The sequence below is a fragment of the Eggerthella sp. 1_3_56FAA genome (assembly GCF_000185625.1).
Lineage (GTDB): Bacteria > Actinomycetota > Coriobacteriia > Coriobacteriales > Eggerthellaceae > Eggerthella > Eggerthella lenta.
Window position 1 is genome coordinate 1,166,137 of the sequence record NZ_GL622579.1, and the last position, 48,999, is coordinate 1,215,135.

Here is a 48,999-nt window from a genome sequence, read left to right on the forward strand (position 1 = left end):
ATGGTCATGCCGGACGGTTCATCTCCTTGTCGATGCGGGGATGGTCGATCTCCGCCTTCGACATATCGGATCGCTCCTTTGCCGGATAGATGACGGCTCGAATCGCCGCATCGTTCATCTCCTCCGGCAAGGGCCACTCGAGGCCGTGCGCCTTCGCGCGGGTGGTCACCGCCCTTACCGTTGCGGTGGAGCACCTGCACGAGAACGCTGTGTTCCTGACACTCACCCCCATCGCCCTTTGCCGAAGTATTTCTCTGTACTTGACCATTTTTTCTTCCTTTCTCGCAATGGTCCGATGGGCACTTTTGTGCCCATCGGAATTGTGGCGGAAAAGGAAGCGCCCCTTTCGGGGCGCGTGGCAATTTAGATTGTTAGGGTGTGGCAGTCTGCCATGGAGCGCTGTAGCAGTGGAGCGTGGAACGGTGTAGCAAAAGCGCTGCAATAGTCAATTGAAATACAAAATGAGGGTTTTATTGATATCTAATATGTGGCCGTCACTTAAACACCCCCATTACGGGGTGTTTGTCGAAAATACGTATCGCGAATTGTTGAGAGACGGTTTGGATGTCTCAAAAATCGCAATTTGCAAGCATGACACCCTATTTGGAAAGCTCAAGGAATACGCTTTCTTCTTCATTAAGGTCGTACTGGGCATTGCTTCGAGAAGATATGAAGTAGTGTATGCGCACTATGCTTCCCATACTGCCTGCCCAATACTGATCGGTCGCGTTTTAAATCCCAGGATACGAGTAGTAGTAAACGTCCACGGGAACGACATAGTTCCTGAAACGGGTAAGGATGCTTTCTTCGTTCGGCACAGCAAGAAGCTAATAGCAATAGCGAAATTCGTCATTAGCCCATCAGAGTATTTCGCGCGAATTCTTGAGGCGGATTTTTTCGTTCCTCGCGAAAAAATAGTGGTCTACCCCTCTGGCGGAGTAGACACGCGGTTATTTGCGCCAAGGGATAGGAAGCTTTCTCGAGAAAAATTTTCGTTTGAAAAGTCGAATTACGTCATCGGCCTTTTCGGAAGAATCGAAAAGGACAAAGGTTGGGATGTGTTTCTTCAGGCAGCTGCTCAATTGATTGAAAGAGAGGATAAAGATTATAAGCTTTTCGTGATTGGCGAAGGCTCTTGCGAGAAAGAGTTTTGGGATTTGGCATCACGTTTGAACTTGCGACCATACATAGAAAAGCGAGATATGGTAAGTCAGCATGTCTTGGCGGACGCATATAGCGCAGTTGATGTATTCGTGTTTCCAACAAGACGTGCGAGCGACAGCCTTGGATTGGTCGGTCTTGAGGCCATGTCCTGTCAGGCTCTGCTTGTTGTTGGCGACAAATATGGACCATCAAGCTATGCTGTTGACGGCTGGAATTGCGTATGTTTCGATCCATTCAGGTGGGAATCCCTTTACGAAGCGCTAAGCTTTGTCACCTCTATCGGAGATGAGCGAATAGTAGATGCGATCAAGGGTCGAGCTCGCGAAACGGCGCTGGAGTATGATTCTGCAAAGAGCTCGGGCAAACTGACTAGAGTATTTGAAGATATAGCCGGTGAGCGATGATGGCGGAGAACGGTATTATTTACGTTGCTTTCTATGCGGAACTTTACATTTTGATAAGCATCGTTTTGCTCCTCAAAACAAAAGTAGATCTATGCAATCCGGCTTTTATTTTTTGGTCGGCATACACGGTTTTGCTTGGGTTAGGTCCAGTCGTCTATGGCTTTTATAGAAGCAACTTCGTATTCGTTTATAACTACTATTTAGTAATTCTTGCCCCGTTAGCAGCATTTGTCCTGGGGAATTATGTACTGAGCTGTTCGAAAAAACCGAAAGGCAGAGATCGGCATATCCGCACATATCCATTTGACAGAAATATCGTACTTCTCGTCGCTTATGTAGTTGGCGTAGGGGCGGGCGCGTTGTTCCTGCTTCGAAGCGGGCTGTCGTTTACGACTTCGGACTTTGAATCCTCAAGAATAACAGCGCAATCCGGAATGGGTCCCTACCTATATCTCAACGGTATGCTTGTTCTTGTTGTGCCTCTTCTATTTGATCAGGTTCTGAAAGCAAGGTTTCCGAAGAAAACCTTCATGCTTCTTACCGCCATGGCGATAACTATTTTTCTTTGCAGAGGATCAAGAACGCTTGCGATCCTTCCTTTCGCCATTATGGCGCTTCAGTATTTGACTTATAAAAAAATGAAGCTTGGGGTTCATTTTAGCCTACTTGTTTTTGGAGTCATCGTCCTTGTGACTGCATCGGTCTTGCGTGGCACCTTGAACAGCGAAGCCAGCTTAGGGGACTACTTCGTAAATTTTTTCGGCGTGCTAACATATAATTTAAATACTCAATTCAAGTTCTTTCCAGATCGAATAGATTACATGCTTGGTTCGACCTTCTTCATGAGCTTCAACCTGCTTCTTCCTGGCGCTGGACAAGATTTTACAATGTGGCTGAAAGAGGCTATGGGCCAAACCTTTGCCGGTGGTGGGGTGACCCCTTCGATCGTCGGAGAGTTTTACATTAACTTCGGCATGGTGGGTGTTTTCTGTGGCATGTTCATTATGGGCGGAGTGGCTAACTTCTTGGAAGAAATTGCCCAGAAGTCTTTTCGACACAGGGTCTTCGTATACTATCTAATTGTCCTGCTTGCTTTGGTGGTTTATGGGGGCTTTTCGACATACCTGCTCTCTCTTTCGCTTAACACCATAGCCTATTTCGCTATCTCGCTGCTATCTTCTGGCGATGATCTCCCGGAGAGCTACAGGGTCGAGCCGAAAGGTCTTCCTTACGCCGCTCGCGCTGCTGACGCCTCGGGACGACTCCGTTGAGCGGATTCAGACAAAATATTTTTCACCAGTATGGACTTCAGGTGGCGAAGTATATTTTTCCATATCTGACCTTGCCATATCTTACGCGCGTTTTAGAACCCGATGCTTACGCTGTTCGCGCTTACATCTTAGCAGCTATGACGTTTATGCAGGTATTCCTGGACTACGGCTTCAATTCTTATGGCACGAAAGTTGTTGCAGAAAGCATAAACGACGAAGGTTTGATTCATCGCGTTACATCATCGATAGCGCTGCTTCGTATCATGCTCGCCGTAGTTGGTGCCATCGCGCTCCTGCCTGTCACTTCATCAATTCCCATTATGGGGGCTAATCCATGCTATGTCGCCATAGCATACTTAGGCGTGTGTTTCAAAGCAATGCTTCCTGATTTTATCTTTCAAGGCAAAGAAGACATGGGCATTATTACTAAACGCTTCGTTGTGTCTCAAGCTGTTGCAACGTTTCTGATATTCGCCACGGTTCGTGCCCCATCAGATCTGCTTTGGGTGCCTGTTATCGAGGCGCTTGCATCGTTCATCGCCCTTGCCTGGTCTTGGGCGAATGCTTTAACGGTTCAAGGGATTCGACTTGTTCGGCCGGTAACTAAGGAGCTGGCATATTTGTTTCGCCAGGCATCGATCTTCTTCTTGTCTGGCGCATCCACAACGGTCTTCACCGCTTTGACTACTTTAATGATAGGCGTTTTTATTGTTGATCAAGTTGAAATAGCCTACTGGTCCGTGGCGATGACGGCGGTCAATGCCATCCAGTCGCTTTACACACCAATTACGAACAGCCTCTATCCCCATATGGTTAAATGCAAGGATTTTGCGTTAGTAAAGAAATTGCTGATAGTTGGTATGCCCGTCGTGTTCGTCGGGTCGGTCTTGTTCGCCCTCTTATCCAACGAAGTGATGTGGGTACTTGGGGGAGAGCAGTATTTAGCCGGATCGTATGTGATATCTCTCGTATCGCCTGTTCTGCTCTTTTCTTTTCCCGCCATGCTCTTGGGCTTTCCGGTGCTCGCGGCAATTGGCCACGTGCGCGAACTGACGACGTCATCCGCCATTTCGGCTTTCTTTCATATTGCAGGATTGTTCGTCTTGGTTTTCACGGGGCAGTTTTCGATAGCCGGTGTAGCCGTGCTGCGTGTATGCACAGAAATGCTCCTATTGATTATTCGTGGCGGATTCGCAATTAGATGTCGATATTTGCTTAGAAGGCGGGTTCGGAACGAATGCGGCAACATGCCATATTGCGATCAAAACGAAAAATGATGAACAGCAGGAGAATTGGAGGCGTTGGCATTGCGCTTGACCGAAGATGAGCTTAAGCAGGGATTGCTCGAGATACTTTGCGAATTCGACTCAGTTTGTCGAAAACTTGGGCTTAGGTACTCTCTTTATGCAGGAACCTTGTTGGGAGCGGTTCGGCACCAAGGATTTATACCCTGGGACGATGATATTGACGTGATGATGCCACGTCCTGATTATGAGAGGCTTTTAACTTCCGAAGAAGCTTTTTCGTCACCTTTCGAACTGGCTTTTAGCGGAAAGGGTGGTTACATGTACCCTTTCGCTAAATTGTTTGACTTGAGAATACGAGCTCAGGAGCAATCTCTTGAAGGCATTTACAGTGAAAACCTCTGGATAGATATATTTCCCGTAGACGGATTGGCTTCGAAAGAGTCGGAGCGCCTGTCGGATTGGAAGCTTTCGTGGTCTGTGTGTAGAAGAGCCAACATTTTGTATCATAATCCACATTGTCTAGTAGGTGCGAAAGGCGCTGTGAAGAGGCTGTATCGTGCAGTAAAGCTGCCTTTTGCGACTCCAGGAGAACTGTATTCTCGCATAGATCAAATCGCCAGGAAGCATACGTTTGAAGACTCGGAATATGCCGGACAGCTTGTTTGGATGCCGGTATTCAGTACGGGGTGGACGAGGGCATCGGATTTCGATCATTTAATAGAAATATCTTTTGAAGGGAAAAGTTTCCTTGCAATACCGCATTGGCATGAATTCCTATCGAACGCCTTCGGTGATTATGCGAGCCTTCCCCCTGTGGAGGAGCGCAAAACTCATGGGATTACTGCATGGCGTTTGTAGACGGCCTCTACTGCATGGAAACAAAGAAGAAGATGGAGTTGAATATGAAAGCGGTAATACTCGCTGCGGGACGAGGGTCTCGACTGGGAAAATACACGGACGACAAGCCGAAATGTCTTATCGAAATAGGGGGAGAAACTCTCCTTGATCGCGAATTGAGATTGCTTTCCGAATTGGGGATCAAAGCTCAGGACGTTTTCGTTGTAGCAGGCTATCTGCATGGCCAACTCGAAAACAAACCCTGCAATATCCTTATCAACAAAGAATGGAGCGTTAAAGAAAACTCTTACAGTGTCCTTGTTGCTTTGGAGGCTTTGGACTTCGGCGACGATGTCGTCGTTCTAGATGCAGATCTTTGCTTCGAACGAGCTCTTTTGGAGGATCTCATATACGATCCCAGGGATAACGTACTTTTAGGTAAGGAGATTCCCGACACCAACGAAAGCACTGGCATTGTCGTTGACGAGCGCATGCGCGCTTTGGCTATCGGAAAGCAATATGGAAATACAGGATTGGTGTACGCGAGCATGTACAAATTCTCTAAAGATACCGCTGTCGCCTATGGTCGAGAATTGCGAAAAAAGAAGAATCAATCTACTTGGTATACCGCAGCTTTGACGGACGTTCTTCGTGAAAGCCCCTTCTACGTTAAGATTGCAGAAGGAAGGTGGTGCGAGGTCGATGACGAAGAAGATCTTTTGCAGGCCAGAAAGATGTTCGGAGGTCAGAAATGAGCGAGAAACCACGTGCGGTAATACTGGCGGCTGGATGCGGCAGAAGAATGGAGAGCGAGCTCGGAGGTGATCCGAAATGCATGCTTTCATTTGGCGAGGAGACCTTACTGGAGAGACAGTTTCGCATTCTCGAAGAGTGCGGAATCGAAAGATGCAACATACTTGTGGTTGCTGGGTATTCGAGAGACAGGCTCTGCATCCCCTCGGACGCGTCCATCATTGTCAACGAAAGGTTCGAGACGACCGACAACGCTTATAGCTTGGAACTCGCTCTCGATTCTATTCGAGACGTGCGCGGCGAAGTGCTCGTCTTGGACTCCGACTTGGCCTACGATGCCGAGAGCGTTGAGGCCTTGCTTGCGGCAAAAGGCGGATCTTTTCTTGTCTCGTCCGAGAGCACTGATCCATCAGGGACAGGCGTCTTGGTCAATGGTCAAGGCGAGGTTGTGGCGGTTGGAAAGCATCTTGTGCATACGGGACTCCGTTACGCTTGCGCCATGAAGCTAACAGAGAAAAATCGGGTTGATTTGCTTGATATTCTGAAAAAGGGAGACTTCGAAAAGGATTGGTACACTGTTCCGGTAAACAAAATGCTGCAACGATCTTGTTTTGGAGTTGCCGAAGCTCAAGGGCGTATTGTCAAGGTGGGTACTGCGTCTGACTACATTCATGCAAAGAGGGTTTTTGGCATTGAAAAGCTATCGGTTCTCTTGATTGGCGCATCAGGTTTTCTTGGAACAAAGATGAAGCAGATACTTAGTCGGTCGTTTGAGGTCGCGGGCACGTGTCGTAAAGGTTCCCCTGACTTGTACGCTCTCGATCCTATTCGCAAGAACCAGGTTATATCGCTTTTCGATGTCGTCAAGCCAGACATCGTTGTCAATCTCGTTGGCATGTCGGATCCTTCCGCATGCCTTTCAAATCAAGAACTCGCTTACGACCTTAACGTTCGCGTCGTAGAAAACATTTGCGAGGCATGCGATGCATTCGATTCGAAGCTTATCCACATTTCAACCGATTATGTGTTCGATGGTGAGAAGATCGGAATGTACGAGACCGATGACAGCAGGTTGCCAAAAAACTATTATGGGCATACGAAGCTTATGGCGGAAGATATTGTATCGGCACTTCCAAGACACTTAATAGTGCGTGTTCCCATACTCTACGGCTACAATAGCGAGAGCGATAAACCGACTTTTTTCTCGAAGGTGATCGACGACCTCGGGGCGGGTCGATCTGTTTTATGCGATGACGAGCAGATTCGTTACCCCGCGCTCATAGATGAAGTTTGCTTTGCGGTGAGGGATCGTGTGTTCGATTGCGGCGTTGTCCATTTAAGCTCCGAAGAGCCGGTCACTAAGTACAGATGGGCGCGCATAATTGCCGATGAATTTAATCTTGATGAGTCTTTACTTGTTCCCGAAAGGGACGGTTTAGCTAAAGATCGACCTCGACACGTACGGCTATCGACCGAATCGGGCGGAACAGTTTTGGGAGATGCTCGTGAGGGTGCGCGCGTGGTGAAGCATCAGCGCAATTGCTCTTTCGAGTTGATATACAGGCGAAAACCTCTCGATACGTTTAAAGGAAAAAGGATCGCTGATTACAGAATCGAATTAGGCAGAAAACTTGCTTTGGACAATCGCGAAAGCATTCCAACCGACATAGATTGCGCCGTTCCAATTCCTTCGTCTGGACTGTATTACGCAATGGGATTCGCATGCGAATCCGGCATCCCTTACGTCCAAGCTCTTGTCAAGGAGGACACGAAAGAACGCAGCTTTCAATTGTCCACCAGAGATCGCATCGGAAGCCTGAAATCCAATGTAATACCCATGTCCGAGATTGTTGCCGGCAAAAGAGTTGCTCTTATCGATGAAGCGATATTTACTGGCGTAACCGTACGGACGGTTTGCGACGCATTGAAAGCTTGTGGCGTCAAAAGCATCGATGTCTTTATACCTACACCACCTTGTATGAAAAGGTGCCCATATTACATGCAACCCGATAGGGGTATTCTAACCGAGGAGATAACCTCTGCGTCTATGGCGAACTATTTTCGTGTCAGAAGCGTTAGCTTCGGTGCGAGGGACACCTTCGAACAATCCCTCAATGCAATTGCACCCGACATTTGTGCCGAGTGCTTTCTCGGTTATACAATAGCTTGATTGAATTTGCAAGTTGAATACCTATCCAGTTTGATCTTGCAATTGGACGGAATGCAAGCCCTTACTCCATGCGAAGGCCTTCTGACCTGAACATGGGGCTCATTTCTTTCTTGGTTCGCTCTTCTACCATTTTAGATCCCTTTTTCTGGCTTCAGGAAGGAGGACGCCATGCCGGAAAAGAAGGGGGCACGCCTCGACTTCGACGAGAGGTGGGAGATAGAAGACATGCTCAAAGAGAGCTCGCCCTTTCGGGAGATCGCCCGAAAGCTCGGGGTGTCGCCCACGACGGTGTCGAGCGAGGTGAAGCTCAACAGGGCGTTCTTCAAGCCCAAGGCGATGCAGAGTCGAACTCTTCGCAGGCGTCCCAACAGCGCTTCATGCCGCAGCGCTTGCAGGTGCAGGCTGCGGCATGGGAGGAGCATGCGGGACAAAGCGCAACCTTGTCGCAGTCCCGGTACTTCGAGCAGCGCGACTGCGCCTTCGCCTGCGCCTAAAGGCGGCGCGAGTGCGCGCCGTTCGTCTGCGCGAAGTGCAGAAAGCGCGACGTACTGCACCTTCGAGAAGGTGCAGTACGTCGCCTCTCGCGCCCAGGCGGCTCACGACGCGCGCTTGCGCGGCCTATGCCGGCATCGCCTGCGAACCGAGCTGAAGGACATGGTGGGCAAGGTGAAGGGGCTCCTTGCGCAAGGACAGAGCATCTAGGCCATCTGGCTGACCCTTGGATCCGAGTTCCCGGTCTGCGAACGAACCTTCTACAACTATATGGACAAGGGCGCGATGGGACTCGCCAACATCGAGCTTCCCAAGAAGGTCAAGTACGCTCCGCACAAGAAGAAGGCGGACGGCGGGTCCAAGATGGACCTTGCCGGCCGAACCTATGCCGACCGGCTCGCCCTGCCGGGCGACCTCAAGCTGCTCACCGTCCAGATAGATTGCGTGGAAGGCCTTCGCCGCAACTCGAAGTGCATCCTCGCGCTTCATTTCGCCCGGCTGTTCTTCCAGCTCTACATCCTGCTCGAGAAGAAGGACCAGGCCTATGTGAAGGCCGCCCTCGACGCGGTGGAGGCCTATTGCGAGGGATCCTTCTCGGACGCCCTTCCCGTGATGCTGGGCGATCGCAGCTCGGAGTTACTGGACTTCGCGAAGATCGAGACCGGCTTCGATGGCCGCGTCGCACCCGGATGCTCTACAGCGACTCGGTCAAGCCCGGCCAGAAGGGGGGCTGCGAGAAGAACCACGTGGAGCTGAGGAAGATACCGCCGAAAGGAACCGACTTCGATGCCTTCGCATTCGACGACGTGGCCAAGGTCTGCTCACACTTGAACTCGTATCCGAGGCCGAACCAGGGGGCGGCGCCCATTAGGCTCGCCTCCCTGGTCTTGCCTGTCACTTGCTCGAGAGCTTGGGCGTGCGCGCCGTTTCGCCCGACGACGCGATCATGACACCGAAGCTGCTCGGGCTCTAGCGGCTCTATCCTAATCGATTGTCGGGGACAGGGTGGGGATCTGCAGGGCTGTTTGCGCAAGGCGTCCGGATTGCTTTTGCAAAACCTATCCGGAGGCCTACGTCAGCATGCCCTTTTCCGGACGTCCGTCCAGTTTGCTCGCCCAAAGCGCCCATGATGCCACCCTTCAATCGCAAGATTGAAAGCAATCTGGACCGCTTGGAGTCCGCATTCGCTCGAAGAAGCGCTCCGCAATCCCGAATGTCCAGGGTGCTGTTGCGGTGTCCAGGTTGCGAATGCAATCAACCCTCTTGTTTTCCTGGGGAATATTAGTATGGAATTCTTTTTAATCCACTGGCTTGTGATTAGATACTTAGCGAGTATGCTTAATTCCAATTCAACACCAATGGCGACCATGCTTCTTTTATTCATTATCTCGTTCGCATGCGCATGGGGTCTGAGCGTTTTAAATAGAAAATTGGATTTTGGTTTGTTCCGAAAAAGAGCGTAGGCACTTCGCCATCAATCGCATCGGAATCGGATGGGTATCCGCGACTTATGCGCTCACGTCATCAAACCGATTGCTTCAGTCGAAAGGTTTTTCGAAAAAGACGCGTCCGAATCCGATTCCCCAACTAATTATTACACCAGTTTTGTAGGGCGTTCCGCACATCGCCGCTGCAGTGTTCTACGGTAGTCCAATACGTGGCAATGCGTCAACCGTCGAACTAGCGAGGAGCGCGCGAACGCCCCTCTGAACACGATCGCCAGCAGGGAGCCGATGCGCTTGTGCACAGACAACTCACCCTCGATCTGGATTATATCGAACCGGTAATCGATGCAGACGATAACCGCATTGCCAAATTGCCCTTTTTCTAGCTTAGCATGCTATACCGCCGGCGAAAGCTGCGAACGGATCGGCAGGGAAACCGTGAGCAGTCGACCCTCGGCTATCTCGAAAAGCTCGTGAGCACCTTTCTCTGCAGACCTTCTCCAAGGATCAATCGCCTGATATCAACAGGTCGCGCTCGAGATGGCGTTTATGCATCTTAAGTCACTTCTTGTCCTCATCTGTCGCAAGTTCGTCAATCAGCCGCAAGCCGGCTATAGCGAAGACATCGGATTTCTTAGGCTAAGCAACTGAGGATAGGCTCTTTCCGCTAGCCCTCCTAAAGCTACGCCTGGCGCGAGAGGACGTCCGCGATACGTTCGCTCGCATGGCCATCACCGTAAGGGTTCGACGCCATCGACATGGCGCCGTACATCCCTTCGTCCTCCAGGAGCTCGGTGAACGAGGCATAGATGGACTCCTCATCGGTGCCGACGAGCCTGAGCGTGCCCGCCGCCAGGCCTTCGGGACGTTCGGTGGTGTCGCGCATCACAAGCACGGGCTTGCCGAGAGAGGGCGCTTCCTCCTGAATGCCCCCTGAATCGGTAAGGATTAGATAGCTCGCATCCATGAAGTTGTGAAAGTCGAGCACCTCAAGCGGCTCGACGATGCGCAGACGGTCGAACCCGTCGAGCTCGGCATGCGCGGCTCGCCTCACCTCAGGGTTCATATGGATGGGGTAGATCGCCTTGGTGTCTGGATGCTCCTCCATCACGCGGCGGATGGCGCGGAACATACGATGCATGGGCGCTCCAAGGTTCTCGCGGCGGTGCGCTGTGATCAAGATCAACCGCGAACCCGTCGCCCAGGTCAGATCGGCATGTGCGTAATCGTCTCTCACCGTGGTTCGCAGGGCATCGATTCCGGTATTGCCCGTCACGTAGATCTTGGAGCCTGGCTTTCCCTCGTTCAGCAGGTTCTGCTGAGACTGTTTGGTGGGCGCGAAATAATACTCCGATACAATGTCGACTGCCTGGCGGTTGAACTCCTCGGGCCAGGGAGAGTAGACGTCGTGCGTGCGCAGCCCCGCCTCAACATGACCAACCGGAATGCGCAAGTAAAAACATGCGAGTGCGGTGGCGAAGGAGGTTGTCGTGTCCCCGTGGACAAGCACAACGTCCGGCGCAGTTTCTTCGAGAACCGCTTTCATGCCCGAAAGGACGTCGCAGGTCACATCGAAGAGCGTCTGGCCGGGCTTCATGATGGATAAATCGTAGTCGGGCTCCACATGGAACACGCTCAGCACCTGATCGAGCATCTCACGGTGTTCCGGTGACCGCTACAATTGTTTCGAACTCAGCAGGGCGTAGCTTCAGCTCGCTTACAAGCGGACACATCTTGATGGCCTCGAGATGGGTGCCGAACACCAGGAGAACTCTTTTCATGCCACAATCTTTCGCACGCTACGCGCCATGCGTTTTAAAATCCTTCAACGTCCACGAGGTTTTACTCTTAGTCCGGGAGCGGAGCTGCCACGTTTTGCAAAAGCACGGAAGATAAGCCGGCTTCTTTTTTTATCAATAATGCTATTGACGCGCCCTTCTTCGAAAGCCGTTTCAGAAGGTGCGACCGCTTGACCCGAATAACCCTGAGATCCTCGGCTCGCCAACTGCTATCGAATCGCCGGACTTTAGACCTTATCGACAACATCCTATCTTCGTCCGTTCAGGATCTTTCTCATGGCGCCATGCATATGCGAACCCCCCTACCCACGTTAGCTTCGGACTCAACCTCTTCAGTGAGAAGCTGGTTTGAACCGGCCTAGGATATTGCTTCCATCATCGCTAATGTCCTCATAGGTCTATAGCGATCCCGTCAATCGATAACGGCATCTCAGCTCTCTCCTAATCGCGCAAACAGTGGCACGCGGTTCCTCAACGCGGCTACCTTTCGTTTCTTGTCGATAAAGCCTTCGATGTTGGGCAGCGCATATCACGTACTGCCGACTTCGCCTCGAGCTCTCGCTTGCCGATCCAGACGGGCTTCTTTCAGAACTTGCATTCGTCGAAAACCAGAGCTCTCGGTTGGCGTTCGTTTGTTATGCCGATATGAACGCGCCGAGAATGCACCCCCGAAACGATCATCTAGCTTCGATCACAGGATGACACATCTTCGGAAGCCGCGACGTTAAAGTCCTGGCATCGGTTTCGCCTGGAAAATGGAGAAGGCTCACGCCGATGGAGTCCGATGTACTCTTCAGCGGATCGACTTGCGATCCGATTTCTTTATAGAGATGCGTTTCAATGAGCGCGCAATCGTATTCAGGCGTTGTCGAAAAGCCTCGAAAAACGCCTTCCTCGTGCGAATAATGCATAAACTGCACCCATAAGCCGTCGTTAGATCGCTCAAACATTTGCAAATCGGAAGGCTCGCCTACAGCTATGCGCAGCGTAGCTGCGGTAATGTCATCTCCGGATATATGGGAGAAAAAACTCGGAAGGAAGTTTCCGCCGTTGCGTGGGCCAACGTCAATGATGTACATATTTCCCGAGGCATCAAAAATGAGCTCGACATTCATAGGGCCTTGCACAATGCCCGCACGCTCAACAAGTCGTGAAAGGACTTGTCGCGCTTGATCCTCAACCGTCTCTGCTATGTCCGCAGGGTGAACGCAACATGAGGGAACCACACCGTTGAGAGAGAGATCGCGATAAGCGCTCATAAGTCCCCAGGAGACGATTCTCCCATGTTCCACGAATATTTCCGCTTCGATGACCCGACCAGGTGTAACTGTTTCGACGTACTGTTCGACAACCACTTCCCGCTTACGCGAGTGAGCGAGCGCATGAGAAAACGCCTCCGGAGCGTTCGCGGGGTCGCGCACAACGGTAACACCCCGACTGCCAGCCGAATCAACCGGCTTCATTACGAGAGGGAAATCGACCTCTCGCACCGCCATCTCCAAAGAGTCGGAATCTCCGGCCCCTACAATGGCGCATCGAGGAACGGAGAAGCCGTTCTTGCAAAGAAAGGCGCGAAAAAGCCCTTTGTCGCAGAGCATGGCAACAGACTCATAGGGGTTGGTTGGCAGCCTCAAACGCTCCGACACCCAGGCGGCTATGGGAGCGGGTGCATCCGAGGCGTAGGACACCACGCCGTCCACATGCTCTTCACGAGCTACTGCGAGCACGGCTTCGGCATCCAACGTGCTCACCTCATAAAAGGAGTCGGCGAGTTCGCGCCCCGGGCAATTGGGGTCATAGTCGCAAAGCACCGTGCGATATCCTAGACGCTTTGCAGCGGCGAAGGAATCGAGCTGCTGCGCCGAACCGCCTAGAAGGAGAACGGTCTTATTCATCGCATAGCCTCCAATCGTGATATCTCGTCACAGATCCTTTCGCATCCTAAACCGTCAATAAGCTCATGGAAAGACTTGGATAGCGCTTCCCGTCGGACTGCATCATGCACTAAGCTTTCCACCTTGTTGCGAACGGCCGCCGCACACGTAGCGATCCCGTCATATGCGCGAGCGGCATACTCGATGACTCCGAGCTCCTTCAACTTATCGGTTTCCCCGTTTGCATCCTGCTCCGGAACCATGGAGAACCCCACCGTTGGAACGCCGCAAGCGGCAAGCTCGTACAGTGTCGTTCCGCAGGCCGACACAGCAATATCGCATTCTCGCATGAGTACCGCCATGTTGGTCACATTCTCAAGAAGCTCAACCTGTTCGCAGTTTGAATACCTTTTGTGCAATTGTCTCTTTGAGGCGTTCAAAGGTCCAATCACAACTCGAAGCCGTATGCGCTCTTGGAGCAAGGTCGGAAGCAGGCTGTCGATAATTACCCCTGTGACCCCTTCGGCATCTGCATTCCCTGTGGTGAGCAGTATGCTGCGAACGTGCCGGCGGACTCCCCTCGGGACGCGAAAGAAGCCCTGTCGAAGCGGAGCGTACGCGGGACCAAGTAACAGCCTGCACTTCTTGCCATATGATCGACAATAAAAATCATCATCTATGTTGAGACTGTAATTGGCGAGCAGACGCAATTCGGGCGATACCAAGCGTTTTGTTCCGAGATATCCGACGCTTGCCATGTTTGCAAGCTCTCTAACGTACCTCGATGTAATTTGGTAGGAGTCAACGAGGAATACGGAGCCAGAATAGGGGCGCAAAAGTCGGCGGACTGCAGGAAGCTCCGATTCGAGATCCGTCCAGTCGCTCTCTAGCACTTCAAGAGGAAAACCTTCCGACTCGATGAAAGGCGATGCTCCATCGTCGGCAGACACGAAGAAACATTCTCCCCCTTTTGAGCGCCATGTGTTCGCAATAGCAAGACAGCGTCTCACATGGCCTGCGGAGATGGAATCATTGGCGTCTACGCGGAAGACGAGCATTTCTTTCCATGCTTCAACGCGAAATCGAGGTCGTACCTTACACTTTGAACGTTCTTGAGTTTTCCAAACTTGCCCGATCCTAGGACGAAGTCGTTTTTTTCTAAAGCGCGGCGACAGGCTATGTTCGTTTCCAGAACATAAGCGTGCATGCTGGACAAGCCAAGTTCGAGCTCAGCATAGTTTACAAGTTGGGCGATAAGGGCAGATCCGATGCCTCTTCCTCTCATGGATTCGTCTCCGATATACCACCAACCCTCACCGTGTCCGTTCTCGATGTATTTGACCCCTGCGCATCCAATGTGCACACCGTCGTATTCCACTGCAAGATAGCAGGCTCCCGACTTGAATACATTATCAAAATATGCCCGATGGGTTTCCGGCGTCGGAATAGCATTTCCAGCAAATTCATTTACGTACCAAGGCTTGATAACCCAACCGTAAATCCTGTCAACGTCGGAGGGGGTTACCTCGCGCAACTCCACGCCCTTTACGTTACCCATTCAAGTCCCCAATCGTTATTGGCTCGCCGTAAGCTATATTGCGCGACGCCGTCTTACCGAGAAGCAGGGGGAGATGCTTCGGCGGCAACCCGGAACCCGGGCGAATGCTGCGAACGTTCTGCTTTGTAAAAGGCTCACCAGCGCGAATGTCTGCCACCGCGTAAAGCGATCGGCGTCCGAGAAGCCCCTGCTCTTCACGCGGCGTACGCTCATAAGCGATGCGCCCGATAGCGGCGCTGGCATTTCTCACGGCCTCGATCATGTCCGCGAACTCTTGCTTGTCCATGGAAAAAGCCGAATCGACGGTTTCCTCATCGCGCGTAATGCAAAAGTGTTTTTCAATTACGCTTGCACCCAAAGTGGCGGCTGCAACGTCCACCGCATAGCCCATCGAATGATCCGAAAGGCCTACTGGAAAACCAAAGCGTTCTCGCATGTCAGCCATTGTAGCAATGTTCATGTCTTCATAGACGGCCGGATATTCGCTTGTGCACTTAAGCAAAACAATTTGCTCGTTTCCTTCTCGGCGACATGCGTCGACGGCATCTTGAATTTCTTCCATGGAGCCCATTCCGCAACTGATTATCATGGGCTTGCCCTTAGAGGCGGTGTATTCGATTAGCGGCACATCCACCAACTCGGGCGAAGCGATTTTGTATGCGCCACATTCGATTGACTCCAAAAAGTCCACTGACGTGGGATCGAATACACTGGAGAGAAAATCCATTCCCAGCTTCTCGCACTCTGCCTTGATGTCGGTCTGCCACTCCCAAGGGGTATGCGCCTCTTCATAGAGGTCATAAAGGGTTCGACCCTCCCAAAGCCCCTTGAGCGTCATAAAATCAGACCCATCGTGGTCAATAGTGATGGTGTCAGCCGTGTAGGTTTGAAGCTTCAGGCAGTCTGCCCCTGCTTCGGCCGCAGCGTGTACGATATCCATGGCCTTCTCGAGGCTTCCACTGTGATTTCCCGACATCTCGGCAATGAAATAAACGCCGCCTTCGCTTATTGTGTTAAACAGTCTCATTCGCATTCCCCTCGCATTTCCATAGCCGATACTTCGTTTCGGCCATTTCCCAATCACCCAGAGTGTCTATGTCTTGCGCAAGCGCGGGATCGATGCGGAATCCCTTACAGCCCGGCATCACAAAGGAATGCGTCGACTTCCAAGCATCCGTTCGTGCAAAATAAAAACGGCCGCAATCGTGAGCTGTTTTCGGCAGATCTTGGCTACGGACGAGCGCGTTTTCGGGGCGCTCCCATGCAAGAGAGCCGTCGTCTTCCAATAAGAACGCCCTTTGGGGAGGGAAGTCAAAATCGGTTACGGCCACAACGGCATTCGTCTCCGGATTCTCTAGGAACCTTGCGGCATTGCGCAGCTCTTCCGCTGTCATGAAGGGCGCCGTTGGATAAATGCAGGCAAGCACATCAAAGTCGCAGCCACGGACCCGGTACTCGGACAGGACCTCCGTCAAAACATCGCCGCTCGTCGCGTAGTCGCCGCTCGTCGCTTCGCTCCTCATAAATGGGACGCTCGCCCCGTAGGTGCGAGCCACGTCGGCGATCTCCTTGTCGTCGGTGGACACCATCACTTCGTCGAATAGGCCGCTTGCAAGCGCGGCCTCGATCGAGTAGGCGATGATAGGCTTACCGCAGAAGTCCTTGATGTTCTTGCGGGGGATACGCTTGGATCCCCCGCGCGCCGTAATGATAGCCACCTTACTCATAAGAGAACACCTGCTCGGCGTAATCCCTCACGTAATCCAGCCTGTTCTCCTTGATCACGAGATTCGGGCTTTGCCCGAAAACGAGGGAACCGCCGGGAACGTCCGTGTCCTTCACGTAGGCGTTGGCGCCGATGATCACGTTGTCGCCTATCTCGCAATCGCCGACGACCTTGCTGTTCGACAGCATGAAGACCGATCGGCCGAACCTGGGGTAGACGCCCCTGTTGTTCCCAACCGTGCACCCTTGCGAGAACGTGAAGTAGTCCGAATAGCTCGCACGTCCCAAGACAGATCCGAGCGGGTGGTCGAACGTGAAGATGTCGGGAAGCGCCACCTGGTAGTACAGATCGACGGAATTCATGACCTTGTTGAGTGCGTACAGCTTGTCGCACACCGACGCCATCTCCCTCCCGACGAATACGCAGCGGGCCAGCTCGTACAGAAAGCGGGACCACTGGCACCCCTGAAGAGGGTCGAACCTGGTCGCGCCCGCCTCGCTGTAGTACTTGTTCCTCGTCTTCGAGAACGAGCGCTCGCATCGGGCGAGGGCGTTGTCGAACTCCCCGCTCACGGCGGCCTCTTCCGCATCGCTCAGGAAAAAGAAGGAGCTCAGCTGCCTCAGGAGCATCGCCTTCGCCCCGGCCTTCGATCCGACTATGTTCATACGCTCCGCCCTTTCTCCGCCCTGCACCAGCCGACCACCTTGCGCACGGCCTCCACGACGCAGCGGGCGTCCTCGTCGCTCAGCCCGCAGTGCAGAGGCAGCGTGACCGCCTCCTCGTAGTAGCGGTTCGCCTCCGGGCAGCATTCGGGGTCGTAGCCGAGGCCCGCGTAGTACGGAAGGCGGTAGACGGGCAGGTAGTGCACGTTCACCCCTATGTTCTCGGCTCGCAGCGCGTCGAATACGAACCGCCTGCTCACGCCAAGGGCCTCCAGGTCGAAGCGCAGCACGTAGAGGTGGCGCGTGGTGTCCTCGGGAGCGGGGTCGAGCTGGGAGGCCACCTCGGGGATCGCGGCGAACTCCCGGTCGTAGTACGCCGTCAGCTGCCGTCGTCGGCGCGAGAACTCGGGAAGGCGCCTCAGCTGGGAGGCGCCGAGGGCCGCCTCGATGTCGCTGATCCGGTAGTTGTAGCCGAGCTCGATCTGCTCGTAGTACCAACCGCCGACGTCGGCACGGCCCATGAGCGACGGGTCGCGGGTTATGCCGTGCTTCGCGAACAGGTCGACGCGCCGGGCGAGCTCCGGGTCGCTCGTCGCGACCGCCCCGCCCTCCCCGGCGGTGACCGTCTTCACCGGGTGGAAGCTGAAGGTGGTCATGTCGGCGATCGATCCGACGGGTTTTCCGCCATGGACGGTGCCTATGGAGTGCGCGGCATCCTCGATGAACAGGAGGTCGAATTCGTCGCATATCTTGCGTATCTCATCGGAGTCCACGTGCACGCCTCCGAAGTCGACCGCAATGACGGCCTTCGTTTTCTCGTTGATTCGCTCACGGATTGACTCGGGAGAAACATTCCAAGTCCTCGAATCTATGTCAGCGAAAACAGGGGTACCGCCGCAGTAGAGCACGCAGTTGGCCGACGCGGCGAACGTGATCGGGGACACGACGACCTCGTCTCCGGGGCCGATCCCTGCGGCGAGGCACGCGACGTGCAGCGCGGCGGTGCCGTTGGCGACCGCGGTGGCGTATCTCGCGCCGGCAGCCTCCGCGACGGCCCTCTCGAAGCGCTCGGTGGCGGGACCGCAGGTCAGGAAGTCGCTCCTGAGCACGTCGGCGACCGCGGCGACGTCGTCCTCGTCGATCGTCTGGCGGCCGTATCCCAGCAGCCTCCCGCTCGCGGCGCCGCCGCCGTGCATGGCCAGCTTCTCCATCCTGCGCCTCCTAGTACTTGATTTCCATGTTGGACAGAAGATCCCTGAGCTGCTCGACCGTGAGCCATTCGTCGTTGGTCCCGGAGTCGTACACGAAGCCGGGCTCGACCTTCCTGCCGCCCTTGAGGTCGACCTTGGAGAGGTCGCACCACTCCATGTGCGGGTAGATGACGTAGTTCTTCTCGTACTCGTAGGTGGTCAGGCTGTCGGCCTCCGGCACCATGCACTCGTGCAGCTTCTCGCCCTCGCGGATGCCGACCTCCACCTGGCCGAGGTCGGGGGCCATGGCCGTCGCGAGGTCGGTCACCCTGAACGACGGAATCTTCGAGATGTAGGTCTCGCCGCCCTCCGACTCCTCGAGCGCCTTGACGACGAGCCGGATGCCCTCGTCGAGCGAGATCCAGAAGCGCGTCATGCGCATGTCGGTGATGGGCAGCTCGGTCGCGCCCGACTTGGCGAGGTTGTCGAAGAACGGGATGACCGATCCGCGCGAACCGGCGACGTTGCCGTAGCGGACCACCGAGAAGACGGTGCCGGACTGGCCGCGATACGCGTTCGCGGCGACGAACAGCTTGTCGGACACGAGCTTGGTGCCGCCGTAGAGGTTCACGGGGTTCACGGCTTTGTCGGTGGAGAGCGCCACCACCTTCCGCACGCCCGAGTCCAGCGCTGCGCTTATGACGCCCATGGCCCCGTCGATGTTCGTCTTTACGGCCTCCATGGGGTTGTACTCGCACGCCGGAACCTGCTTGAGGGCGGCGGCGTGGACGACGTAGTCGACCTCCTTGAACGCGCGGCGCAGCCTAGCCTCGTCGCGCACGTCGCCGATGAAGAATCGGAGCTTGGAGTCGTAATCGACCCCTGCCTCTTTGCCGAGCGCGGTGAATTTGTTGCGCATGACGAACTGCTTGTACTCGTCGCGCGAGTAGATGATGATCTTCTTGGGATCGTAGTTCTCCAGCACGTGGCGGGCGAACGCGTTGCCGAACGAGCCGGTGCCTCCGGTTACGAGGATGGTTTTGTTATTGAGCATGTGCAGTTCCTTTCTATGCTGTTGTTTTCAAGGTGCGTTCAGTGCAAAACTCGAAGAGATGCTAGTCATTGGTGGCAATGTCTCGAGACCGCCGATATCTCCCAAATCCATATGTTCTTTCTGGCGTATGCGCATTCGAGAGGTCGAAGCAATCCAATAGAGCGAACGTGTCCTTTAGACCTGCGCCAATCCCTCAAATTGGTTTTTACTTCATTGGAAGATCGTCCGTTTCTTTTAAGTCGTGAAAGATGGGGTTCTAAAATGGAAATCCTGCAAACTGCTTGTATATTCGCATATTGCCAAACGCTCAGAATTGGTACCTCTTTGCGTTGGCCTTTCTTTGGGCCAATCCTCCCTTTGTTCGGGGTGGGCGGTGATCTCCCGTCGACGGCAGCTAGCCCGTTTGCAACGTGCGAATGCGTCGTTTGGAACTCCAAGTTCTTCGGATGCTGATAGCGCATGCGCGCATCTCATAGTTTTTCATCTTTCTCATGGAGCAGCCTTTTTGCCAAGTTCTTGAAATCCTTAGCCCCTTCAATATTTAGAAGCTTTATCCCGCCTATATAGATTAATGAAAAAACCGTTGCTTCAAAAAGCAATTGCGCACCATAAGAGAGTCCTGCAAAGGATACGCAAAACGCGGCACCCGCTGCCGCAGTTGACAGAAGGTAGATAGGAAGAGAATCCTTTAGTTGACAAGAGCGCGAATACCCAACAAAGCGCATGGCAGGTTGCATATCGACAAGCAGCACTGAAAGCACCGCTGTTGCTGCCGTAAAGAACGACACAACGTAGATGTCTTTTGAAACGGCAGCAGCCGCGCAGATAACCACGCCTCCCAGAACGACTTTGACTACTTGGAGCTTGAGGTACAGGCCGCTGCGACCAAGCGCCATATACGCCCTGAGGTTTACCAATTGCAAAAGAAGAACGCTGTTGGAAAGGCAAGCCATTTGAAATATCGGAACGCTCGGAAGCCATTTTTCCGTTAGAAGCAAGGCGACGATAGGTTCGGCTGAAGCGGCGCAGAAAAACGCTGCAGGGACGACTACGAGCGATCCTGAAAGCAAACACGCCCTCATCATTCGAACAAGAGCAGGCCTGTCGTCTTTAAGGGACGAGAACACCGGGAAGAACACATTTTGCAGCGCATTGCTAGCTATCGAAACAACCGCACCAGGCCACTTTCTTCCTTGGCTGTAGTACCCCAGATCACCAGTCGAGCAAGCCTTTCCGATTATCAGGTCTGAGGCTCCCATATACAAAACGTTCAGAATCCCTGTTGCGCAGATCTTCCATCCGTAGCCGAATAACTCCTTGGCGGCTTCGCGGTCAAAGAGAAGGGAGGGTCTCCAAGAAGCTGCCAAATAAAGCATCAGGGTCGCGCAAGCGCTCTGCGAGACTACTTGTATGACGAGAGCCCATATGCCAAAGCCGGACAATGCAAGCCCTACCCCAAAAGCGCTTGAAACGACGATGGCAAGAACGTTCGCTTTGAACAGTCCCTTGAAATCCATCGCGCTTTGCAGCCGAGATCGTAGTATGGAATTCATAGAATTGAACACTATGACAACGGAAAGAACCCTGAGCAGAGGAGTGAAACTGCGCTCTCCGTAAAATGCAGAGACTACGGGAGCTACTGTAAATAACAAGCAGAAAAGGAGCGAGGCGACTGCCATGCTCAGCCAAAATGCAGTCGAACATTCAACATCGGTCGTTTTCGATTTTTGAATGAGCGCTGTCCCTAGGCCGCTCTGCGACACCGCGTCGGCAACATTCACCAGCACTAGGAGAATCGCCATAATCCCAAATTCCTCGGGAGCGAGGATCCTAGCGAGGACGATCTGAACGAAAAGAGTAACGACCTTCGAGCCGCCTTGCTCCAAGAAGGACCATGCTAGCGAGCGAGCAACGCTATCGCGCGGATTAAACGGCATTTGCAGGCACCGGGTTTTCATGTCCGGCATTGCGCGTAAGTGAATCGAGAATCGAGATGCGCAGACTCTCGTTGCTGGTCGGGACGGCAATCCTGCGCTTATCGTCATATCTTTCCATCAAGTCTTCTACGGTTCCGTAGTCGCCAGATGTCCCATTGCCTCGGTATAGCTTGTTTAAGAAAACAACTGTCGGCTCTATGTCGAACACTAGCTTCGGCATCACTTGTGCGCTTGACCCCAACCCTATCAATACAGAACCGGAAGTTAAATGACCTTCGGCCCAGTATGATTCCCAAAACCCCTTTCCATCATCCAAGAACGCACCACTGGCGACATGATTCACCATCGGCCTGCGAGGATGGCACCGTATGATTAAATTATTGCCAAATTCGTCACACAAAAGCGCGATTACGGACTCTTCAAAGGCCAGCATCTCTGAAGGCGCGTTGTCGGGCAGCGACAGATATATCAATCTCCTTGATCGGTACTCGCTGACGTTGGCGATAGGAAGCACTCTTTGCATCTCCGAGCAACTGTGCGGATAGGCGAGAGGGCGGACATCCACATTCTTGTATCGCTTTTTGTCCCCGTCGCTTGGGTTAAAGAGATTAACCGATGCTATATCCATGGAATAACGGGTGCCTTTGAGTGCCCTCGTTGCGCATTTGGCCACCCATTTGGCAAAATCTATTTTGTTGAAACCCGCCTCTCTGTAATTGACTATCGGATCGAGCAAGGAGTACGCTTTTGCTATCGAGGCGTTATGGCTCCCTGTTCCGTCGTCTATCAATTCGGAATGACCGTTCTTGACAAAGCTCATCTTCAACTCGAGATTCAAATTGTTTACTCCGGGAAAATACAGCACGTCGTACTCTCGAAAAGAAAACTGTTGCGATAACTCAACAAAACGCGAATCGTAAATCGCCCCCCGCAACGCTTCTTTCAAGGGTGCTTTTTTCGGGTCTCTGTATGAATACTCGCTAAGGATGACTTGGTCGAATATTCCAGCTTCCCGCAAACGATCAACGTAATCCTCTGCACATTTAAACCTGTTCGAGACAACGAGCGTGGAATAGTCTATGCAACGTTCCTCGTCTTTGATGATCGCGATGCTTGAAAGCAGCTGGAAAGGGCTCTCGATCGAAAAAATTGCTCGCCTGGGCTTTTTGCCATCCGGCTTCCTTGGCTTTCGCGCCGAGCCGACCTCCATCTCAATCACCTTCTCGTCTTCCGCTTCCGCACTGCTAGATAAATCACAAAAAGGATCAACAGCGCAATTTCTAATGTTTCGTACGTAAGATAGAAAGTCCGCCAAAACTCGAACAACGTATAGTAGACAATCGGATAATAGATCAGACCGCCAATTCGACCATACGAGTAGCTTCTATACGCCGTTGCGGCAATGAGCAAATATATTGGAATCAGCAGGATGCCCGCAAACCCCACATTGAAGACGGAGTCACCAAAGCCACCCAGATTCGTATAGTATCCCTGCCCGAAAGATGTTCGATACGAATACAACCACTCAGCTAAGGAATTGACGCTGTCGGATGTTAAACCAAGTCTTTGGAGTGACGGTAAAAAAAACTCCACGTTGACTGGAAAACCGGTTGAAATCATGTCGGGGAAATGCGAAATATATATGATCGTCGATAGAGGATAGTCGATCATTCTTGAAATGCCCCAGATAAAGACACTATCTGTATGCCACGCCCCTCCGGCTAACTCATAGTCCCTGTTGCCCTGTACGTATACGAAGAAAAGCGCTGCTACTGCCAAAACGATGCCGATTTTCAACGTAGTACCGAGACTAATTTCCTTATCGTAGAACCATAATCTCGTCATTGAAGCAAACAGGACAAAAGCGACAAAGAGCAGCACTAATCTACTTCCGAAAACCAGGGACAGCAAAGCTGCTACCGCCAAGGTTCCAAACAAGCACCCTAGGAAAGCCCTCCTCTTGTACAGAAACGGGACTAAAGCAGAATTGACCATAGGCACGATTATCGAAATGCGAAACGGGGATGCATCGAACTCCTCCGCATATCGTGAAGAGTTCCTTATGCAATCTTGAAAATAGTCAATTATGCTCTTTCCCTCGATAGTCGAAGATATAACCCATATAGTCATCAAAAACCCAGCGGCGGTCAGTGCAATAACTAGCTTCTCCAGCTTTTTGACATCGATTTGCTCGCTGAGGCTGATTCCGGCATCAACCGTGTTGCCCTTTGGTTGCATCGCGACAAGCACGGTTACCAAAGAGAACATCATAAGAAAATAGGTTCCTGCGCCCAGTACATCCAGGTTGTGAGCCTTCAGCGTATACGAAGGTATTATTCCCGCCAGAAAAAGAACCGCGCACACTAATTGCAGCAGCAAAACCAAACTCAAAATGAACGCAGGCCTGAAGAGCCCGCTCAGTCTTACTCGTTTCTGTTTCAGTTTCAATCGAAAGCCCTAGTGCGTAGCAAGTGCATGCCTATACACGGATTTGGTCTCTCCGTAGCATCTATCCCACGAAAACCCGGAGGATCGCGCCAGCTGATAGCTGAGCGCTTCTTTCCTGAAACCGTCTTTACCGAGCGCTTCGAGCACGCTCAAACATTGCTTTCTGTCCCCCTCATCGATGAGCAGCGGAGAATCGCCCGCGACCTCAGGGATGGACGAAACCGAGAAGGCTATCGCGGGGCACCCAGCCCGCATCGCTTCGAGCACGGGAATCCCGAATCCTTCGTACTTCGATGGGTAGATCAGCGCGTAAGCGCGGTTGTAAAGCGCATTCAATTCAGTGTTGCCCACGTTCTCGAAATGCAGGATCCTGTCCAGATCAAACCCCGAACCAGGCAATTCCGAACGGGCAATCGGCCCACCGCCGACAGCAACCAAAACGCAGTCCTCAAGATCCTCAAGCAAGCTCACGGCGAAATCAAAGTTTTTGTAACCGACTCTCGAACCTACGTAAAGCAGGAACTTGCGTTCGCCAATAGCTTTCAGTTCTTTCGTCTCCGGAATGGACGAGAGAGTGCGGAAATCATCCGAGACTCCGTTGTAGACTACCGAGACGTCCTTCTCCTTCGCGGAGGGAAAGTACCGGAACAGGTCTTTCTTCGTGTTCTCGGATATGCAGATAATCGAATCGCACGATGCTATGCACTTTGCTTTAAGTACCGTGTTTACGGTCCTCTGCCGACCCTTGAAGTATTTTTGGTGAGTGAAATCGTGTACGGTCAGAACGCTTCGAACGTCGTCGTTCTTCGCTGTTCTAAAATACGTCCCATGGAAAACCGCGTTTTCAGCCGGATCGTCAATTCTCGCCTGGGCGATTCTCTGCAGGATTAGCCTGTCGTGCTTCTCCGGTTGGAACGAAGCACACCGGCCTGCGATCTTCTCGTAAGCCAAATTGTCGATCCGCTCATCAACGCCGAGGCAGCTCACGACGATCTCCTCGTCTGCGATCGCCCTTTTCAAAAGCTCCTCGCAGTAGACGGAAACGCCGCCCATCCTCTGCATGCGAAATATCACCTGGTCGGTATACAGGGTCATCGGATTCATGCCGCGCCGTCCTTGCCCTCTGCGCGTCCATGCCCGAAAAGATCCTCGTTGCACGCGTCGTCCCCGACCGCAACGGCCTTCCCCTTTGGTCCCTCTATCGAATTCCAGTAGTACCCGAATCTCACTATATCCTCCTCGACAAGGACATCGCCCAGCTGAACCTCGATGATCCGCAGCTCGGTAAAAGCGCGCACGGCGTGCATGCGCCCGGGGGGAATCTTGGCGACCGAGCCGACGCCCACGCAGGAGACCTCGCCGTCGAGCACGACCTCGCCCTCGCCGGAAACCACCGTCCACACCTCGGATCTTCGAGCGTGCGCCTGATAGGAAAGCTGGCAGCCGGGCCCGACAACGAGCTCCTTCGCAAGCGACATGCGGCCGTCCGGATGCACGCTCGAATCGAGCACGCGGTACTCGCCCCAATGCCGCCGCTCGTACATGGGCCGCGATAGAGCCGCTTTCTCGACAAGGGGTTTCAAGCGCGCGCTCTCCCGCTTGCCCGAAACCAGGATCCCGTCCGGGGTCGCGACCACCACGGAATCGGAGAGCCCGGCCACGACCATGGGAAGCCCCGTCTCGTTGATCACATGGACCCCTCTGCAGGTGGCCTCGTCTACTGTAGCGCGGCCGGAATGCTCGTCGGCCATCTCCTCGCAAAGCGTGTTCCATGTTCCCAGGTCTTTCCACTCGCCCGAGTAGGGGACGACGGCGACAGAAGGCGCCTTCTCGACCACCGCGTAGTCGAAGCTGTTTTTCGGAAGTTTGCTATACCCGTCGAACACGTCTTCAAAACAATGCGCATCCACATAGTCGCGCATAACGCCGAGAAGGTACTCCAATCTGAAAGCGAATACGCCGCAGTTCCAGAGCGCCCCCTCAGCCAGCAACTCCTTCGCCTCGGCTTCGCGGGGCTTCTCCTTGAATCGAGCGACTCGCCAAGCGCCTCCGTTTCGCGACGCGGGCACGATGTAGCCATACTTCTCCGAGGGATAGGCGGGCTCAACCCCCATGAGGACAAGATCCGCGATGCGAGCGTGAACCGCAGCATCGAGATCCACGATCTTGTCGTAATACGCCTGCTCGGTATAAGGATCGATGGGCAAGACGACCACCGTGTCCGCAGGGTCGGCCCCCTGCACGAAAGCGAGATGAGCGCAGGCGAGCATGATGGCGGGCGCGGTGTCGCGTCGCTCGGGCTCAAGGACCAACGAGAACGATCCCTCGATCTGAGCCTCGATTCCCGCCTGCTGAGAGGAGCAGGCGGCGACCGTGACATCCGCCTCAAGCGAAGCCTGCGCGATCAAGGAGAACGTACGCTGCACCATGGAAACACGATTCCCGTCGCCATCGCGCAACACCTTGAGAAACTGCTTCGATCGGGCATTGTTGGATAGCGGCCACAACCGCGTTCCCGAGCCGCCCGAAAGGAGGATGATGTGAATCATGCGTTGCTCCCTATGCAAACAGGCTTGGTATGCAATGGCCGATAGTTGAGCGGTGCAGCGGAGTTCGACGGAGCGTCTCCGTAATCCCCGCGACTCGTGTCTGAGATAAAGATGTTCGAGGCCATGAGAACGTCATCGCCTATCTCCACGCGCTCGTGCGCTACGATGTGCACACGATAGTTCATCTTGCAGTTCCTGCCGATAACGGGCGTAGGGCCATCACCGTCGAGGTCGAACCTGCTCCCGTATCCGGTGGTCAGCCCCGAGCCGTATCGGAAGCGCTCTTTGCCCCGCAGGCGTATTGGCCGTCTTACCGGGCGGGCTTTGGGATAGAACAGCTTGGTCATCAGGAGAGCCCAGCCGTTTTTGGCCGCTTCTCCTATGGCGTACTGGCCGAACACGCTAATCGCGCCTCTCATTTGCCATCATGCGATCTGCATCTGCCGGATCGCCCCATATGCCAGGGGAATCATAAGGTCTGTCGGGAAACGCGCCGTACTGAAGACGAATATCGAGACCCTCGTCCTCAATGAACCGTTCGACTCGACTTGCCAACGATTCGGGCTTTCCTGAGCAGATGTTGACGATGCCTGTCAGACCCGCTTCCAAAACAGCTCTCGCAGTCATCTCGCAGAAATCGTCGTAATCGAGGAAATCGAACAGGTTCCTGCCCGAGGTGAAGGGGAACTCCCTCTTGCCGGCGGCGCTCGCCCGGGCTATCTTCGAGAAGATCGAGCACCCGTCCGTCCGCCCGTCCACTATGTAGTAGCCTCTCATCCAGAGGCATTCGGCACCGTGCTCGCCGGCCGCGAGGAAGGTGAAGCCTCTGAGCGCGTTCTTGGCTATGCCGTAGCGCGACATCGGGAAGCACGGGGTGTCGGCCTTGACCGGCCCCTCGTGGTAGCCCACCTCGTGCATGCTTCCCATGACGCAGACCCTCTTCGCACTGCCTTGCGCTACCGCTTCGACGAACCGGCAGTGCTTGGGAAGGTCCTCGATGTGCGAAGGGGCTCCGTGGTCAAAACCGTCCCTCCATGCAAGGTGGACGAGCACGTCAGGATCGCCCAGCTCGGTGCAAGGATCTTCCATGCGGAATATATCGCCCTCGACCCGCTCGGCACGTTCGTCCACCTCCGCGAGACGGAAGCCCGATGCGACCACCTCGGCCCCCTCGTCCAGCAGCTTCGAGACGATCCCCTTCCCTAGGTACCCGTCGGCGCCCGTCACGCAGCACTTCATCTTTCGCCTCCGCGTCCGACGACGGTTTCCAGCCAGGATCGAAGGCTGTACTTTTCGTAGATGTCTTCGGGGAGGTCGACGTACTCCGAGGAGAAAAAGGGGTCCTTGCGATCCATCCTGCCCCGGTACACGTAGACGTTCTCTTTCCGATAGAAGTCGTATCCCATTATCTCCTCGTTAGTCGTGATGATTTTTCTTCTCGCACCCAGACACTCCATCGTCCGCATCGTAAGGCCTCTTTGGCCGTCCTGCGGAGAGTCGAGCATGCACCATGAACGGGAAACGACCTCCTCAGTCTCTTCCGGAGTCAGGGCATCGAAATGGAACTGAGAATAGGCAGCCCGCCTGTAGTCCTCAGATAGCAGCTTGTGCCTTGCGTAGAGCAGCCGAGAGGGAAGGAAGTGGTAGATGTACTTCCTGTCCAAAAGCCCTTCGCACTGCTCGACGACCTCCTGGACGAACCCGTACTTCTTGGGATGGGCGGTTCCGATGAAGGCGACATCGTAGTCAGCTTCGATCTTCGCCTTCGATCGCCTCCCGATGGCCTGGTAGCCTGGATGGTAAAAGAGGGGCAAGAACTCCATCCGGTACAATCTCGAATCGCGCTCGTCGAATGTGTACGCCTCGTCGAAGCAATCGAGCACGCTCAAGACATGGGGATAGTTTTCCACCGCGTCCCATTGGTACAAGACGAATCTCGCGTTAGGGATCACGCACCTTAGCCTTAAGAGGTGCTCCTTGCCGAAAGATAGGGATTGTCCCGACACGACGAGGACAAGATCGTATTGCGCTTCTTCCGCGTCATGCCTGACGCTTTCGAAATACCGGTCGATAGGGCGGCTCAGTACCTCTTTGTTAACTCTGACGAGGGCTTTCGTGAATGGGTCGTTGCTCGGACGATCATCGACCCATTTGACATCGTGGCCAAGATTCCGCAATCCCATCTGAATCGTTTCGGGATAGTTGAAGAATTTCGGCATAATGAGGAGTATCTTCATTTCAGCACGCCCCCTTGCCGTCGAACATAGCAGCTACCGTCTTCGCTATCACCTTGAGGTCCACCAGAAACGACCTCTCCTCGATGTACTTGAGGTCCAGGTCGACCATCTCCTCGAACCCGGTGTCGCTTCGTCCCCGCACCTGCCAGTAGCCGGTGAGGCCGGGCTTGACCGACAGGCGGCGCATGGCGCGCGCGTCGTACTGGGCGACTTCGGAGGGAAGCGGCGGGCGCGGGCCCACGCAGGAGAGCTGGCCCGCGAGGCAGTTCAGGAACTGCGGCAGCTCGTCGATGGAATGCTTGCGGATGAACTTGCCGATCCTCGTCACGCGCGGGTCGTCCTTGATCTTGAACAGCGGGCCGTCGGCCTCGTTGAGTTCCTGGAGCTCCGCCAGGCGCTCGTCGGCGTCCTTGTGCATGGAGCGGAACTTGTACATGTCGAAGGTGCGGACCTCGCCGCTCCTCCCGATGCGCCCGACGCGCTTCTGGGAGTAGATGGGGCAGCCCGGGGACTCCAGGCGGATGGCGATGCAGAGGACGATCGAAGGGACGAGGAGCACGGCTATCGCGCACGCGCTGAACGCGATGTCGAAGACTCTCTTCACGAAGCGGTACCCCAGTCGCCCTTCCGCCGGCGCGGGGACGGGCACGGGGCCCTCGGCCTCCGACACCAGCTCGGGCGCCAGGAACGCCACGTCGGAGGCGGCCATCGGCTCGGCATCCCCGACCCTCGCGCTCGACTTTACATAACCGCGCTTATCGAGCAATGTTGCCGACAACACCTTGATCGGGCGGTTAGCTAACCTCTTGATTCTTACGGGGTCACCATGACCCCGCAAACAACGTACAGGCTTCTTCGCGACGGCGCACAACGCTTGCAGCATGTACCACTATCAGTACAGCGTTACCCCGCACTACTCCCCCGCGCGCTCCACCAGGTCGATCAACTCCTGCTGGGAATGCACATCCAACTTCGCGTAGATATGCTTGACATGGCTCTTCACCGTGTTGCGCGACACCACGTAGTGTTCCATGACGAACTGCCCGTTGCGCCCGCGGGCCAACATGGCGAAGATCTCCGTCTCGCGCTCGGTCAAGCCGTGCTGCGCACCCAGCTCAACGCACCGCTCCTCGATGCTGAGCTGCCGCACCGTCTCGCCAGCGCCGCCAAACCTCACCTCGCCGACCGCCTCGGCAGCAGCAGTCCCAACCGACCCAGCCTCGCGCTCGCCCACGTTCACCACGCCTCGGATCGTGTCGGCGAAACTGAACTTCCTGAATCCCAACCACAGAAACGCGACGAACGCGAACAGCACGACCTCGGCGATGAGCATGGCTGCATCGTCATTCGTACCCACGATATCGTTCGTGGTATGCCCGGCAATCGCGCCCACGTCGGTTCCAACCGCGCTCATGAAACGCACAAGCGCGAACGTCGGCAACAAAGCCAACAGGTTTTGCCGCCCCACTGCCAACACCACAAGCCACACCAGCATGTCAAAGCTGCGCACGCCGATGCGCAAAAGCGCGTTCGCCGAGGGCAGATCCGTCAAAAATGTGAACGGCGCGATGATGAAGCCGGCCACCACCAGCAGCATCGCGAACGAGAACAGCATGTCCTCCTTGCTCTCGCTGCGCGACAGCAGCATCCATGCGGCCACCCCCACCAGCACGACCGCCGAAACATCGACGCTGATAGGAGCATGGGACACTTCGTTGAGCGTGAGTCCGTAACCCGTCGCAACGCTGAACAATCCTACGCATAAAAACAGTGCGTGAGCAGGCCGCAAGAACGATTCCGGATTAGACAATTCGAGGCTGGCCGGGGACGCTTCGCGCGCGATCGCGTCCAGCTGTCGCCCGCCTCGATGATACAGCATCACGGTGATCAGCGCGTATGAGCACGTCGCCTCGACAATGCCCAGCTCGAACGAAACCGGAGGATGCGCCACGCGCACCACTTCGCCCAACGCCATGCCGCACACCACCCCCGCAAGCGCCGCCTTCGACGAACGCAACGACGAGAACGCGGAAACCATCATGATCGACGCCCACGCGGAGGCCGTGTTGTAGAACAGGAAGCCCGCCACCGTCAGCGGACCGTTCGCCATCTGCAGAGCGAACTCCAGCACGAACGCCGCCGTGATCGCACAGCCCAGCGCCACCACGGTCAATAAGCGCCGATCGAGCAGCGAAGGCTTGCGCGTGGCGATCAGAAACAAGATCAAGAACAGAAAGCCCGACGTCATCGTGGAAATCTCCCGAGCGATGCCGTAGTATTCGGCCACGCGAGAATACACGCTCGCGTTCAGAATGCCGCCGACACAGCCCATGATCGCAAAGGCGATCACGCACACCACTATAGCCGCGCTTTCGCCGTGCTTCGAATCGCGCATACGTTCCACCATCGCTTGCAAGGCTCCCTCCCCCTCATCGCTTGCTCCCATTGTAAGCGAAACCTGCGCTATCCGATCACGGCACCCCGCATCTACCACGTTCATCAGCCTTATCGCCCTCAAATCACCCTCGCAGGGGGAGCGCGCCAACTCGCCTTTCGCCAGCCGAAACACCCCCGACGGGGTGGTTTCAAGCCTCGCCGAACGCCGTAGAGTGCACGTCGAGGGAAGCGGCTCCTCATCGGAGCCGCAAAACAAATCGCACCATTAGGAGGATCATCATGGGAACGAACGTAACGAACGAAGGCGGCATCTCCCGCCGCAGCTTCCTGGGCGGCGTCGCAGGCGTCGGCGCGCTTGCCGCCATGGGCCTGGCCGGCTGCTCGCCCAAGGCCGCGGGTACAACCGGAGCCGAGAGCGCTTCCAACTCCGCCAGCACGGCCGCAGGCATCGCCGACAACAACGCGGTGGCCGTGGACGACGGCAGCGCCGCCATCACGGTCGACTGGCTGGGCGCCCCGCCGGAGATCGGCGACATCACCGAGACGAAGGACACCGACCTGCTCATCGTGGGCGCAGGCAACGGCGGCATGATCGCCGGCGCGTACGCATCCGACCAGAAGATGGACTTCATCCTATGCGAGAAGGGCACCGAGGTGGGCGCCACGCGCCACTGGTTCAACGCCGTCGACACCAAGCCCTTCACCGACCAGGGCTACCACACCGACCGCGCCCGCCTGCACGGCGAGTGGGCTCGCTATTCCAGCGGCACGTGCGACCACAACCTCATCAACATGTGGATGAACGAGAGCAACGACATGTTCGAGTACGTCGACAAGTACATGAGCGAAGCCGGCGCCGTGGTCATCGCCGACGAGTTCGAGATGCCGGGCGGCATGGGCGCCACCCCCTTCTACACCCCCTGCGGCGAGCACCACTACGGCAACGCCGAGGGCGGCCGCGACGGCGTCCCCGTGCGCAACGAGCTGTTCGAGAAGGTCATGAACGACAACGGCTACGAGATCTCCTACAAGCACGAGCTGGTGAAGCTGGTCACCGAGGATTCCGGCAAGGTTACCGGCGCCATCTTCAAGACCGACAACGGCTACACGCAGATCAACGCCAAGAAAGGCGTGCTGCTGACCACGGGCGGCTACTCCGCGAACCCCGCCATGCTCTCGTCGCTGTCCCCCATCACCACCGCGTCGGTGACCGCGCTGGGCTACAACCAGAACAACACGGGCGACGGCATCAAGGCGGCGCTGTGGGCGGGCGCGGTGAAGGACATCACCAGCGCCACGATGATCTTCGACCGCGGCCTCGTCGCGCCCGGCACCACGGCGGGCTACACCGAGGAGTCCGTCAAGGCCGGCAATCCGCAGTGGCCGGGCAACGGCCAGTTCAACCCCGGCACGCAGCCCTTCCTCAAGGTGAACCTGCGCGGCGAACGCTTCGCCCTCGAGTCCGCCGACTACGACTACCTGCCCCATGCGGCCGCGCAGCAGCCCGGCGGCGTGTACATCAGCGTCTGGGACGGCAACTTCGGCGACGACGTGCAGCGCTTCCACACCCTCGGCTGCTCGGCCGGCACCCGCATGGGCGTGCTGGGCGTGAAGAAGGAAGACGGCACGTACGACCTGGACAAGTACTTCGAGAAGGAGCTGGCCGACGGTCGCCTGCAGAAGGCCGACACGCTCGACGAGCTTGCCGACAAGCTGGGCTTCGACGCCGACGCCAAGAAGACGTTCCTCGCCACCTGCGAGCGCTACAACGAGCTGTACGACAACCAGGAAGACGTCGACTTCGGCAAGGAGCCCTACCGCCTTTCCGAGCTGCGCACCCCGCCGTTCTTCGGCGCCACGCTGGGCGGCACGCTGCTCACCACTATCGACGGCGTCCGCATCAACGCCGACTGCCAGGCGCTCAACACCGACTTCGAGCCCATCGAGGGCCTGTACTGCGCCGGCGACTGCTCGGGGTCGCTGTTCAGCGGCAACTACCCCGACCAGATGCACGGCGTCGCCTGCGGCCGCACGATGACCGAGGCCCTGCACGTGGTCAAGCTCGTGGCCGCCAAGTAACGCGTTCCCCTCATAAGCTGCGCGCCCTCCCCTCCCGCGCGCAGCATCCTACCCGCGCCCCGACCTCCCCGGGGCGCGGCGTCGTTTCGACCGCCATCATCCCGAACGAGCACATCGCCTGTTGTCATCCTAAGCGCAGCACGCAGCGCGGAGTCGAAGGATCCCGTGCGGCGACAGCAGAAGAAGCCGCAGCCTAAGCCTCACGCAGCGCTACTTCCTCACACCGGACATGGTTTGCTCGACGATGCCGTCCATCATGTCGGGGGTCAGCATGCCGCTGATGTAGCCGAAGATGTTGCCGTCCTTGTCGATCATGAACGTCGTGGGGAACGACCTGATACGGTAGCCGCTGAACATCTCGCCCGTCGTATCCATGAGCACGGGATACGTGATGCCCTGCTCGTCGATGAACGCCTTCACGTCCGCTTCGGACACGTCGCTGTTGTTGGGACGGCTGTCGGTTTTCGGATTCGCCACGCCCAGCACCACGAGGTCGCCCTCGTTCTCGCCACGATCCCGGTACAGCTTCTCGATATCGGGGATCTCGCGCTGGCACGGCCCGCACCAGGTGGCCCAGAAGTTAAGGAACACCGTCTTGCCGCGGTACTCGTCCAGCGAATGCTCCTTGCCGTTCTGGTCGACCAACTTGAGGTCGGCCAGCGGCGCCACCTGCACATCGGCTTTGCTCGCAGCGCCATCGCCCGAGCCGGCGTCCTTGCCCGCATCGGAAGCATCGGACGAACCGCTGTTCGCCCCGTCGCCCTTCGCCTCATCCGCGCCCTGGTCGGCCGGCTGCTCCTGCGCAGCGGGCGCGCCGCCGAACGACGACAGATAGCTGGTCACGCCGTTCATCCACCCGGTCACGGTCATCACGCCCATGACGATGAGCAGCGCGCCGCCCACCTTCACCGTATACTTCACCACGTTGCCGTGCGTACGGAAAAAGCGCAGCACCTCGCCCGTGAACAGGCCCACCGCCAAAAACGGCAGCACGAAGCCGATCGTGTACACGGCCACCAGCCCGAAGCCTGCCGCGGCCGAAGCGCTCGACGACGCCATCAGCAGCACGCTGGCCAGCACCGGACCCACGCACGGCGTCCACGCGAAGCTGAACGTGAAGCCCAGCACCAGCGCCACCAGCGGGTTCATCGCGAACCTATTCAGCCGAAACGGCAGACGACGCTCCTTCTCCACCGCCTTCGTCTTGCCGAACGCGCCCAGCATGTACAGGCCGAACGCCGCCATGATGACGCCGGCGACGATCGAGAACACGCGCTGGTTTCCGGTGAAGAACTGGCCGAGCGCCGTGAATCCGAAGCCCAGCAGGAAGAACGCGAAGCTCACGCCCACGACGAAGAACAGCGTGTTCACGAACACCTTCTTACGCGGGTACTCGACGGTCCCGTCATCGTTCGCAACGCCTGCGCCGCCTGCCAGATAGCCCACGTACAGCGGAATCAGAGGCAGCACGCACGGCGAGAAGAAGCTCAGCAGGCCTTGCACGAACACGGTGAGCACGGGAATGCTCGTTTCGAGGGAGAAGCCCATGATCTCCTCCTAGCCCTCTGCGCCGGACGATGCCGGCCGACCATCGAAAGGCACGACGCCGTCGGAGCCGAATATGCGGTCGTCGATGTCGGCGATCGATATCTGCGCAAGCCGTTCACGGCAACGCTCGTCTAAATCGAGGAATATGTCGTCCATGATGCCCGCCATACCGGATGCCACAAGGCATTTCATGTCCATATCGCCGCTATGCCAACCGGATTGCACAAATCTGATGTTGAGCGCATCGGCCACCATGTGCAGGTCGACCGCCGAAGCGTCCCCTGCAAAACGGTAGCCGCCCACGTTGCCTTCGCGCGTGGTCACGAACCCGGCGCGCTTGAGCGGAGCCATCACCTTGCGCACACGCGCCGCGTTCGTACAGATATTCTTGGCCAAAGCCTCGCTGGAAACGATGTCCGCCTTATGGTTCAGATACACCAGCGCGTGCACCGCAACAATGAAATCGCTGTTCATGATGCTGCTCCGTCTACGACAAATCAACTGTTTCACTTCTTTATACAGTAACTTTTGTACAAAAGAAAGATACAGTTGAGAAATCGAGCCGAAAAACCCGTAGAGAGCAGGCGAGGGCGAATCATCGGCCCGAAAACACACTTCCGAGCCGAATTCCGTGTCTTTGGGCCGATGATGAGCCCTTCCGACCGCTATCGCCTCAAGCTCGACAATATTCCGGGCCGCGCGGGCGGGTTCGGCAGATGGATCAGCCGCGGTTCGAAGTCGAACAGCTCCTCGGTGGACACCGTCGAGCTCACCGTCAGGCAGCTCTTCAAGCACGCGTCGGCGCACAGGTTGCACTGCACGCAGTCGGCCGCCGAGAACTCCAGGAAGCTGCCCTCCCCCTCCTCAGGCACCAGCTCGCTTTTGCGCAGCGCGCCCGTCGGGCAGAACACCGTGCACATGTTGCACGAGCTGCACGCCTGCGTGTCGATGGATACCGAGCCGAACAGCCGCGTGTCGATCTCGGGAACCGTCGGCGCGCCCAACCGGTCCATCGCATCCAGCACCAGCATGCGTCGCTGCGGGTTGAACTGCGGCAGCGTGCCAGCGTCGGACATGCGCAGCCGCTCGCGCAGCGACGGCGCGGCGTTGTCGTTCTTGAACACCATCACCTCGGCCGTCTTGCCCGCGGCGTCCTTCGCCCGCGTGCGCGCGCTCGTGAAGAAGCCGCGGCGCGACTCGCCCAGCAGCGTGCGCTTGTCTTCGAGCAGCACCTCGTCGGGAAACGCCGACGCGCGCCGCACGCGGACGTCCGAGCCCTGCGCAGCCATGAGCTCGTTCGCCGAAGCCACCGTGGCGTCGATGCCCGGCACGTTCGAGCGGAACTTGCACGTGGCGCACGTGCCGTCCACCAGCACGATATCCTCCACGCCGCGCGCCGCAAGACCCAGCAGCACGCTTTCCTCCATGCGCGCGAGGCAGGGCACTTCGGCGTACTTCGCCGGGTCGGCCAGGCGCTTCGACGCTATGCGCGCGCATGCGAACACGGCCTTCCCGCCGGTTGCCGCCACGGCGGACGCCACGCTGGAGGCGAGGTCCTCGTCCAGCGGGCGCAACGGGATGAGCGCCTCCACCGGGCATACCGTGGTGCAGGCGCCGCACGCCACGCATCCCTCGCCGTCAAGCTCCAACACGTTGTTGGCCGCGAACACCGAGCCCGTCGGACAGGCGTCCGCGCATTTTGCGCACGACGCATGGCGGTTGCGCACCACCACGCAGCGATCGCTCGCCAGGTACACGGCCTTCGACTCCAGCGCCTCGGCCACTTCCACGATGTCTACCAGGTTCGGCATGCCAATTCCTCGTCTCGTCTTCCGCTACTTCTCGAGAAACGTCTCCTCGATGGCGCGCAGCTCCTCGGGCGTGTTCGCGTTGATGAAGCAGCCGCCCATGGGCTCGGCCTCCAGCACGCGCTCCTGCGGGAACTCGCACACCTCTACGTCCGCGAAGAACCCTTGGGCGCGCTTCTCGCCGCGGTCGAGCGCGGCGCTCACGGCCGGCAGGCAGCCCGCGCGGCGGTACATCGCATGGAACGGCTCGAACCCGTGCTTGTTCACCGGCACCACCACGTCGGCGCCCGTCTCGTTCATAGCCAGCGCCTCGGCCACCACGAGCGACGGGGAAGCGAACACCATGTCGCAGGCCACCACGGCCACATACGGGTTGCGCGCAGCCTCCAGCGCCGTGTACAGACCCGGCAGCGCCCCGCGCACGTTGAACGCGTCGCGCACCAACTGGATGCGATACTGCGGGAACTCAGCGTGCAGGAAGTCCAGGCGCTCCGGCTCGTTCGTGGTGATCACGAGGTCGTCGGCAACCGGGCCCAGACGCTCCACCAGCCGGCAGATCAGCGGCCGGCCCGCGAACGGCACGGTCGCCTTGCTCTGCCCCATGCGCCTGCTCTCGCCGCCCGCCTGGATGACCACGGTCACGCGCGGCCGCACGAAACGCTGCTCCACGAAGTCGGCGAGGCCAGCAATGTCGTCGAGCGCGAACGCCGGCACGTGGTACAGCTCGGCGGCATGGCGCGCCTCCTCGATGTCGGTGACGACGGCCACCGTGTCCGACGTCGGCAGCTTGTTCGATATGTCGGCGTAGTCGGGATGCTGCGTCTTGAAATGGTCTCCTGAAGCCCTCTCGACCCGCTGCGCGGCACGGCTCAGCTCCTCGCGCGCCGCATCGTCGTCGGCCGGAGGCACGGTGCCGCGGGTGAACTGGGTGAAGTCGGTTCCCAGCGGCCAGCCGCAACGCGCTCCCTCGGCGAACACGTCGGCCACCCGCGCGTCGGCTTCGTTGCCCGAGCGCATGATCTCGATGGTGGGCAGCCCGCTTTTGCGGTACCCTTCCACCACCACGATGTCGTGTCCGGGCATGCTGCGCACGATGTCCGAGCACTCGATCTCGCCTTCCACGGTCTTGATGCGGGCGATCTGCCCGGGCGCGGCGATCACCGTCTCGCGCGCACCAGCGGCGCGGTGGCGGTACGAATCCTTCCCGGGATAGTCGATGTCGAAGCCCACGTGGCTGTGATGCTTCACGCTGCCCACGTCGCGCCCACGTCGCACCAGCTCGGCGATGAGCTGCTCGATGAGCGTCGTCTTGCCTGAATTATGCCGCCCGACGATAGCCAGGGCGGGGCTCGGTATGTTGACCATGCGCTCCCCCGTTCGTTCGGCGCACAGTATAGCACGAAGCGCCGCCCGCACCGGGAAGGAGAGGCAGGACGCACGCAGAAGCGCCAGGTCGATAAAACGCTGCGCAGAGCCGCGCCGATCCCGCAATCGTTGTTTTTAGCAACATAACGAAACCGTTTGCGTTGCATAACGAAACCGTTTGCGCTGCATAACGAAACACGCCGGAGGCCGCGCCAAAAGGCGCGGCCTCCGAGGGAGGGAGGAAAACGCGAAACGCTTACGCGGTGATCGTCGGCAGGTAGAACACACGGGGCTCCGTGCCCTCTTCGGGCAGGTACGCCTCGCCGCCGCGCTCGGCCACGAGCTTCTTCATCTCGTCGAGGTCGCCGAACAAGCGCGCCTCCGCCATGCACGCCTTCACGCATACGGGATCGGGCTTTCCGTCGCCGGAATGCTCGATGCAGAAGTCGCACTTGTCCACCGTCATCTTCGGCATGTTCTCATAGGCGACGCTCTCGTATTCGTTCAACTCGGAGCCGAAATAGCCATCCTCGCTCTGAACGAGGTAACGCGCGCCGTAAGGGCAAGCCTCCATGCAGCTCTTGCAGCCGATGCACTTCTCCTTGTCGATGACCACGATGCCGTCCTCGTCGCGGATGGTGGTGGCGCCCTGCGGGCACACCGCCACGCACGGCGGGTTCTCGCACATCATGCACAGCATGGGGCGGATGGTGCGCACCGCGTTCGGATAGGAGCCTTCGGTGCCGCGGTCCACGCGCGAGCGAGTCACCGTCGGGGGCGTGCCGTTCGCGCCCTTGCACGCCACCGAGCATCCGTGGCAGCCAACGCATTTCTCAAGGTCGATAACGAACCCATAGGCCATGAAACTCATCCTCCTTTCCGGGGATTAGGAAATCTTCTCGAGCTTGCAGCGCACGCACTGGTCCACGCCGGATCCGACGTACTCCATGCGCTTCGGATCGCCTGCGGGCACCAAGTGGTTCACCGCCGTGCCCTTCGTCTTGCCGATGGGCTGGTAGTCGGATTTCGCGTTCAGATGGCCGCCCACCGACGCCACGCATTCGGGATGCACGAACTCGGTGAGCACGGCCACGCCTTCCACCACATTGCCGTCGCGGTTCGACAGGCGCACCTTGTCACCCGATTTGATGCCCTTGGCGGCACCGGTCGCCGCGTTGATCTCCAAGAAGTACGTGGTATCGTCCAGCTCGTTGATCTCGTTGATCCAGGCGTTCTCCACCTGCCAGGTATCGGTGTTGATGGCGTTCGTCCAGTACACGGGGAACAGGTCGAAGCCTTCCTCCTCCACCTCGTGGTCGAGGCACGGCATGAATTCGGGCAGCGGGATGTAATCGTCCGTCTCCCAGTAGATGCCCAGCTTGTCAACCTCGGCCTCGATCTTCTCCTTCGCTTCAAGCATGAAGTCGAAGTACAGCGGGATGCGCCCTTCCATGCCCGCCGCGAACACGTACACCTCGTCGGCCTTGCGCTCGCGCGTCAGCACGCCGTTCTCGCGGAACCAGTCGATGCCGCGATCCTTGCCCGCCAACGACTTGAGCGCGGCGTCGCACACGCGCTCAGCCGTGATCTGCTCCTTGCCGTCAAGCTTGTACTCGTCGGCAAGCTTGTAGTAGTCGTTGAGCGCTGCAGAGTACTCGGCGGTCTTGCCTGCCTTCGCCGCGAGCGCGCCGAACGTGTCCAGCGCCGACGGGCAGTTGTCCTTGGCCTCAACGATGGGCATGCGACCGGCAACGATATAGGGCACCTCGGGCAGGCCGGGCACGCGGTGGTTGTTGAACGACAACGGCAGCGGGTCAAAGCGCTCGAGGTAGCACGGCTCGGGGATGATGAGGTCGTAGTAGTAGGAGGAATCGTTCAGATAGATGTCCATGCCGAAGATCCAGTCGAACGATTCCAGCACCTTGGCCTGGTAGTCGTGGTTGCACCAGTTCTTCAGCGGGTTCGACGCCATGCAGAACGCCACCTCGGACGGCTCGGTGCCGTACACCTCCGGCTGCACCTGGGCGATGTAGCCGAAATGCTGATCCATCGTGAGGGGCTGCAGCTCCTCCATCGCCTCGGACGTGGGCGTGTAGCTGGCCTCGCGGATATGCTTGTAATGCGAGCCGTTCGACGGCCAGCCGTGCGCCATGTTGAGGTCCTCGATGAGGCCGTCCTCTTCCCAAATGGTGAACTCCCAGGCGTGATCCTTGTCGCCCTCGTAGAACCCGTACTTGTTACGCGTGTAGAAGCCCAGGTAGCCGCCGCGCGAGAACGTCGAGCCCACGAGCGTGTTCAGCTGCAGGATGGCCCAGTGCGTGATGAAGCCATGCTTGTGCCGCGCAATGCCAGAGAACGTGTCCACGGCCACGGGGCGGTAGGGCACCGTGAGCCCGTCCACCTCGACGGTCTGGCCGATACAGGCCGCTTCGCCGAACTCCTTGGCCAGGCGGCGCGTGGTGTCGGCAGGGATCGTCGTGACCTCTTCAGCGTATTCGGGCGTGTACTTCGCGACGGAGTCCTTGAAGATGCTGAACGCCGTGCGCACCGGAATGCCGTCCACCTCGAAATCGCCTTCGAGCGCGGGCTCTTTGACTTCGTCGTAGGGCTTTGCCGTGTTGTCGGACAGATCCCAGTACAGCGCCTTGTTGCCCTTCGACGCGTCGCGCACGATGCGCTGCGTGGCCGGATCAACCAGCGACGGCCCGTTCGTGCGCGCGGCAAGGAACTCCTTGTCGTATAGGTCGTACTCGTTCACCAGCAGGTTCGCCATGGCGAGCGCCACCGCGGCATCGGTTCCGGGGCGAATGGGCACCCACTCGTCGGCCTTCTCGGCCGCGCCCGACATATGCGGGTCGAAGTTCACCAGCTTGCAGCCGTTCGCGCGCGCGTCGGCGAACACCTTCGCCGTGATGCTGGTGCCATGACGCGTGGCCACGCCCGCTTGCGTGCCGAACTGCATGAGGTACTTGCAGTGCGCGTAGTCGGGAAGCGCGTTGCCGCAACCGGTCAGCAGAGCCGAAATGGGATGCGTGGGCGCTCCGCAGATATCGGCCTTGAACGGGATAGGAATGTTGCCGTTGCTGCCCAGCCAGTTCATGGAGTCGATCCACGAGATGATGCTCGTGATCAGCGCGAACACGATGACGGGCTTGTTCTTCTGCTTCTGCTCATCCAGCTTCTCCAAGATGAGATCGTACGCCTCATCCCAGCTGATCTCCTCCCACCCCGGGTCGATGCCGACGCCCTTCTTCGGGTTCGTGCGCTTCATGGGCTTCGTGATGCGGTTCTCGTCGTAGAGCTGCATGATGCCCGCCGTGCCCTTGCCGCACAGATGGCCCCAGCCGGCAGGACTGCGGTCGTCGCCCTTGATCTCCACAAGCTTTCCGTCCACCACATGGCCCAGGATGCTGCAAGCGTTGAAGCACATGTTGCATTGCGAGGGCAGCCACACGCCCTCGTCCTCGGCCGGCGCCGCGGCGTCCGACGCCTTGCCGTCCCCCTGCGGGGCGCACCCGACGAGCGCGCCGGTCGCGCCTATAGCGGCTGCCGCCGCACCCCCCTTGACGAAGCTGCGGCGGGTGATGCCGCCCGGTGCAGCGATATTGGAGCGGTTCTCCATTGGTTTCCTCCTCCTCGTACGATGACTATGCAGAACGTGCAACCTGATCGGCGGGCACCACCTCCTCGAGTTCTTCCAGGAACCGATCGACCTCGGCAACCGTGGTTCGGTCGCTGAAGCTGAGGCGATAGGTGCACCGAGTGAGCGAGGCGGGCACGCCCGCCAGCTGCAATGCCAGCGGATGCTTCTCGCGCCAGGTGCCGGGAGGCACCGTGGTGTGGTTGGAGCTGCACGCCATGGATGCCGAGAGAAACACGCCCGCGTCGCTCAGATCCGCAAGCACCGCGCGGTTGTCGGTGCCCGGCAGCGAGAAGTTCACGATGAAGGGAGACCCGCCGTCGCGCGAGTTCACGATGACGTCGGCGTAGCGGTGGCGCAGCGCGCCGACCACATGCGCGCGCAAGGTCGAAGCGCGCTCGAATGCTGCCGCTTGCTCGGCATGCGCGATGCGCGCGGCCTCGGCGAAGCCGGCGATAAGGGGCAGCGCCTCGGTGCCCGAGCGCAGCCCGCGCTCCTGTCCGCCGCCGAACGCCGTGGTGAACAGCCGGGTGCCGCGCCGCACGTACAACGCGCCGACGCCCTTCGGACCGCCCACCTTGTGCGCGCAGAACGACAGCAGGTCGGCGTCCAGCTCGTGCACGTCGAGGGGCAGCTTCCCGAACGCCTGCACCGCGTCGGTGTGCACGAGCGGCCCGCGCGTTTTTCTCGCGCAGCCGACGGCGCGGCAACGCCGGACGACGTCTTCGATCGGGAAGCGGTACCCCAATTCGCTCTGCACGCTCATCACCGTGGCCAACACTACGTCGGGAACCTCGTCCAATATGCGATCAAGTCCGGAAAGATCGAGCTCGCCGTCGCGAGCGTCCAAGTAAAACACCGTCCAGCCGTCGCGCTTGAGGCCGCGCACCGTTTTCGTGACCGAAGGGTGTTCGAGCGCGGACGTGACCACCGCCCCCGCACGGCCATGATCGCGAGCGTACGCAGAGCACGATCCCGTGATGGCGAGGTTGTTCGCCTCCGTGCCGCCCGAGGTGAAATAGATCTCGTCGGGAAACGCGCCCACCGCCTCAGCCACGACCGCGCGGCTCTCGTCGAGCAACGCCCTTGCTGCACGCCCTTTCGCATGCTGGGACGACGGATTTCCGTACGCATCGCGCATGACGGCGGAAACCGCCTCGATCACGCGCGGATGCATAGGCGCGGTCGCCGCGTTGTCCAAATAAACTTCAGCGCCTCCATGCGCTGAGCTCTCATCTGCATGCATACGTTCCATAACTTCCCCCGTCCCCTGGCGGCCGCCGTTTCGCGCGGCCGGCCTCCCCGTTGGCTCTGGTCGAAATCTAGCAGCCCTTACACCCGTTTCACCGCGACGGAACGGGGGCAACCCGAAAATACCCCTGTCAGGGGGATACGTTTTGCGGGGATCGCCCCCTGCGCTTGCAGCCTTTCCCCGGCAAACCCGATACAATAGAGAACGGGGGAAGGGGGAAGCATGGGAAAGTTCGGCTTTGCTGCGCTGGGCAAGCGCATCAAGCTCTCCGTGTTCAGCTTCGACGTCCAGCCGACCATCGCGTTAGGTTTCGCGCTGCACTGGACGTGGGTTTGGGTAACGTTTTGGAGCTCGACCTTCTACTCCATCTCGCCCGCGCCAGGGCCGGCCACGGTAGGCGTGCCCCTCGAACCGCTCTGGCTGCTTTCGCTTTTAACGAACGTGCTAGGCTACGGCGCCCTGTTCGTCATGAGCCGCAAGCGGCCGGTATTCGGACGCAGCTCGGCCGTCCCCCTCGTAGCCGGAGCCCTTACGCTTATGGGGACGCTGCTCGTTTCGTATCCGTCGGCCGCTTCGTTCAACGAAGCGAGCTCGTTCGCCTACTTGTTCGGAGCGCTGATCACCGGAGTCGGAAGCGCCGTCGAGGTGATCCTCTGGGGCGAGCTTCTCACCATACTCGGCGCACGCCAGACCATCGTGTACAGCATGCTGGCAACCGTCATCGGCAGCGCGTTCTACCTGCTGCTGTCGTTTCTGCCCGATCAGGTTGCGCGCTTTCTGACGGTAGGACTTCCCGCTGCGGAAATGTGGCTGTTCACGCGCAAGCAGAGCATCGTGCGGACCGCGCGCCAGCCCTCCGACGAAGTCGCCGGTCCCGACGCGCCCCCATCCGGCCGCAAGCCCCGCCTCACCACGACGCGCAAGGCGCTGCTGGAGATCGCGGGCATATCGCTGTTCTTCGGCCTTTCATACGGACTCATGAAAGGCTTCTTCGCGCTGAGCAGCGACAACCTTATCACCGTGCGAGACTACCTCAACATCGTGGCGCTCATCCTGGGGGCTACCGCCATCCTCGTCACCACCAGCGTGTTCCGAATGGATTTCCGGCACATGACTTACCAGGTCGCCTTGCCGCTCATGGCGGCGGGCTTCATCTTCTTCTCGCTCACTTATCCGCTCGACCTCATCGGGTTCGCGCTGCATCAGATGGGCTACCAGTACTTCTACATCATCATCTGGGCGCTATGGGCGCTGCTGGCGCGCAAGCTGGACAAGCCGGTGGCCCGTTTCGCATCGTTGTCGATGATGATGCTCATGGCCGGCCAGCTGGCCGGCTCTATTGCAGGCGCCCAGCTCGTGCTGCTTGCCGACGACCCCTACACGATGGCCGTCGTGGCCGCATGCTCGGTGTTCGTGATCCTGCTCGTGTCGCTGTTCGCCTTCGAAAGCCCTTTCCCCGAATCGGGATGGAGCATGTTCGATCCGCCTGGCCAGGATGGACCAGCCCCGCGGTTCAGGCGCTCGCTCAAGAAGCTGGCCGAGATGAGAGGACTGTCGCCGCGCGAGACCGAGGTGCTCGAACTGCTGGCGAAAGGACGCAACTGCAGCTTCATCAGCACCCAGCTGGTCATCTCGGAGGAAACGGCGAAAACCCACATCAAGCGTATCTACCGCAAGTTCGGCGTGCACTCCCAGCAGGCGCTCCTCGACATGATCGAGCTCGACGGCGACTGCCACTGAACCCCCGCACGCAAACACGCCGGAAGCCGCGCCAAAAGGCGCGGCTTCCGAGGGAGGGAGGGTATGGCAGGTTGAAGAGCTACGCGGTTGCGGCGTGCTTGCCGGCCACGCGGCCGCTGGTCATAGCGTTGCCCATGTTGTTGCCGGCCGAGGGGCAGTTGTAGGCGTTGCCGTAGCGCTCGCCCATCGTGTTGCCCACGGCATACAGACCCTTGATCACCTCGTTCTTCGAAGCGGTCAGCACCTGGTAATCGCCGTTCACGCACAAGCCCGCCAGGGTGTTCAGGCCGGGGCCGTACAGCTTGTTCGTGCCCTGCGTGGCAACGAAGAACGGACCTTCGTCGATGGGGATCAGCAGGTTCTCCGGCTTGCCGAAGTCGGTGTCCTTGCCTGCGGCGCACAGCTCGTTGTAGCGCTCGACGCTGGCCTTGGCGTTCTCGAGCGCCTCGCCTTCGAGACCGGCGTTCTTCAGCGCGTCTTCGAGCGTGGCTCCCACGAATATCTCGTTCACGAACGGGCTCGTGCGGTTCGCGATCTCCAAACCGCGCACTTCCACCGTGCCGGCAGCGGGATCCGCCGCCGCCATCTGCGCCTGGAACTCCTCAATGCCCTCGGGGAAGCCCCAGTTGGGAGCGCCGTGATCGAGGCCGCCCGCCTGGATGTAGCTCATGTACTTGCTGTCCATGATGGCGAAGTTGCCCACCATCTTGGCCTCCGGGTTGATAGGCTGGCGGCACGACTGCGCCAGCACGAGGCCCGCGAACGATTCGTTCATGAAGCGCTGGCCGTTGCAGTTCATCCACAGACACGGCGTGGAGCCCCAAGGGCCGAACGAGATGGAGGGCGCGTCGCCCGCAACCGGGCGGGGATGGCTCTCGATGGCGCCGCCCGCCCAGCACCCGATCTTATGACCGGATCCGTCGCAGTCGGTCATGCCCATGAGCTCGGCGCGGTCCACGCCGTGGCGCTCGGCGTTCTCGGCGCATTCGGAGCACAGCTCCCACACCATGTCGGTGTTGCCACCGAAGTCGCCCGTGGCCAGGATGACGCCCTTGGCCGCCTCGAACTTCACGTAGTTACCGTCGGCGTCCTCGGCGATGATGCCCTTAACAGCGCCGTCGGCATCCTGCACGCAGCGCGCCGCGGTCTGCCCGCAGAACCATTCGGCGCCCAGATCCTCGGCCGCGTCGCGGCAGTATTCCTCGATTTCGGACAGGCGCGAGATGCCCGTCTTCTGCTTCTTGCCCACGGGCTGCTCGTTCTTCGTGCCCACCGTCTGCACCGTGGACGCCCACATCTTGTAGCCCGAAACCTCCACGGGGTAATCGGCACCGCTGGGCTTGTCGTAGGCGATCTGCACGATGCACTGGCCGCCCTCGTAGTCGAACACGTCCGACGTGTCGGGGATCAGCGAGGCCAGGTTGTCCATCATCTCGCCGGAGTTGTACACGAACGAGCGGATGACTTCGGTGTTGCAGCGGCCGTTGGCGCGGCGCACGTACTCGTTGACGATCTCGTCGAGGTCGTACGGGCCGAAGCCCCACGCCTCCAGCATCTTGGAGTTGTACGAGCAGATGTCGTCGCCGCGGTAAACGATCTCGCCGTCGTTGTGCTTCTCGATGACGGCGACCTTCGCGCCCTCCTGCGCCGCCGCAAGCGCCGCCTGCGTGCCGGCATGGCCGCCGCCCACCACCACGACGTCGAAGCTCTTCGTCTCTTTGATGTCGGCGTCGGCGATCTCGGGCGCGCTTCCCAGCCAATCCTCGTCGCACATGTAATAGGTCGGACGCGCGACCGCCGCGTCGGCGGACGACGCGTCGCCGTTCTTAGCCGACGCGGACGACGCCTGCGGCGCGCATCCGGTCAGCCCGGCCATCGCGCCGAGGACGCCGGCGCTGGCGGCGCCCACCAAGAAGTTCCTGCGAGAAAGTTCCATGTTCCCCATCTCCTTTGCGTTGTGCTTCGTACCCTGCGACCCCATCTTTGCCCGAACCGACGCACGCTTCCATCCGAAAAAACGTTGATTTGCGTTTCCGCAGATGGCGAATGCTTCTCAACGATTTTACGTAGACGCCTCAACGTCGATTGTTTACGCAGGTGAGACGCGCGAATGCTATAATGCGACGCACGGCGAGGGAAGGAGGCGGCTATCGAGACGCAACGCGAAACAACGGGCAAGCTCGAACGCGGGCGAGCGGGCGAAGGGCTCTCCTTGCCTGCGATGACAGCGCTCATCGTTGGCGTCGCCTGCCTGTTCTCCACGCTGCTCATCTATTCGGGAACGGTCATCTCGTTTCTGCGCTTCGAGCATACGTTGCTGTTCGTGGGCACCTTCGCCGAAACCACCCTGTTGGCGGCCACGCTGTTCGGCGCGCTGTTCCTCGGCTTGTCGCTGGCGGGAAAGCGCCTGCCGTCCATGCTGCTGGGCGCCGGGGGCGGCATGCTGTGCCTGTGCTGCGCGCTCGCGTTCGCGTACTTCTCCTGGTTCGGCAGCTTGGGTACGGCGCTGCTCATCGCGCTTGCCGTGGCCGCCACCCTCGGCGACGTGTGCTTGGCGCTCACGTGGGGGCGCATCTGCGCGCGTTTCAAAATCAAGCGCGCGCTCGTCGCCGTTTCCCTTGCCAGCATGCTGTCGGCCGGGATCTGCTTTCTGTACGCCGTGCTGCCCCTGCCGGGCGTGACGGTGCTGTTCGTGCTCAGCTCCATCGCGGCCGTCATCGTCCCTCTCGCGTTCTCGGGAACGGCGGACAGCACCGAGCAGACCGCCCCCGAACGCGCCGAGGGCCGCACGACGGGCGCCACCCTGGCCTCGCTGGCCGACGTGGTCGTCGCGCCCGGGCTGGGGCCGCTCGTGTTCGCGTTCGCGATGGCCGTCATGCGCACCGCGTTCAACGAGAGCCAGAACGCCTACCTGGCCGCGCTCGCGCTCGATGCCGCGACGCTGCTGGCGTACACGACCCTTCGCAAAAAGCGCTTCGCGCTGCGAGGCGGCATGCACCAGACGTTCCTGCCGCTCATGGCCATGGTGCTGCTGGCGGCCACCAGCATCTCGGCATCGGTGGGCAGCGGGTCGGGACTCGTGTCGTTTCTGACCTACGCGCTGTACGCGCTGGCGGCCATCCTCACGCTGGCCACGCTATGCGCCATCGCGAACGCGGGCGAGTTCTCGGCCGACCTCGTGTTCTCCACCGCCGTGCTGCTGTTCTGCGCAGCCTCGTTCGCCGGCCAGAGCTTCGCGAGCGTGCTCGACGACGACCTCGTCCATGTGGCGGTGACGGTCACCACCACGCTGTACGCGTTCGTCATGGTGCTCTCGTCGTACATGCGCCGCACCCGCGATGCGCACGACGAACAGCGCGCCGCCGAGCACGCCGAGGACGAGGCGACGCCCGCAAGCTCGCCCGACCGCTGCGCCCAGCTGGCGGACGCGCACAACCTCACGGCGCGCGAGCAGGAAATCCTCGCCTACCTCGCCGAAGGCCACAGCGGCGCCTACATCTCCGACGTGCTGTTCATCTCGCCGAACACGGTGCGCACCCACATCCACAACATCTATCGCAAGCTCGACGTCTCCTCGCGCGAGGACATCCTGCGCCTGACGAAGGGTTGATCTCGGTCACACCAAGCCGAATACGAGCTCGTCGGCATCGTCGCCCCAGCTCAGTTCCCCACTCGTTGCTCGCCGAAAATATATGTTGTGATTTCGTGAAGAGGGGTGGTATAATAATCCGTGCATTTACAGAGGCTTTGATGCTTCGGTAAAGATAAGGGTTCTGTTTTTTGGAGGGGGCAGAACCCTTTGTCTTTCTTTGGGACGTTCGCGTCCCATTTTTTTATGCCTGCAGCTCGCGCTACGCGGCATCGTGGGTTATAGGCAAGAAAGTGTGTCCAGAGCCTAATCGTAATCCATGCGATAAGGGCCGCTTGCATGCAGGTCATTCCATTGCACAGCAGTGCCCCAGCGCCCCACCGCTTCATCTTTTTCGCTAGCTTCGGCAGCTGCTCGATAAAACTCAGCAATCAGGACGTCCGTCGGCATTTCCTTCAGGATCTCTTTCGGGCTTGCACGGGCTTCAAGGTCCATATAGCACCACCAGAACGCCGCCTTGACGCGCCTCGTCAGCCTCAATCCCCGATGCTCTCGCAGCATGTGGCGGATCTGGGCGTTCACGCCGCCTTCGATCCTGTTCGTAGTCGCCGGAACAGGTCCTCCCTCGAGCAAGCCTTCGTCGAGATAGGTGAATAGGGTACCGGCCCTACAAAGCTTCAGAAGCCCGCCGCGCGCAGTGCGCAGCCTCTCGTGCTTGTAGCGGATCCGCCCGTCAACCACCTCTTTTTCCTTTAGGAATCCTT

The 48,999-nt window shown here is 58.1% G+C and carries 37 protein-coding genes and 2 pseudogenes; 11 read left to right on the plus strand and 28 right to left on the minus strand.

The features are described from left to right. Window positions 1-4 precede the first annotated feature (4 nt). The gene (locus tag HMPREF1023_RS15415; RefSeq protein ID WP_232228686.1) at window positions 5-226 is read right to left on the minus strand and encodes a hypothetical protein; all 222 of its coding nucleotides are present in this window, start codon (window positions 224-226) and stop codon (window positions 5-7) included. Between the two features lie 235 nt (window positions 227-461). On the opposite strand from HMPREF1023_RS15415, the gene HMPREF1023_RS15170 reads away from it, so the two are divergent. From HMPREF1023_RS15170 to HMPREF1023_RS05155, 8 genes are all read left to right on the plus strand, one after another. Continuing rightward, window positions 462-1,568, plus strand: a complete 1,107-nt coding sequence (locus tag HMPREF1023_RS15170; protein ID WP_083802127.1) for a glycosyltransferase family 4 protein — start codon at window positions 462-464, stop codon at window positions 1,566-1,568. Beyond that, the gene (locus HMPREF1023_RS05130; RefSeq protein WP_009305119.1) at window positions 1,565-2,839 is read left to right on the plus strand and encodes an O-antigen polymerase; all 1,275 of its coding nucleotides are present in this window, start codon (window positions 1,565-1,567) and stop codon (window positions 2,837-2,839) included. The genes HMPREF1023_RS15170 and HMPREF1023_RS05130 overlap by 4 nt, the downstream gene beginning before the upstream one ends. Further along, window positions 2,836-4,116 (plus strand): oligosaccharide flippase family protein, encoded by a 1,281-nt coding sequence (locus HMPREF1023_RS05135; RefSeq protein ID WP_009305120.1) that lies wholly within the window; start codon window positions 2,836-2,838, stop codon window positions 4,114-4,116. The genes HMPREF1023_RS05130 and HMPREF1023_RS05135 overlap by 4 nt, the downstream gene beginning before the upstream one ends. Before the next feature lie 36 nt (window positions 4,117-4,152). Then, window positions 4,153-4,944 carry a phosphorylcholine transferase LicD gene (locus tag HMPREF1023_RS15175; RefSeq protein WP_175282519.1) on the plus strand — a complete coding sequence of 264 codons (792 nt, stop codon included), beginning with the start codon at window positions 4,153-4,155 and terminating at the stop codon, window positions 4,942-4,944. Further along, window positions 4,932-5,678 (plus strand): NTP transferase domain-containing protein, encoded by a 747-nt coding sequence (locus HMPREF1023_RS05140; protein WP_009305122.1) that lies wholly within the window; start codon window positions 4,932-4,934, stop codon window positions 5,676-5,678. Before HMPREF1023_RS15175 ends, HMPREF1023_RS05140 begins: the two co-directional genes overlap by 13 nt. Then, window positions 5,675-7,846, plus strand: a complete 2,172-nt coding sequence (locus HMPREF1023_RS05145; protein ID WP_009305123.1) for a sugar nucleotide-binding protein — start codon at window positions 5,675-5,677, stop codon at window positions 7,844-7,846. Before HMPREF1023_RS05140 ends, HMPREF1023_RS05145 begins: the two co-directional genes overlap by 4 nt. Window positions 7,847-8,071: 225 nt before the next feature. Next, on the plus strand, window positions 8,072-8,548 hold the full coding sequence (locus HMPREF1023_RS16160; protein WP_114519661.1) for a helix-turn-helix domain-containing protein: 477 nt from the start codon (window positions 8,072-8,074) through the stop codon (window positions 8,546-8,548). A 75-nt stretch (window positions 8,549-8,623) separates the two neighbouring features. Next, window positions 8,624-9,094 (plus strand): hypothetical protein, encoded by a 471-nt coding sequence (locus tag HMPREF1023_RS05155; RefSeq protein ID WP_156788360.1) that lies wholly within the window; start codon window positions 8,624-8,626, stop codon window positions 9,092-9,094. Between the two features lie 1,371 nt (window positions 9,095-10,465). Here HMPREF1023_RS05155 and wecB read toward each other — a convergent pair. The 18 genes and pseudogenes from wecB to HMPREF1023_RS05250 form a co-directional block, all read right to left on the minus strand. After that, window positions 10,466-11,564, minus strand: a pseudogene (gene wecB, locus HMPREF1023_RS05160) (non-hydrolyzing UDP-N-acetylglucosamine 2-epimerase). Window positions 11,565-12,259: 695 nt separating this feature from the next. Continuing rightward, window positions 12,260-13,477 carry an acetyl-CoA carboxylase biotin carboxylase subunit family protein gene (locus HMPREF1023_RS05165; protein WP_009305125.1) on the minus strand — a complete coding sequence of 406 codons (1,218 nt, stop codon included), beginning with the start codon at window positions 13,475-13,477 and terminating at the stop codon, window positions 12,260-12,262. Further along, entirely contained in the window at window positions 13,474-14,514 is a 1,041-nt protein-coding gene (gene pseG / locus HMPREF1023_RS05170) for a UDP-2,4-diacetamido-2,4,6-trideoxy-beta-L-altropyranose hydrolase (protein WP_009305126.1), read from the minus strand. The genes HMPREF1023_RS05165 and pseG overlap by 4 nt, the downstream gene beginning before the upstream one ends. After that, window positions 14,496-15,014 carry a GNAT family N-acetyltransferase gene (locus tag HMPREF1023_RS05175; RefSeq protein WP_009305127.1) on the minus strand — a complete coding sequence of 173 codons (519 nt, stop codon included), beginning with the start codon at window positions 15,012-15,014 and terminating at the stop codon, window positions 14,496-14,498. The genes pseG and HMPREF1023_RS05175 overlap by 19 nt, the downstream gene beginning before the upstream one ends. Then, window positions 15,007-16,041, minus strand: coding sequence for a pseudaminic acid synthase (gene pseI, locus HMPREF1023_RS05180; protein WP_009305128.1), 1,035 nt, complete (start codon window positions 16,039-16,041; stop codon window positions 15,007-15,009). Before pseI ends, HMPREF1023_RS05175 begins: the two co-directional genes overlap by 8 nt. Further along, window positions 16,028-16,741 carry a pseudaminic acid cytidylyltransferase gene (gene pseF, locus HMPREF1023_RS05185; protein ID WP_009305129.1) on the minus strand — a complete coding sequence of 238 codons (714 nt, stop codon included), beginning with the start codon at window positions 16,739-16,741 and terminating at the stop codon, window positions 16,028-16,030. The genes pseI and pseF overlap by 14 nt, the downstream gene beginning before the upstream one ends. Beyond that, window positions 16,734-17,405, minus strand: coding sequence for a transferase (locus HMPREF1023_RS05190; protein ID WP_050784808.1), 672 nt, complete (start codon window positions 17,403-17,405; stop codon window positions 16,734-16,736). The genes pseF and HMPREF1023_RS05190 overlap by 8 nt, the downstream gene beginning before the upstream one ends. Continuing rightward, window positions 17,402-18,613 (minus strand): UDP-4-amino-4,6-dideoxy-N-acetyl-beta-L-altrosamine transaminase, encoded by a 1,212-nt coding sequence (gene pseC, locus HMPREF1023_RS05195; protein ID WP_009305131.1) that lies wholly within the window; start codon window positions 18,611-18,613, stop codon window positions 17,402-17,404. The genes HMPREF1023_RS05190 and pseC overlap by 4 nt, the downstream gene beginning before the upstream one ends. 10 nt (window positions 18,614-18,623) lie before the next feature. Continuing rightward, the gene (pseB, locus tag HMPREF1023_RS05200; RefSeq protein ID WP_009305132.1) at window positions 18,624-19,646 is read right to left on the minus strand and encodes a UDP-N-acetylglucosamine 4,6-dehydratase (inverting); all 1,023 of its coding nucleotides are present in this window, start codon (window positions 19,644-19,646) and stop codon (window positions 18,624-18,626) included. Window positions 19,647-20,116: 470 nt separating this feature from the next. Then, on the minus strand, window positions 20,117-21,613 hold the full coding sequence (locus tag HMPREF1023_RS05205) for a lipopolysaccharide biosynthesis protein (RefSeq protein WP_254882310.1): 1,497 nt from the start codon (window positions 21,611-21,613) through the stop codon (window positions 20,117-20,119). Next, window positions 21,573-22,793, minus strand: coding sequence for a hypothetical protein (locus HMPREF1023_RS05210; protein ID WP_009305134.1), 1,221 nt, complete (start codon window positions 22,791-22,793; stop codon window positions 21,573-21,575). The genes HMPREF1023_RS05205 and HMPREF1023_RS05210 overlap by 41 nt, the downstream gene beginning before the upstream one ends. A 5-nt stretch (window positions 22,794-22,798) precedes the next feature. Beyond that, window positions 22,799-24,031: a hypothetical protein gene (locus HMPREF1023_RS05215; protein ID WP_009305135.1), complete on the minus strand. Its 1,233-nt coding sequence runs from the start codon at window positions 24,029-24,031 to the stop codon at window positions 22,799-22,801. A 9-nt stretch (window positions 24,032-24,040) separates the two neighbouring features. Beyond that, entirely contained in the window at window positions 24,041-25,135 is a 1,095-nt protein-coding gene (locus HMPREF1023_RS05220) for a glycosyltransferase family 1 protein (protein WP_009305136.1), read from the minus strand. Continuing rightward, window positions 25,132-26,580: a sugar phosphate nucleotidyltransferase gene (locus HMPREF1023_RS05225; RefSeq protein WP_009305137.1), complete on the minus strand. Its 1,449-nt coding sequence runs from the start codon at window positions 26,578-26,580 to the stop codon at window positions 25,132-25,134. The genes HMPREF1023_RS05220 and HMPREF1023_RS05225 overlap by 4 nt, the downstream gene beginning before the upstream one ends. Window positions 26,581-26,982: 402 nt before the next feature. Further along, window positions 26,983-27,819, minus strand: a complete 837-nt coding sequence (locus HMPREF1023_RS05235) for an NAD(P)-dependent oxidoreductase (protein ID WP_009305139.1) — start codon at window positions 27,817-27,819, stop codon at window positions 26,983-26,985. Next, window positions 27,816-28,817 carry a hypothetical protein gene (locus HMPREF1023_RS05240; protein ID WP_009305140.1) on the minus strand — a complete coding sequence of 334 codons (1,002 nt, stop codon included), beginning with the start codon at window positions 28,815-28,817 and terminating at the stop codon, window positions 27,816-27,818. The genes HMPREF1023_RS05235 and HMPREF1023_RS05240 overlap by 4 nt, the downstream gene beginning before the upstream one ends. 1 nt (window position 28,818) lies before the next feature. Continuing rightward, window positions 28,819-29,526 carry a sugar transferase gene (locus tag HMPREF1023_RS05245; RefSeq protein WP_009305141.1) on the minus strand — a complete coding sequence of 236 codons (708 nt, stop codon included), beginning with the start codon at window positions 29,524-29,526 and terminating at the stop codon, window positions 28,819-28,821. A 204-nt stretch (window positions 29,527-29,730) separates the two neighbouring features. Continuing rightward, the gene (locus tag HMPREF1023_RS05250) at window positions 29,731-31,212 is read right to left on the minus strand and encodes a helix-turn-helix transcriptional regulator (protein WP_232228688.1); all 1,482 of its coding nucleotides are present in this window, start codon (window positions 31,210-31,212) and stop codon (window positions 29,731-29,733) included. A gap of 281 nt (window positions 31,213-31,493) precedes the next feature. On the opposite strand from HMPREF1023_RS05250, the gene HMPREF1023_RS05255 reads away from it, so the two are divergent. Then, window positions 31,494-33,293, plus strand: coding sequence for an FAD-binding protein (locus tag HMPREF1023_RS05255; RefSeq protein ID WP_009305143.1), 1,800 nt, complete (start codon window positions 31,494-31,496; stop codon window positions 33,291-33,293). A gap of 210 nt (window positions 33,294-33,503) precedes the next feature. Here HMPREF1023_RS05255 and HMPREF1023_RS05260 read toward each other — a convergent pair whose 3' ends face one another. The 7 genes from HMPREF1023_RS05260 to HMPREF1023_RS05290 form a co-directional block, all read right to left on the minus strand. Continuing rightward, window positions 33,504-34,841, minus strand: a complete 1,338-nt coding sequence (locus tag HMPREF1023_RS05260; protein WP_009305144.1) for a cytochrome c biogenesis protein CcdA — start codon at window positions 34,839-34,841, stop codon at window positions 33,504-33,506. A 9-nt stretch (window positions 34,842-34,850) separates the two neighbouring features. Further along, window positions 34,851-35,315, minus strand: a complete 465-nt coding sequence (locus tag HMPREF1023_RS05265; RefSeq protein WP_009305145.1) for an Rrf2 family transcriptional regulator — start codon at window positions 35,313-35,315, stop codon at window positions 34,851-34,853. 191 nt (window positions 35,316-35,506) lie between these two features. Then, a complete protein-coding gene (locus tag HMPREF1023_RS05270; protein ID WP_009305146.1) occupies window positions 35,507-36,652 on the minus strand; it encodes a 4Fe-4S binding protein in 1,146 nt (381 codons plus the stop codon). A gap of 24 nt (window positions 36,653-36,676) precedes the next feature. Then, window positions 36,677-38,014 carry a molybdopterin-guanine dinucleotide biosynthesis protein B gene (gene mobB / locus HMPREF1023_RS05275; RefSeq protein ID WP_009305147.1) on the minus strand — a complete coding sequence of 446 codons (1,338 nt, stop codon included), beginning with the start codon at window positions 38,012-38,014 and terminating at the stop codon, window positions 36,677-36,679. A gap of 256 nt (window positions 38,015-38,270) precedes the next feature. Then, a complete protein-coding gene (locus HMPREF1023_RS05280) occupies window positions 38,271-38,876 on the minus strand; it encodes a 4Fe-4S dicluster domain-containing protein (protein ID WP_009305148.1) in 606 nt (201 codons plus the stop codon). A gap of 24 nt (window positions 38,877-38,900) precedes the next feature. Beyond that, the gene (locus HMPREF1023_RS05285; protein WP_009305149.1) at window positions 38,901-41,636 is read right to left on the minus strand and encodes a molybdopterin-dependent oxidoreductase; all 2,736 of its coding nucleotides are present in this window, start codon (window positions 41,634-41,636) and stop codon (window positions 38,901-38,903) included. A gap of 25 nt (window positions 41,637-41,661) precedes the next feature. After that, window positions 41,662-42,855, minus strand: coding sequence for a cysteine desulfurase family protein (locus tag HMPREF1023_RS05290; protein ID WP_009305150.1), 1,194 nt, complete (start codon window positions 42,853-42,855; stop codon window positions 41,662-41,664). 273 nt (window positions 42,856-43,128) lie between these two features. Between HMPREF1023_RS05290 and HMPREF1023_RS05295 the strand changes: the two genes are divergently transcribed. After that, window positions 43,129-44,646: a helix-turn-helix transcriptional regulator gene (locus HMPREF1023_RS05295; RefSeq protein ID WP_009305151.1), complete on the plus strand. Its 1,518-nt coding sequence runs from the start codon at window positions 43,129-43,131 to the stop codon at window positions 44,644-44,646. A gap of 79 nt (window positions 44,647-44,725) precedes the next feature. On the opposite strand, the gene HMPREF1023_RS05300 is transcribed toward HMPREF1023_RS05295, so the two are convergent. Then, complete coding sequence (locus tag HMPREF1023_RS05300; protein WP_009305152.1) at window positions 44,726-46,582, minus strand: FAD-binding protein; 1,857 nt, start codon at window positions 46,580-46,582, stop codon at window positions 44,726-44,728. Window positions 46,583-46,867: 285 nt separating this feature from the next. On the opposite strand from HMPREF1023_RS05300, the gene HMPREF1023_RS05305 reads away from it, so the two are divergent. Continuing rightward, entirely contained in the window at window positions 46,868-48,256 is a 1,389-nt protein-coding gene (locus tag HMPREF1023_RS05305; protein WP_009305153.1) for a LuxR C-terminal-related transcriptional regulator, read from the plus strand. Between the two features lie 285 nt (window positions 48,257-48,541). Here HMPREF1023_RS05305 and HMPREF1023_RS05310 read toward each other — a convergent pair. Continuing rightward, window positions 48,542-48,999 (minus strand): annotated as a pseudogene (locus HMPREF1023_RS05310) (IS256-like element ISEle1 family transposase); the annotation flags it as partial.

What these genes read in the sequence shown, in the direction of transcription:
- HMPREF1023_RS15170 (WP_083802127.1), top strand. Translation starts at nt 462, where the DNA reads ATGAGGGTTTTATTGATATCTAATATGTGGCCGTCACTTAAACACCCC.
- HMPREF1023_RS05130 (WP_009305119.1), top strand. Translation starts at nt 1,565, where the DNA reads ATGATGGCGGAGAACGGTATTATTTACGTTGCTTTCTATGCGGAACTT.
- HMPREF1023_RS05140 (WP_009305122.1), top strand. Translation starts at nt 4,932, where the DNA reads ATGGCGTTTGTAGACGGCCTCTACTGCATGGAAACAAAGAAGAAGATG.
- HMPREF1023_RS05145 (WP_009305123.1), top strand. Translation starts at nt 5,675, where the DNA reads ATGAGCGAGAAACCACGTGCGGTAATACTGGCGGCTGGATGCGGCAGA.
- HMPREF1023_RS16160 (WP_114519661.1), top strand. Translation starts at nt 8,072, where the DNA reads ATGCTCAAAGAGAGCTCGCCCTTTCGGGAGATCGCCCGAAAGCTCGGG.
- HMPREF1023_RS05155 (WP_156788360.1), top strand. Translation starts at nt 8,624, where the DNA reads ATGGGACTCGCCAACATCGAGCTTCCCAAGAAGGTCAAGTACGCTCCG.
- HMPREF1023_RS05165 (WP_009305125.1), bottom strand. Translation starts at nt 13,477, where the DNA reads ATGAATAAGACCGTTCTCCTTCTAGGCGGTTCGGCGCAGCAGCTCGAT.
- pseG (WP_009305126.1), bottom strand. Translation starts at nt 14,514, where the DNA reads ATGCTCGTCTTCCGCGTAGACGCCAATGATTCCATCTCCGCAGGCCAT.
- HMPREF1023_RS05175 (WP_009305127.1), bottom strand. Translation starts at nt 15,014, where the DNA reads ATGGGTAACGTAAAGGGCGTGGAGTTGCGCGAGGTAACCCCCTCCGAC.
- pseI (WP_009305128.1), bottom strand. Translation starts at nt 16,041, where the DNA reads ATGAGACTGTTTAACACAATAAGCGAAGGCGGCGTTTATTTCATTGCC.
- pseF (WP_009305129.1), bottom strand. Translation starts at nt 16,741, where the DNA reads ATGAGTAAGGTGGCTATCATTACGGCGCGCGGGGGATCCAAGCGTATC.
- HMPREF1023_RS05190 (WP_050784808.1), bottom strand. Translation starts at nt 17,405, where the DNA reads ATGAACATAGTCGGATCGAAGGCCGGGGCGAAGGCGATGCTCCTGAGG.
- pseC (WP_009305131.1), bottom strand. Translation starts at nt 18,613, where the DNA reads ATGGAGAAGCTGGCCATGCACGGCGGCGGCGCCGCGAGCGGGAGGCTG.
- pseB (WP_009305132.1), bottom strand. Translation starts at nt 19,646, where the DNA reads ATGCTCAATAACAAAACCATCCTCGTAACCGGAGGCACCGGCTCGTTC.
- HMPREF1023_RS05205 (WP_254882310.1), bottom strand. Translation starts at nt 21,613, where the DNA reads ATGCCGGACATGAAAACCCGGTGCCTGCAAATGCCGTTTAATCCGCGC.
- HMPREF1023_RS05210 (WP_009305134.1), bottom strand. Translation starts at nt 22,793, where the DNA reads ATGGAGGTCGGCTCGGCGCGAAAGCCAAGGAAGCCGGATGGCAAAAAG.
- HMPREF1023_RS05220 (WP_009305136.1), bottom strand. Translation starts at nt 25,135, where the DNA reads ATGAATCCGATGACCCTGTATACCGACCAGGTGATATTTCGCATGCAG.
- HMPREF1023_RS05225 (WP_009305137.1), bottom strand. Translation starts at nt 26,580, where the DNA reads ATGATTCACATCATCCTCCTTTCGGGCGGCTCGGGAACGCGGTTGTGG.
- HMPREF1023_RS05235 (WP_009305139.1), bottom strand. Translation starts at nt 27,819, where the DNA reads ATGAAGTGCTGCGTGACGGGCGCCGACGGGTACCTAGGGAAGGGGATC.
- HMPREF1023_RS05240 (WP_009305140.1), bottom strand. Translation starts at nt 28,817, where the DNA reads ATGAAGATACTCCTCATTATGCCGAAATTCTTCAACTATCCCGAAACG.
- HMPREF1023_RS05245 (WP_009305141.1), bottom strand. Translation starts at nt 29,526, where the DNA reads ATGGCCGCCTCCGACGTGGCGTTCCTGGCGCCCGAGCTGGTGTCGGAG.
- HMPREF1023_RS05250 (WP_232228688.1), bottom strand. Translation starts at nt 31,212, where the DNA reads ATGCGCGATTCGAAGCACGGCGAAAGCGCGGCTATAGTGGTGTGCGTG.
- HMPREF1023_RS05255 (WP_009305143.1), top strand. Translation starts at nt 31,494, where the DNA reads ATGGGAACGAACGTAACGAACGAAGGCGGCATCTCCCGCCGCAGCTTC.
- HMPREF1023_RS05260 (WP_009305144.1), bottom strand. Translation starts at nt 34,841, where the DNA reads ATGGGCTTCTCCCTCGAAACGAGCATTCCCGTGCTCACCGTGTTCGTG.
- HMPREF1023_RS05265 (WP_009305145.1), bottom strand. Translation starts at nt 35,315, where the DNA reads ATGAACAGCGATTTCATTGTTGCGGTGCACGCGCTGGTGTATCTGAAC.
- HMPREF1023_RS05270 (WP_009305146.1), bottom strand. Translation starts at nt 36,652, where the DNA reads ATGCCGAACCTGGTAGACATCGTGGAAGTGGCCGAGGCGCTGGAGTCG.
- mobB (WP_009305147.1), bottom strand. Translation starts at nt 38,014, where the DNA reads ATGGTCAACATACCGAGCCCCGCCCTGGCTATCGTCGGGCGGCATAAT.
- HMPREF1023_RS05280 (WP_009305148.1), bottom strand. Translation starts at nt 38,876, where the DNA reads ATGGCCTATGGGTTCGTTATCGACCTTGAGAAATGCGTTGGCTGCCAC.
- HMPREF1023_RS05285 (WP_009305149.1), bottom strand. Translation starts at nt 41,636, where the DNA reads ATGGAGAACCGCTCCAATATCGCTGCACCGGGCGGCATCACCCGCCGC.
- HMPREF1023_RS05295 (WP_009305151.1), top strand. Translation starts at nt 43,129, where the DNA reads ATGGGAAAGTTCGGCTTTGCTGCGCTGGGCAAGCGCATCAAGCTCTCC.
- HMPREF1023_RS05300 (WP_009305152.1), bottom strand. Translation starts at nt 46,582, where the DNA reads ATGGAACTTTCTCGCAGGAACTTCTTGGTGGGCGCCGCCAGCGCCGGC.
- HMPREF1023_RS05305 (WP_009305153.1), top strand. Translation starts at nt 46,868, where the DNA reads ATGACAGCGCTCATCGTTGGCGTCGCCTGCCTGTTCTCCACGCTGCTC.